Raw genomic sequence first — 57,032 nt, forward strand, 5'->3', positions numbered from 1 at the left:
GTGTCACTTTCGCTTTGGCAGCAGTGTCTTGCCCGATTGCAGGATGAGTTACCAGCCACAGAATTCAGTATGTGGATCCGCCCATTGCAGGCGGAACTGAGCGATAACACGCTGGCTTTGTATGCGCCAAACCGTTTTGTGCTCGATTGGGTAAGGGACAAATACCTCAATAACATCAATGGACTGCTCAATGATTTCTGCGGGACGGATGCCCCACAGCTACGTTTTGAAGTGGGAACAAAACCGGTCACGCAAACTGTCAGAGAAACGGTAAATGTCGCCGTTCCTGCGCAGGCTGCTCCCGCTCCTGCGCCGCGTGTTGCGCCTGCTGCACGTCCCGGCTGGGACAACGTTCCTGCCCCGGCAGAGCCTACCTATCGTTCTAACGTCAACGTGAAACATACGTTTGATAACTTTGTTGAAGGTAAATCAAACCAACTGGCTCGCGCTGCGGCTCGTCAGGTGGCTGATAACCCTGGTGGCGCGTATAACCCGTTGTTCCTCTATGGGGGCACTGGCTTGGGTAAAACTCACCTTCTGCATGCGGTGGGTAATGGCATTATGGCGCGTAAGCCCAATGCCAAAGTGGTGTATATGCACTCCGAGCGCTTCGTTCAGGACATGGTAAAAGCCCTGCAAAACAATGCGATCGAAGAGTTTAAACGCTACTACCGTTCCGTTGATGCTCTGCTTATTGATGACATTCAATTCTTTGCCAATAAAGAGCGATCACAGGAAGAGTTTTTCCATACCTTCAATGCGCTGCTTGAAGGTAATCAGCAGATCATTTTAACTTCGGATCGTTATCCAAAAGAGATCAACGGCGTCGAAGATCGTCTGAAATCTCGCTTTGGCTGGGGCCTGACCGTGGCGATCGAGCCTCCGGAGCTGGAAACCCGCGTTGCGATCCTGATGAAAAAAGCCGATGAAAACGATATTCGCCTGCCGGGTGAAGTCGCGTTCTTCATTGCTAAACGTCTGCGTTCAAACGTTCGTGAACTGGAAGGTGCGCTGAACCGCGTCATTGCCAATGCCAACTTCACGGGCCGGGCAATTACCATTGATTTCGTGCGTGAAGCACTGCGTGATCTTCTGGCATTGCAGGAAAAACTGGTCACTATCGACAATATTCAGAAGACGGTGGCCGAGTACTACAAAATCAAAGTGGCAGATTTGTTGTCTAAGCGTCGTTCCCGCTCGGTGGCGAGACCGCGTCAGATGGCTATGGCGCTGGCAAAGGAGTTAACCAACCACAGTCTGCCGGAGATCGGCGATGCGTTTGGTGGCCGTGACCATACAACCGTGCTGCACGCGTGCCGCAAGATTGAGCAGTTGCGCGAAGAAAGCCACGACATAAAAGAAGATTTTTCCAATTTAATCAGAACATTATCATCGTGATGCTATGAAATTTACCGTTGAACGTGAACATTTATTAAAACCGCTGCAACAGGTGAGTGGCCCATTAGGTGGCCGCCCAACGCTGCCTATTCTCGGAAACCTGCTGCTTCAGGTCGCGGACGGTACGCTGTCGCTGACCGGCACAGACCTGGAAATGGAAATGATCGCGCGTGTTACGCTCTCTCAGCCACATAACGCGGGCGCAACGACTGTACCAGCGCGTAAATTCTTTGATATTTGCCGCGGGTTGCCGGAAGGCGCGGAAATTGCTGTGCAACTTGAGGGCGACCGTATGCTGGTTCGCTCCGGTCGCAGTCGCTTCTCGTTGTCTACGCTACCTGCTGCGGACTTCCCAAACCTGGACGACTGGCAGAGCGAAGTTGAATTCACCCTGCCGCAGGCGACGATGAAGCGTCTGATTGAAGCCACGCAGTTCTCAATGGCGCATCAGGATGTCCGTTATTACTTAAACGGCATGTTGTTCGAAACCGAAGGTGAAGAGCTGCGCACCGTGGCGACCGATGGTCACCGTCTGGCGGTCTGCTCCATGCCGATTGGCGATTCACTGCCAAATCATTCGGTGATCGTACCGCGTAAAGGTGTGATTGAGCTGATGCGCATGCTCGACGGTGGTGAAACGCCACTGCGTGTGCAGATTGGCAGCAACAATATTCGTGCACATGTTGGCGATTTTGTCTTCACTTCGAAGCTGGTTGATGGGCGTTTCCCTGACTATCGTCGCGTATTGCCGAAGAATCCGGACAAAACGCTGGAAGCAGGCTGCGACATTCTCAAGCAGGCGTTTGCGCGTGCGGCCATTCTCTCTAACGAGAAATTCCGCGGTGTACGTCTGTATGTGAGTGAAAATCAGATCAAAATCACCGCCAATAACCCGGAGCAGGAAGAGGCAGAAGAAATTCTGGACGTCACCTACGCCGGAACTGAGATGGAAATCGGCTTCAACGTCAGCTATGTGCTGGATGTTCTGAATGCACTGAAGTGCGAAAACGTTCGCATTTTGCTGACTGATTCCGTATCGAGCGTGCAGATTGAAGACGCCGCCAGCCAGAGCGCGGCCTATGTTGTCATGCCTATGAGACTGTAGTGAAAAATATCGGGCTATCTTACTTGCCATTTTCAGCCAGGGCTGTGCTCACCCCTGTCACGTACTGCGTGTACGTTTCAGGGTCTGCGTGCAGCCCGCGTTGAAACTGGCTGCGCCGATTACACCCAGGCCCGAAGAACCCCTTATATGTCACTGACGCGCCTTTTAATTAAAGATTTCCGCAACATTGAAAGCGCGGATCTCGCTTTGTCCCCTGGCTTTAACTTCCTGGTTGGTGCGAATGGCAGCGGCAAAACCAGCGTGCTGGAAGCTATCTATACGCTCGGTCATGGCCGGGCGTTTCGCAGCTTGCAGATTGGTCGTGTGATTCGCCATGAGCAGGAGTCATTTGTTCTGCACGGGCGCTTGCAGGGTGAAGAGCGTGAAACCTCCATTGGTCTGAGCAAAGACAAGCAAGGCGACAGCAAGGTCCGTATTGACGGTACTGATGGCCATAAAGTGGCTGAGTTGGCACTACTGATGCCGATGCAGCTGATTACACCGGAAGGGTTTACTCTCCTCAACGGTGGCCCCAAATACCGAAGAGCATTCCTCGACTGGGGATGTTTCCATAATGAAGCGGGTTTCTTTAATGCCTGGAGTAATCTGAAGCGGCTGCTGAAACAGCGAAATGCTGCGCTGCGCCAGGTCACTCGCTACGCTCAGTTGCGTCCCTGGGATATGGAATTAATCCCACTTGCGGAACAAATCAGCAACTGGCGTGCAGAATACAGTGCAGGGATTGCTGAAGACATGGCGGATACCTGCAAACAGTTTTTACCCGAGTTTTCTCTCACCTTCTCCTTCCAGCGAGGCTGGGAGAAAGAGACGGATTATGCCGAAGTGCTGGAGAGAGGCTTCGAGCGCGACCGCATGCTAACCTACACCGCGCATGGCCCGCACAAGGCGGATTTCCGCATTCGTGCTGACGGTGCGCCGGTCGAAGATACCTTGTCACGCGGGCAGCTAAAACTCCTGATGTGTGCGCTGCGTCTGGCGCAGGGGGAGTTTTTAACCCGCGAAAGCGGGCGACGCTGCCTGTATCTGATAGATGATTTTGCCTCGGAACTCGACGACGCACGGCGCGGACTGCTTGCCAGCCGCTTAAAAGCCACGCAGTCGCAGGTTTTCGTCAGCGCGATTAGCGCTGAACACGTAATGGACATGTCGGACAAAAATTCGAAGATGTTCACCGTGGAAAAGGGTAAAATAACGGATTAACCCAAGATTAAATGAGCGAGAAACGTTGATGTCGAATTCTTATGACTCCTCCAGTATCAAAGTCCTGAAAGGGCTGGATGCGGTGCGTAAGCGCCCAGGTATGTATATCGGTGATACGGATGACGGCACCGGTCTGCACCACATGGTATTCGAGGTTGTGGATAACGCTATCGACGAAGCGCTCGCGGGTCACTGTAAAGACATTGTCGTCACCATTCATGGCGATAACTCTGTTTCCGTACAGGATGATGGCCGTGGTATCCCAACGGGTATTCACCCGGAAGAGGGTGTGTCCGCAGCAGAAGTGATCATGACCGTACTGCACGCGGGCGGTAAATTTGATGATAACTCATATAAAGTTTCCGGCGGCCTGCACGGCGTAGGGGTTTCCGTGGTTAACGCCCTGTCGCAGAAACTGGAACTGGTTATCTACCGCGAAGGCAAAATTCATCACCAGGTCTATACCCACGGTGTGCCGCAGGCTCCACTGTCAGTTACGGGCGAAACGGAAAAAACCGGGACGACAGTACGTTTCTGGCCGAGCCACGAAACGTTTTCTAACGTGACCGAATTCGAGTACGACATTCTCGCCAAACGTCTGCGTGAACTGTCCTTCCTGAACTCCGGCGTGTCTATCCGCCTGCGTGACAAACGTGACGGTAAAGAAGACCATTTCCACTACGAAGGCGGTATCAAAGCGTTTGTTGAATACCTCAATAAGAACAAAACGCCGATCCACCCGAATATCTTCTATTTCTCAACAGAGAAAGACGGTATTGGTGTAGAAGTGGCGCTGCAGTGGAACGATGGTTTCCAGGAAAATATCTACTGCTTCACCAACAACATTCCACAGCGTGATGGCGGTACACACCTTGTTGGCTTCCGTACGGCGATGACCCGTACCCTGAATGCTTACATGGATAAAGAAGGCTACAGCAAGAAAGCGAAAGTTAGCGCCACCGGTGACGATGCCCGTGAAGGCCTGATTGCTGTGGTTTCTGTTAAAGTGCCAGATCCTAAGTTCTCCTCACAGACGAAAGACAAGCTGGTCTCTTCTGAGGTGAAATCCGCAGTTGAGCAGCAGATGAACGAACTGCTGAGCGAATATCTGCTGGAAAATCCGTCTGACGCCAAAATTGTGGTCGGTAAAATCATCGATGCTGCGCGCGCCCGTGAAGCTGCACGTAAAGCGCGTGAGATGACCCGCCGTAAAGGTGCGCTGGATCTGGCTGGCCTGCCGGGCAAACTGGCGGATTGCCAGGAACGCGACCCGGCGCAGTCCGAACTGTACCTTGTGGAAGGGGACTCCGCGGGCGGTTCTGCGAAGCAGGGTCGTAACCGTAAGAATCAGGCGATTCTGCCGTTGAAGGGTAAAATTCTGAACGTTGAGAAAGCGCGCTTCGACAAAATGCTCTCTTCGCAGGAAGTGGCAACGCTTATCACCGCCCTGGGTTGTGGTATTGGCCGTGACGAGTACAACCCGGATAAACTGCGCTATCACAGCATTATCATCATGACCGATGCGGACGTCGATGGTTCTCACATTCGTACACTGCTGCTGACCTTCTTCTATCGTCAGATGCCAGAAATTGTTGAACGTGGCCATATCTACATTGCACAGCCTCCGCTGTACAAAGTGAAAAAAGGCAAACAGGAACAGTACATTAAAGACGACGAAGCAATGGATCAGTATCAGATCTCCATTGCGCTGGACGGTGCAACCCTGCATGCGAATGCCCACGCTCCGGCGCTGGCAGGTGAGCCTCTGGAACGTCTGGTTTCTGAGTACAATGCAACGCAGAAAATGATTGGCCGTATGGAACGTCGCTTCCCGCGTACATTGTTGAAAGCGCTGATTTACCAGCCGACGCTGGTTGAAGCCGATCTGAGCGACGAACAGACGGTGACCCGTTGGGTTAACCAACTGGTGACTGAGCTGAACGAAAACGAGCAGCACGGTAGCCAGTGGAAGTTTGATATTCGTGAGAATGCCGAACTGCATCAGTTCGAACCAGTCATTCGCGTGCGTACTCACGGTGTTGATACCGATTACCCTCTGGATCATGAGTTTGTGACCGGTGGTGAATACCGTCGTCTGTGCACCCTGGGCGAAAAACTGCGTGGTCTGATTGAGGACGATGCGTTTATCGAACGTGGCGAGCGCCGTCAGCCCGTTACCAGCTTCGAGCAAGCGCTGGATTGGCTGGTGAAAGAGTCTCGTCGTGGTCTGTACATTCAGCGTTATAAAGGGCTGGGTGAAATGAACCCGGATCAGCTGTGGGAAACCACTATGGATCCAGAAAGCCGTCGCATGCTGCGCGTGACGGTAAAAGACGCGATTGCTGCGGATCAGCTGTTCACTACTCTGATGGGCGATGCCGTTGAACCGCGTCGTGCCTTTATTGAAGAAAACGCCCTGAAAGCGGCAAATATCGATATCTAAGTCGTTTATCCCCCTCTCTCCACTGGAGATAGGGGGATCATTCCCCACAAAAGAGGAATCCCCTTTCTCTATTCCATCCCCCTTTATCTCCGACTCTTTTACTGTTTTCCGTGCCGAATCGCGTTAGCATGAGGAAAGACTCATTTAAATCGGGGATCTCATGGCCATTAAACTCATTGCAATCGATATGGACGGCACACTGCTGCTGCCAGACCACTCTATTTCTCCAGCCGTTAAAAACGCTATCGCCGCAGCGCGTGAAAAAGGCGTAAATGTGGTTCTGACCACCGGGCGTCCGTATGCGGGGGTACACAGTTACCTGAAAGAGTTGCACATGAATCAGCCGGGTGATTATTGCATCACGTATAACGGTGCGCTGGTACAGAAGGCCGCTGATGGCAGTACGGTCGCGCAAACTGCGCTGAACTATGACGATTACCTGTTCCTGGAAAAACTGTCTCGCGATGTGGGTTCTCACTTCCACGCGCTCGATCGCAACACGCTTTATACTGCGAACCGCGATATCAGCTACTACACCGTACATGAATCCTTTGTCGCGACGATCCCGCTGGTGTTCTGTGAAGCCGACAAAATGGACCCGGCCACGCAGTTCCTCAAAGTGATGATGATTGATGAGCCTGCCATTCTTGATAAAGCGATCGCCAAAATACCGGCGGACGTTAAAGAGAAATACACCGTACTGAAAAGTGCACCGTACTTCCTCGAAATTCTCGATAAACGTGTGAATAAAGGGACGGGCGTGAAATCACTGGCGGATGCGCTGGGGATCAAACCAGAAGAGATCATGGCTCTTGGCGATCAGGAAAACGACATTGCGATGATTGAATATGCTGGAATGGGTGTCGCGATGGATAACGCTATTCAATCGGTGAAAGATGTCGCCAACTTTGTAACGAAATCCAATCTGGAAGACGGTGTTGCCTACGCGATCGAGAAATTTGTTCTGCAATAACAGCAACCCAATCATACGAACCCTGGTGATCCACCGGGGTTTTTTTTGCCTTCAATTTACCGGATTGTTCTTTTTGTGATCTAGATTGTAGTACAACATTGTGTGATTGTACTACATTAAAACCTCGATAATGATAAGTAGCGTTGCTTTTGTACTGCAAAAGTGAGGTGAAATTCAGCGATCGCGGTAAAGTAGTGATGGACACAAAGAGCACAAGGACTCTCCATGACTCTCAATAAAACCGATCGCATCGTCATTACGCTGGGTAGCCAGATTGTGGGTGGAAAATACGTACCAGGATCGCCGCTGCCTGCAGAGGCCGAACTGTGCGAAGAGTTTGAAACTTCGCGCAACATTATCCGGGAAGTGTTTCGCTCGCTGATGGCGAAGCGGCTGATTGAAATGAAGCGCTATCGCGGCGCGTTTGTTGCGCCGCGAAACCAGTGGAATTACCTCGACACTGATGTCCTGCAATGGGTTCTGGAAAATGACTACGACCCAAGGCTTATCGGCGCGATGAGCGAGGTACGAAACCTGGTAGAACCCGCGATTGCCCGCTGGGCAGCGGAGCGCGCAACGTCAGGTGATCTGGCGCTGATTGAGTCGGCGCTGAATGACATGATCGCCAACAACCAGAACCGGGATGCCTTTAACGAAGCGGATATTCGCTATCACGAAGCGGTGCTGCAGTCAGTACATAACCCGGTTTTACAACAGCTTAGCGTGGCAATCAGTTCGCTACAACGAGCAGTATTTGAACGAACCTGGATGGGGGATGAGGCCAACATGCCAAAAACGCTCCAGGAACATAAAGCGCTGTTCGATGCGATACGGCATCAGGACGGTGATGCGGCAGAGCAGGCGGCAATGACCATGATCGCCAGCTCGACACGAAGGTTGAAGGAAATCACATGACATCTCGCTACATCGCAATTGACTGGGGATCGACCAATTTGCGCGCCTGGCTTTATCAGGGTGAGCAGTGCCTGGAGAGCAGGCAATCAGAAGCAGGCGTGACGCGCCTGAACGGAAAATCCCCTGAAGCGGTGTTAGCAGAAGTGACACAAAACTGGCGTGATAGCACCACGTCGGTAGTCATGGCGGGAATGGTGGGCAGCAACGTAGGCTGGAAGGTTGCCCCTTATCTGCCGGTTCCGGCCCATTTCTCTTCTATTGGCGAGCAGTTAACGTCTGTTGGGGACAATATCTGGATTGTACCCGGCCTGTGCGTGTCTCGTGACGATAACCACAATGTGATGCGCGGCGAAGAGACACAGCTGCTTGGCGCACGCACGCTTTCTCCTTCTTCTGTCTACGTCATGCCTGGTACACACTGCAAATGGGTGCAGGCCGATGCAGAACAGATCCACGATTTTCGCACCGTAATGACCGGCGAATTGCACCATTTGCTGCTAAATCATTCACTGATAGGGGCAGGGCTTCCACCTCAGGAAGTCTCTTCTGAAGCCTTCATTACCGGGCTTGATCGTGGCCTTCATTCCTCTGCCGTTTTGCCGCAACTTTTCGAGACCCGCGCCTCTCACGTACTGGGAACACTTCCCCGTGAGCAGGTGAGCGAATTTTTATCTGGCCTGTTGATTGGCGCAGAAGTCGCCAGCATGAGCGATTTTATCGCCCACGAGCAGGCCATCACGATTGTTGCTGGTTCATCGCTGACATCACGCTATCGGCAGGCGTTCCACGCCGTTGGGCGCAAGGTGTCTGCGATATCTGGCGATACGGCATTTCAGGCAGGAATAAGGAGTATCGCTCATGCAGTGGCAAACTAATCTTCCCCTTATCGCTATTTTGCGCGGCATTACGCCCGACGAAGCGCTGGCACATGTTGGTGCGGTAATTAATGCCGGATTTGACGCCGTGGAAATCCCGTTGAATTCGCCGCAATGGGAAAAAAGCATCCCAATGGTGGTGGAGGCGTTTGGTGATAAAGCGCTGATTGGTGCGGGTACGGTGTTGCAGCCAGAGCAGGTCGACCAACTGGCAAAAATGGGCTGCAAACTGATTGTGACGCCGAATATTCAGCCGGACGTGATCCGCCGCGCGGTCAGTTATGGCATGACGGTTTGTCCTGGGTGCGCAACCGCAACAGAAGCTTTCACCGCCCTCGAGGCGGGGGCGCAGTCGCTCAAAATTTTCCCGTCATCGGCTTTTGGTCCGGACTACATCAAAGCGCTGAAAGCGGTGTTACCCGCCAGTGTCCCGGTCTTTGCCGTCGGGGGGGTCACACCAGAAAACCTGGCGCAGTGGATGAAAGCCGGTTGCGTAGGGGCGGGGCTTGGCAGCGATCTCTATCGTGCCGGACAGCCCGTAGAGCGTACCGCAGAGCAGGCGACAGCATTTGTTAAAGCGTATCGAGAGGCAGTGAAATGAAAATAACCAAACTCACCACATACCGTTTACCTCCACGTTGGATGTTCCTGAAAATCGAAACCGACGAAGGCGTTGTCGGCTGGGGGGAACCGGTCATCGAGGGGAGGGCGCGCACTGTTGAAGCCGCTGTGCATGAGCTGGGTGAATACCTGATTGGCCAGGATCCTGCACGTATTAATGACCTGTGGCAGGTGATGTATCGCGCAGGCTTCTACCGTGGCGGTCCGATCCTGATGAGTGCTATCGCCGGTATTGACCAGGCTCTGTGGGATATCAAAGGCAAAGTGCTCAATGCCCCCGTCTGGCAACTGATGGGTGGCCTGGTTCGTGACAAAATTAAAGCCTACAGCTGGGTTGGCGGTGACCGTCCGGCAGATGTTATCGATGGGATTAAAACCCTGCGTGAGATTGGTTTTGATACCTTTAAGCTTAATGGCTGTGAAGAGATGGGGCTGATCGATAACTCTCGCTCGGTGGATGCGGCGGTAAATACCGTGGCGCAGATCCGTGAAGCCTTCGGAAACCAGATTGAGTTTGGCCTTGATTTCCACGGACGTGTCAGCGCGCCGATGGCAAAAGTCCTGATTAAAGAACTCGAACCTTATCGTCCGTTGTTTATTGAAGAACCGGTGCTGGCGGAGCAGGCAGAATATTATCCGAAACTGGCGGCACAGACGCATATCCCTATTGCGGCAGGTGAACGTATGTTCTCGCGCTTTGAGTTCAAACGTGTGCTGGAAGCGGGTGGCATTGCCATTTTGCAGCCTGATTTATCTCATGCGGGCGGTATTACGGAGTGCTACAAAATTGCCGGTATGGCGGAAGCCTATGATGTCTCCCTTGCGCCGCATTGCCCACTTGGGCCTATTGCGTTAGCGGCCTGTTTGCATGTGGACTTTGTCTCTTACAACGCTGTGCTTCAGGAGCAGAGCATGGGGATTCACTACAACAAAGGGGCTGAATTGCTCGACTTTGTGAAAAACAAAGAAGATTTCAACATGGAAGGAGGCTTCTTTAAACCGCTGATGAAACCAGGGCTTGGCGTAGATATCGATGAAGCCAAAGTGATTGAGTTCAGCAAAAATGCGCCGGACTGGCGTAACCCATTATGGCGTCATGAGGATGGCTCCGTCGCCGAATGGTAAATGCGCGTCATACTCGCGCGGGTGAGTGCGTTGGCTGCACTTCCCTGGCACGAATGATTTAGCGCGCTTCGTTTCAGTTTTTAATTAAAAAAATCAAACACACCCTCTGTAAATTACAGGGCATGGTGAGCGGCTTCGCTATGCCCAAAATCTGGGGACAGATTACGATGGATATTCCAGTTACTGCAGCAAAACCTGGGCGTCGCCGTTACCTGACGCTGATTATGATCTTTATTACTGTGGTTATTTGTTACGTTGACCGCGCCAACCTTGCCGTGGCGTCGGCTCATATTCAGGAAGAGTTTGGTATTACCAAAGCGCAAATGGGTTATGTCTTCTCGGCGTTTGCCTGGCTTTATACGCTTTGCCAAATCCCAGGCGGCTGGTTCCTGGACCGTGTCGGGTCACGATTAACCTATTTTATCGCTATTTTCGGCTGGTCAGTGGCGACCCTGTTCCAGGGCTTTGCCACCGGCTTGATGTCGCTGATTGGCCTGCGCGCCATTACCGGTATTTTTGAAGCACCGGCGTTCCCGACCAATAACCGTATGGTGACGAGCTGGTTCCCGGAGCACGAGCGCGCCTCGGCGGTGGGCTTTTATACCTCAGGGCAGTTTGTTGGGCTGGCATTTCTGACTCCGCTGCTGATCTGGATCCAGGAGATGCTGAGCTGGCACTGGGTGTTCATTGTCACCGGCGGTATCGGCATTATCTGGTCGCTGATCTGGTTCAAGGTATACCAGCCGCCACGTCTGACCAAAAATATCACCAAAGCCGAGCTGGACTACATTCGTGATGGCGGCGGTCTGGTGGATGGCGATGCACCGGTGAAAAAAGAGGCGCGCCAGCCGCTGACTCTGGCTGACTGGAAGCTGGTGTTCCACCGTAAACTGGTGGGGGTCTATCTTGGTCAGTTTGCCATTGCATCGACATTGTGGTTCTTCCTGACGTGGTTCCCGAACTATCTGACGCAGGAAAAAGGCATCACGGCGCTGAAAGCTGGCTTTATGACGACCGTCCCCTTCCTGGCGGCATTTGTGGGGGTTCTGTTGTCTGGCTGGGTGGCTGACAGGCTGGTACGTAAAGGCTACTCAATCGGTTTCTCCCGTAAGCTGCCCATCATATGCGGTCTGCTGATTTCAACCTGCATCATGGGGGCAAACTATACCAGCGATCCGATCTGGATTATGACCCTGATGGCGATTGCCTTCTTCGGGAATGGGTTTGCTTCCATCACCTGGTCTCTGGTGTCATCACTTGCTCCGATGCGTTTAATCGGTTTGACGGGCGGCGTGTTTAACTTCATCGGTGGGCTGGGCGGGATTACGGTTCCCCTGGTGGTGGGCTACCTTGCGCAAGGCTACGGCTTTGCTCCTGCTCTGGTTTATATCTCTGTCGTGGCTCTGCTTGGTGCGCTCTCCTATATCCTGCTGGTGGGCGATGTTAAACGAGTAGGCTAATTTCCGTTGATGTTTTACCCTGATGCGATAATCGCGCATCAGGGTTCCTTTATGAAACAAATCACCTTTGCTTCCCGCAATCATCAACTCACCAATACCCGTACCTGGACGGCAGACAGTCGCTGGCTCGTATACGATGTGCGCCCGTCAGGGGCGTCATTTACTGGTGAGACGATCGAGCGGATTAATGTGCTGACGGGCGATATTGAGGTGCTTTACCGCGCGACAAACGGCGCACATGTTGGTGTGGTGACGGTTCATCCCGTGGATGACCGATATGTCTTTATCCATGGACCCCAAAATCCAGATCCACACTGGCAGTATGATTTTCACCACCGTCAGGGCGTCATTGTGCACCACGGTCAGGTGAGTAACCTTGATGCAATGGATATCACCGCGCCTTATACCGCAGGCGCACTGCGTGGCGGCAGCCATGTGCATGTCTTCAGTCCTGATGGGCAATGCGTTAGCTTTACCTATAACGACCACGTGTTGCATGAACGCGATCCCGCATGTGATTTGCGCAATGTGGGTGTAGCAGCGCCGTATGGCCCGGTGAATCCTCTGGGGAATCACCCGCGTGAGTATGCCGGTACATTCTGGAGCGTGCTGGTGAGCACCACGACGTCGGACCCGCAACCGGGGAGCGATGAAATTAATCGCGCTTATGAAGAAGGATGGGTGAATAACGACAGACTGGCGTTTATCGGCGACACGCTCGGCATGAACGGTGAGAAAATCCCGGAGCTGTTTATTGTTGACCTGCCAACGGATGAGTTGGGGTGGAAACGTGCAGGCGATCTGCCGTTGCAAGGTACACCAGCGTTGATGCCAGCCCCGCCTTTGGGTGTTATACAGCGCCGTTTAACCTTCACCCATCCTCGCGCGTTTCCGGGGCTGGTAAACGTGCCACGCCATTGGGTGCGGAGTAATCCACAGGGAACGCAGATTGCCTTTTTGATGCGCGACGATAACGGGATTGTCCAGCTTTGGCTGATCTCCCCTGAAGGGGGCGAACCACGCCAGTTAACCCACCATGACAGCGATATCCAGTCGGCATTCAACTGGCATCCATCCGGGAATATGCTTGGATTTGTTCTCGAAAACAGAATTGCCTGTTGCAGTGCTGTCTCCGGAGAGGTCAGATTTTTGACGTCCGATCACGGCAAACCACCATCGGGAGATGCCGTGGTGTTTTCACCAGACGGCAAGCTGGTGGCATGGATGGAGGAGACGGCGGGTTTCCGTCAGCTTTGGGTCACGGAAACCGCATAAAACTAGCGTGGTGGCATTTCAGCGGGCGGAATGACGGAGTTGGTAGCCAGATTTTCCTGCTCGCTTTTCTCGACACGCGATCTCACCGAATTGTCCGTACGGAAAAGATCCCACGGTAGCAAGAGGGTGTCCATGACAGCCGTAAACGGCATATCCAGCACCGCCAGGGATTTGGTTCCCCAGTTAGTGTCATCATCCGAGAGCATTGTCGCTGTTGCGCGTGTGCCCGGGTATGTTCCTTCTTTACCGCCAGTGTGAGACATCACGCTCGAACACCCGCAAAGTAAAACTACACCGCTGAACGTCGTCAGCTTGATCAGAACATTTTTCATCATCACTTTGTCATCGTTAATGGCACTGCATCGACCTACAACTCAGGGTTATAGCTATCCCGATAAGAAATGAATAGTCCAAAAACCCCGCACTGTGGCGGCCATCGCAATTTAACCCTTTGTGCTGTTGTCCCAGTCTATGCGAGATGCAAGAAAGTGCAAAAAAAAGTGTACTTGTTGCGCTTGAAAATACCTATACCAGACCCACTTTAAGACTGTAGCCCGATAACGAATACGCCTGATGGGTATTCGGGGGTGCAATAGCCTGTCCATGGTGGAAGGCTAAAATTCTCGCTGATTTCAGGAGCTTTTATTTATGCGTAACTTTGATCTTTCTCCGCTTTATCGCTCAGCCATCGGTTTTGATCGTCTGTTTAACCTATTAGAAAATAACCAAAATCAGGGTAATGGCTACCCTCCATACAATGTTGAACTGGTCGACGAAAACCACTACCGCATCGCGATTGCCGTTGCTGGTTTTGCCGAGAGCGAGCTTGAAATCACCGCGCAGGAGAACGTACTGGTGGTGAAGGGCGCTCACACATCCGAGCAAAAAGAACGTACCTATCTGTATCAGGGCATCGCAGAACGTAACTTTGAACGTAAGTTCCAGTTAGCCGAGAACATTCATGTTCATGGTGCGAACCTGGTCAACGGCCTGCTGTTTATCGATCTGGAACGTGTGATTCCGGAAGAGAAAAAACCGCGCCGTATCGAAATTAATTAATTTATCGGGTCGCGAAAGCGGCCCACCCAGAGATGCTTGCCGAAATGGGAGCATATGCGAATCCATAAGGATTTGCAGGAACAACTGCGCACAAAATTAACCTGTGCCAACTCGCTTCTTAGAAGGAGAAACACCATGCGTAACTACGATTTATCCCCTCTGCTGCGTCAGTGGATTGGTTTTGACAAACTGGCTAATGCCCTGCAAAGCACCACTGAGCAACAGACGTTTCCGCCGTACAACATCGAAAAAAGCGATGATAACCACTATCGCATCACCCTTGCGCTGGCAGGGTTCCGCCAGGAAGACCTGGATATCCAGCTTGAAGGGACGCGCCTTACCGTGAAAGGTACGCCGGAAAAACAAGACACCGAGACCAAATGGCTGCACCAGGGGCTGGTTATTCAGCCATTCAGCCTGAGCTTCACGCTGGCAGACCATATGGAAGTTTCCGGTGCGACCTTTGCCAACGGCTTGTTGCATATCGATCTGACGCGTAACGTGCCAGATGCGATCGCTCCGCAACGCATCGCGATTAGCGAGCGTCCTGCGTTGAACAGCTGACCGGGTAGCCACCACGGCCCTCTGAGGTAAAAGAAAAAGCCCCGCTTTAGCGGGGCTTTTTTGTGCGCCATCACCCATACAACGCTTTCTGGCTCTGAGAGAATCCCTGTCATAACTAAGGTTATGCACAGGAAGTGGATCATGAGTGATATCGCGTTAACGGTTAGCGTGTTAGCCCTGGTGGCGGTGATCGGGCTATGGATTGGTAACGTCAAAATCCGTGGAGTCGGGTTTGGGATTGGCGGGGTGCTATTCGGGGGGATCTTTGTCGGTCATTTTGCTGACCAGCTTGGGCTGGTGCTCAGCGCTGAGATGTTGCACTTCATCCAGGAATTCGGTCTGATCCTCTTTGTTTACACCATCGGCATCCAGGTGGGACCGGGATTTTTTGCCTCACTTCGCGTCTCCGGGCTGCGGTTAAACCTCTTTGCTCTCAGCATTGTGGTGATGGGCGGACTGGTGACAGCCATCCTGCATAAACTATTCAGCATTCCACTGCCTGTGGTACTGGGGATTTTCTCCGGTGCAGTCACCAACACACCCGCGCTGGGGGCAGGGCAGCAAATCTTGCGTGACCTGGGGATCTCACCTGACATCGTTGACCAAATGGGGATGAGCTACGCCATGGCTTATCCATTTGGTATTTGCGGCATTCTGCTCTCAATGTGGCTGGTACGCGTGCTGTTTCGCATCAACGTTGAGAAGGAAGCGCAGGATCATGAGTCCACGTTAACCAACGGGCATGCCCTTATCAAAACCATCAATATTCGGGTCGATAACCCTAACCTGAACAATATGGCGATACAGGATGTGCCGATCCTGAACAGCGTTAACATCATTTGTTCGCGGCTTAAGCGTGACGAAATGCTGATGGTTCCTTCGCCGGGGACGGTGATTCAGCTGGGAGATCTCTTGCATCTTGTTGGGCAGCCCGGCGATCTGCACAACGCGCGTCTGGTGATTGGCCAGGAGGTTGAAACCTCGCTTTCTACACGTGGAACAGACATGCGCGTGGAAAGGGTGGTGGTGACAAATGAGCAGGTTTTAGGGAAAAAAATACGTGATCTGCAGGTAAAAGAGCGTTATGACGTGGTGATCTCCAGGCTTAACCGCGCAGGTATCGAGCTGGTTGCCAGCCCGGAAGCCAGCCTGCAGTTCGGGGATATCCTCAATCTGGTGGGGCGGCCAGCATCAATAGATGCGGTGGCGGATATGGTGGGGAATGCGCAGCAAAAACTGCAGCAGGTACAGATGTTACCGGTGTTTATCGGGATCGGGTTGGGTGTACTGTTGGGCTCCATTCCGCTGTATGTGCCCGGATTCCCGGTAGCGCTTAAACTGGGGCTGGCGGGTGGCCCACTGATTATGGCGCTGATCCTGGGGCGTATCGGTTGCATCGGTAAGCTGTACTGGTTTATGCCGCCAAGTGCAAATCTGGCGCTGCGGGAGCTGGGGATTGTGCTGTTCCTGGCCGTTGTCGGCTTAAAATCGGGCGGCGATTTTGTCGATACCTTGCTCCAGGGTGAAGGGATGAGCTGGGTAGGGTACGGGATTTTTATTACCGCCATTCCTTTGCTCACGGTGGGCATTCTGGCGCGTATCTTCACCAAAATGAACTATCTCACGCTCTGCGGCATGCTGGCGGGGTCGATGACCGATCCTCCGGCACTGGCGTTTGCTAATAACCTGCATGCCACCAGCGGCGCGGCAGCGCTCTCGTATGCCACGGTTTATCCGCTGGTTATGTTCTTACGCATTATCACGCCGCAGCTACTGGCGGTGATCTTCTGGGGGCTGGGTTAGTAACGCCTCCGGGTGAATGCGCCGTAAGTGGTAGTCCACCTGGTAATCGCTGGTGTTGCGGAACATCACGGAATAATTAAGGAATTCGCCGCTGTCGCTGTAGGAAAGGGATGTAATACGCAGCAGCGGCGTTTGTTCCGGGACGTTCAGATAATGCGCCAGCTGTTTGTCTGCCAGAACAGGCGTCAGGCTTTCGTAGTTACCGCTGATGGTTATCCCACACTCTTTCTCAATATAATCAAACTTCGACCCTTCAAGATGTACCAGTGAGAGGTTGCGAAACAGCTTCACAGGCATAAAGCTGTCTTCCAGCATCAATGGTTTTCCCTCCACATAACGTACCCGGCGCGAAAAGTAGATCCGCTCATCTATCTGAATACGCAGCTGGCTGGCGATGGCGGGCGGAGCAGGCATCACTTCAAACTGTAAGACCTGGCTCTGCACCTCTTTGCCTTGTTGACGGAGCACTTCCACCAGCCCGGTCAGATTGGTGGTTTCATGGTGAACGTCTTTGCGTGAAACAAACGTCCCGCTGCCGTGACGACGTTCGACAAGACCCCAACCCACCAGCAAATCGAGCGCTTTACGGACCGTCATCCTCGCCACACCAAATTCTTTCGCCAGTGCTTTCTCTCCCGGCAGTGGGCTACCGACAGTGTAATCAGAAGAATTGAGCCGCAACCGCAATCTGTCAGCAATGGATTTGTAGATCACCTGTAGACCTCTCTGTGAATATCAGGGCGTGAATACGGTCTTTAGATGTCCATATTTACTGCAAAAAGTAGACCTGATTGCACAAATTAAAACCATGAAAGCGATCACGAATCGTAGCGGCATGTCATGTGCGTTATTCGGGAAATTCTTATGCTCATTTCAGGCCAGTAAAAAACCATAAAGGCCTCTAACCCCTACAGGTTGTTACATGAGGATTTGAAAATGCTCAGTCAAATACAACGTTTTGGCGGCGCCATGTTTACCCCAGTGCTGTTATTCCCCTTCGCCGGGATCGTGGTGGGGATCGCTATCATGCTGCGCAACCCGCTTTTTGTGGGTGAAGCTTTAACCGCGCCAGATAATTTATTCGCGCAAATTGTTCATATTATTGAAGAAGGCGGCTGGGCGGTCTTTCGCAACATGCCGCTGATTTTTGCCGTCGGTTTACCTATCGGCCTTGCAAAACAGGCGCAGGGCCGGGCTTGTCTTGCGGTGCTGATCAGTTTTCTGACCTGGAACTACTTTATAAACGCGATGGGGATGACCTGGGGTCACTTCTTCGGCGTCGACTTTTCAGCTGAACCGACAGCGGGAAGCGGGCTGGCAATGATTGCCGGTATCAAAACACTGGATACCAGCATTATTGGGGCGATTGTGATTTCGGGTATCGTCACCGCCATCCACAACCGCTATTTCGAAAAACCCCTGCCCGTTTTCCTGGGGATATTCCAGGGAACCTCTTTTGTCGTCATTCTCGCGTTTTTCGTCATGATCCCCTGCGCCTGGCTAACGCTGTTGGGCTGGCCGAAAGTGCAGATGGGTATTGAATCCTTGCAGGCATTCTTACGTTCTGCCGGGGCACTGGGAGTATGGGTTTATACCTTCCTGGAACGCATTCTGATCCCAACAGGGTTGCATCACTTCGTCTACGGTCCGTTTATCTTCGGCCCGGCAGCCGTGGAGGGCGGTATTCAGGTTTACTGGGCGCAGCACTTACAGGAATTCAGCCAGAGTACGTTGCCGCTGAAAACCCTTTTCCCGGAAGGTGGATTCGCGCTGCACGGTAACTCGAAAGTGTTTGGTTCTGTCGGCATTGCGCTGGCGCTCTGGTACACCGCATCACCGGAAAACCGCGTCAAAGTTGCGGGTCTGCTGATCCCGGCCACGCTCACCGCCATGCTGGTGGGGATCACCGAGCCGCTGGAGTTCACCTTCCTGTTCATCTCGCCACTGCTGTTTGCTGTGCACGCCGTACTGGCCGCCACGATGGCGACGGTGATGTATGTCTTTGGTGTTGTGGGCAACATGGGCGGCGGTCTGCTGGACCAGTTCCTGCCGCAAAACTGGATCCCGATGTTCCATAACCATGCCTCGATGATGTTCACCCAAATCGGCATTGGTGTCTGTTTCACCGGCATCTACTTCGTGGTTTTCAAAACGCTGATCGAACGCCTAAACCTCAAAACCCCAGGCCGCGAAGAGAGTGAAATCAAGCTCTACAGCAAAGCCGATTATCAGGCTGCCCGTGGGCAAACTACTGCGCCAGCGGCGGCGAGCCAGAAGGTGAGTCAGGCTGCCGGTTTCTTAGCGGCGCTCGGCGGAGCCGCCAATATCGAAAGTATCAACAACTGCGCCACCCGCTTACGTATCGCCCTGGTCGATATGGCACAAACTCAAAGCGACGACGTCTTTAAAGCCCTGGGCGCACACGGTGTAGTGCGGCGCGGCAACGGCATTCAGGTGATTGTCGGTCTGCACGTTCCTCAGGTGCGGGACCAGCTTGAATCGCTAATGAAAACTCCTTTAACGAATGAACAAACCACCCTGACAGAGGCTATATCATGAAAAAATTCTCAGTTGTCATTGCAGGCGGCGGCAGTACCTTTACGCCAGGTATCGTCCTGATGTTGTTAGCTAACCGCGACCGCTTCCCACTGCGCACGCTGAAGTTCTATGACAACGATGGCGCACGTCAGGAAACCATCGCAGAAGCGTGCAAAATTATCCTCAAGGAGCAGGCACCGGATATTGAGTTTAGCTACACCACCGATCCGAAAGCGGCCTTTAGCGATGTGGATTTCGTGATGGCGCATATTCGTGTCGGCAAATATCCGATGCGTGAAAAAGACGAGAAAATCCCACTTCGTCATGGCGTACTGGGCCAGGAAACCTGTGGTCCTGGCGGGATCTCCTACGGGATGCGCTCGATTGGTGGCGTGCTGGAGCTGGTGGATTATATGGAACAATACTCCCCGAATGCGTGGATGCTGAACTACTCCAACCCGGCGGCGATTGTGGCGGAAGCGACCCGTCGCCTGCGTCCAAACGCCAAAATCCTCAACATCTGCGATATGCCCATCGGCATTGAAGGGCGCATGGCGCAGATTGTTGGCCTCAAAGATCGTAAAGAGATGCGTGTGCGTTACTACGGCCTGAATCACTTCGGCTGGTGGACATCGATTGAAGATCTGAACGGTAACGATTTGATGCCGAAACTGCGTGAGTATGTGGCTAAAAATGGCTATGTTCCGCCTTCTGACGATGCGCATACCGAAGCAAGCTGGAACGATACGTTTGCCAAAGCAAAGGACGTCCAGGCGCTTGATCCAGATACCATGCCAAACACTTACCTGAAATATTACTTCTTCCCGGACTATGTGGTGGCGCATTCCAACCCGGAACGCACCCGTGCCAACGAAGTGATGGATCACCGTGAGAAACATGTGTTCAGCTCTTGTCGGGCGATTATCGAGGCCGGTAAATCTTCAGCAGGTGAGCTGGAAATCGACGAACATGCGTCGTACATCGTCGATCTGGCAACAGCAATTGCCTTTAACACCCAGGAACGTATGTTGCTGATTGTGCCGAATAATGGCGCAATTCATAACTTTGATGCGGATGCGATGGTCGAAATTCCGTGTCTGGTGGGCCATAACGGGCCGGAGCCGTTAACCGTGGGCGACATTCCGCACTTCCAGAAAGGGTTGATGAGCCAGCAGGTTGCTGTTGAAAAACTGGTCGTGGATGCGTGGGAACAGCGTTCATATCAGAAACTCTGGCAGGCCATTACGCTTTCCAAAACCGTACCAAGCGCGTCGGTTGCCAAAGCGATTCTTGATGACCTGATCGAAGCCAACAAAGCGTACTGGCCAGAACTGTATTAACCCTCCTGACCGGCATCCTCTGATGCCGGTCTCCTTGTCTTTGTCGATTTACGCTATGCTGAAGCCTGCCGCAGCACGACAAGGAATCTTGATGAAAATCTCCCGCCTCGGCGAAGCACCGGACTACCGCTTCTCGCTGGCCAATGAACGTACATTTTTAGCGTGGATCCGCACTGCACTGGGCTTTCTGGCCGCTGGTGTTGGGCTTGATCAACTGGCCCCGGATTTCGCCACCCCATTAATTCGTGAAGTGCTGGCGCTATTGTTGTGCCTGTTCGCGGGAGGACTGGCGATTTACGGCTATCTGCGTTGGTTGCGCAATGAAAAGGCGATGCGCCTGAAACAGGATCTCCCCTATACGCGCGGTTTGTTCATGATTAGTGCGATATTGCTGACCGTGGCCGGGGTTGTCATGGTGCTGGTGTTCTATGGCGGATAGCCGTAAAGCACGTCGTGAAGCCGATCCCGGTTTACAACCGGAGCGTACCTCGCTTGCCTGGCTGCGGACGCTACTGGGTTACGGCGCACTGATCGCGCTGGCGATAAAACATAACTGGCATCGGACGGGCGTCCCGTTCTGGATTTCACTTGTTGTGCTGGCGCTGGTGGCGGTTATTTTGTGGCGATATACCCGTAGCCGGAATCTTATGGATGTTGCGCGGGATGAGGTTGTACAGCCAAAAGCGGTGCGAGATAAGTTCCTGATTGCGCTGGCTGTCTTGTCACTGTCACTGCTCTTCTCCGTCACGCATATACAGCAGATCCTGAGCCTGTAAAAAAAATCGATCCCTCTCCCACAGGAGAGGGATAAGGCAAAACCGCTTAACGTCCCTTCGCCAGGTACTTCACCATCTCATCTTCCGGAACCATGCCGCCACCGGTCGCCCAAACCAGATGCGTTGCATTCTCCAGCGGATATTGCTTGCTCAGCGATACGCGAACCGGCCCGGCCATTCCCGCCAGCGCGGAGGGTTCAAGGCGGATCCCCTCTTCCTGCGCCAGCCAGACGAGCATGTCATACATGCTCTGATCGCTTAAGGTGTAGAAGCCATCGAGCAAGCGCTCCATCGCCCGGCCCACAAAACCGGATGCGCGGCCAACAGCCAGTCCATCGGCTGCCGTGACGTTATCAATCCCTAAATCCTGCACCGCAATCTCATCGTGCAGGCCGGTGTAGACGCCCAACAGCATACAAGGGGAATGGGTCGGCTCGGCAAAGAAACAGTGAACGTTGTCGCCGAAGGCCAGCTTCAGACCAAACGCCACGCCGCCAGGACCACCGCCGACGCCACAAGGCAGATAGACAAACAGCGGATGGTCCGCATCCACAACGCGACTCTGCTGCGCAAACTGTGCTTTCAGGCGCTCGCCTGCCACGGCATAGCCTAAAAACAGGGTGCGGGAGTTTTCATCATCGATAAAGAAGCAGTTTGGGTCACTTTCCGCAGCTTTACGCCCTTGTTCAACGGCCACGCCGTAATCCTGCTCGTATTCCACGACTGTCACACCGTGGCTGCGCAGCCTGGCTTTTTTCCACTCACGCGCATCGGCGGACATATGTACCGTCACCTTAAAGCCAATGCCTGCACTCATAATACCGATGGACATGCCCAGATTGCCGGTTGAGCCTACCGCAATGCTGTGCTGGCGGAAGAAATCTTTGAAGCGCGGTTCCAGCAAAATGCTGTAATCATCCGTCAGGGACAGCATTCCCGCGTTAAGTGCCAGTTTTTCTGCATGAGTGAGAACTTCATAAATCCCGCCACGGGCTTTAATCGACCCGGAAATGGGCAGATGGCTATCTTTTTTCAGCAACAGTTTGCCGGGAATCGCCGCGCTCAATTCCTTCTCCAGCCGCTTTTGCATGGCAGGGATCGCCACCAGCTCAGATTCGATAATACCGTTTGTGGCCGCCGTTTCCGGGAAGGCTTTTGCCAGATAAGGAGCAAAACGCGTCAGGCGCGCATGCGCGTCGTTCACGTCGGCCTGGGTCAGTCCCACGTACGGCAACCCTTCTGCAAGTGTGGTGGTGCGTGGGTTAAACCAGGTGGTTTCTTTCAGGGCGATCAGATCCTCAACCAGAGGAAACTGTGCGGTTAAAGTAGTGATGTTTACGTTTTCCATAGTACGTCTCTTCGTGCTCAGATAATGAAAGAAAGCAGGAATGTGCCAGCAAGTGCAAGCACCGAGGCGATAAACGTCGCCGTCGTGTCGTATTTGAAGGTCTCATTCAGGGGCGCGCCGCAATATTGCTTCACCAGCCAGAAGAGGGAATCGGTGACGATCGTGCAGCCAATTGCACCTGAACCGATGGCAATCGTGATGATCTCCGGGCTGACATTGGGGTACAGCGGCAGCATTGGGGCGACATAAGAGAGTGAGAACGACGATGAATGATGCGAATGAAGACCGAAATCGACAGTTAAATGGCTGGCAGTTATCGAAAATGTACACGTTTGAGGTGGCTGCCCGGCATGAGTCCTTCGCGCTGGCGGCGGAAGAGTTGTCGCTAAGCCCCAGTGCGGTGAGCCATCGCATCAACCTGCTGGAAGGGGAGCTGGGTATTCAATTATTTGTACGTTCTCACCGTAAGGTTGAACTGACACAGGAAGGGAAATGCGTTTACTGGACCCTGAAATCCTCGCTGGATACGCTGAACCAGGAGATCCTTGATATCAAAAATCAGGCGCTTTCCGGCACGCTTACTGTCTATTCTCGTCCGTCGATTGCCCAATGCTGGCTGGTTCCGATGCTGGGGGATTTTACCCGTCGCTATCCGTCGATTTCATTGACCATTCTTACCGGCAATGAATACGTCAACATGCAGCGAACGGGTATCGATTTGGCGCTCTATTTCGACGATACCCCGCCTAACCAACAGTCCCATTATTTTTTGATGGACGAGGCTATCCTGCCGGTATGTTCGCCCGAATATGCCAGGCAGCATGCGTTGTTTCAGAATCCTGACAACCTGCGCCATTGTACGTTGTTGCACGATCGGCAGGCCTGGAGTAACGATTCAGGGACAGATGAGTGGTTGAGCTGGGCGCGACATTTTGCGGCGAACATGCCGCCATCATCGGGAATCGGCTTTGATCGTTCTGATTTGGCTATTATTGCTGCGATGAATCACGTTGGTGTTGCGATGGGGCGCAAACGTCTGGTGCAAAAACGGCTCGACAGAGGAGAACTGATCGCGCCGTTTGGTGAGAAGACCCTGAAATGCCATCAACACTATTACGTTTCGACGCTCTCCGGGCGGCAGTGGCCAAAAATCGATGCCTTTATTGGCTGGCTGAACGAAATGGCGCAATGAAGAATTATTACGCTTTGGCTCTACACGAAATGCGAAAAAGCGTGCTAAATACAGGTTATTGCTTCTGATTTCTCGCAAGGTAAACCGTGTTAAAGCCTTTCATTGTCACTGCGTTATTGATCTCATCCGGTTGGGCGTTTGCCGCTGAACCACCGCTGACGGCTGCGCTTTACGCGCAACAGCTTGGCGTGGGCATCGACGTTGACTGGGCACGCACCGAGCGCGGTATCCGTGAATTCGACCCGCTGGTGGTACGCGATTTTCGCGCCAAAGGTTTTACCCATGTGCGTATTCGGGTGGCTGATGAACCCACGGAAGCCCGGTTGATTCACCTGCGTAAGCTGGTCGAAGCCTGCGAGCAATACGGAATGATCCCCATCATCTCCTACCAGGCTGATGAATATAAAAACGACCCGAAAGCGGACAACGAAAAAGAGGTGATCAACTGGTGGATTGCCGTGGCGCACTATTTCGGTCAAAGCTCACCTTTACTGGGGTTTGACCTGATCTACGAGCCTGCGGATAAACTCAATCACAACCAGGCTTCGCTGAACCGTGTTTACGAGAAGACGATAAAAGTCATTCACAGCATTGATGCGCAGCGCATGATTTTTATTGCACCGCGTTTGCGTGCGGCGCCGGAAGATTTATCCAGCCTGAAGCTGCCGGTGCACAGTCAAAACTTTGTGCTGGCAGAGTGGCATATTTTCCCGTGGGGTCCGCTGAAAAATAACGGCAAATATCCGTGGACGTCCGGTACGGCCGCTGAGAAAACGGCGATCCGCAACCGTATTAATGTGGCGCTGCATTGGCAGCAAAAAACCGGGCATGTCAGTTGGGTTGGCGGCTGGGGGGTAGGGGAATCAAACCGGTTCACACCAACGGCTTCGCAGATGGCGTTCGCCAGTTTTATGGCCTGCGAATTGCAAAAGGCGAAAATCCCCTATGCGATTAACGCTGATTTTCAGTTTTATGATGGCGAAGAAGGGGCCTGGCGACCTGCGCCAGAACCGCTACTGCAGGCGATGATGACCCCGGTATGCGAAAAACCCGGCGAGAAGCCGGGCCATCACGCCATTAAACCGGCTGCTCATGGCGAGGAGCACGCGACGCCAGCGGCAGCCAGCACAGTAAAATCAGTAGCCCCATCAGCGTCATCAGTAAACCCAGGCTAGCCTGTCCGGTTTGTGGCAGCATCGCTGAAAGCCAGGCCAGTGCGCCAGAGCCGATATTCTGTAAACCGCCCACCAACGCCCCTGCCGTGCCTGCGAGGAACGGGAAGGGCTCCATCGCGCCGCTGGTCGCAAGCGGGAATAGCATGCCTGCACCAAAGAAAAACAACGCTGCCGGGATCAGCAATGTCCAGACGGTCATCACGCCAAACAGGCCTGGGATCCACATCATTAATCCTGCCAACAGACAGCTAATAACCGACTGCCACATTAGCGTGGAGAACCGCTTGTTGGGGCGTCCGGCAAACCATGCACCGAAAAATGCCGCCGGAATAGGCAGAATGAACAGGATACTCACGACCATGCTGCTCAGACCCAGCCCTGCCCCTAACAGCACGCCAGAGCAGGCTTCAAATACCGCAATTCCCGCGAGGCCGCCCACCAGCATCAGTACGTAGCAGTTGAATGCGCCATTGCCGAAAAGCACTTTATAGCTGGTTAACAGCCTGGTGCGTGGCGCTCCGGTTGGCCGGGTTTCCGGCATCCAGCGAGCCATGCTGAACGTAACGATCATGCAAAGCACCAGCAGGAAGGCATAACAGGCGCGCCAGGACCACATCGTATCGAGCAGGCCGCCAATCAGCGGAGCCAGCAGTGGACTGACCAAAATGCCCATATTGAGCAGACTGTTGGCATGGCGAAGCTGAGTGCCCTGATAGAGATCGCGCGGCAGCGTTCGCGCCATCACGCCACCGACGCCGGTTCCTACCCCCTGGAGGGCGCTGGCGGCAATCAATACCGTCAGGCTATGAGTGGTAATGGCAATCACCGTGGCGACCATAAAAATGGACATCCCCACCAGGATCACCGGGCGACGCCCCACGCGGTCGGACAGTGGGCCGTAAAAAAGCTGAGAGACACCGTAGGTCAGCAGATATGCGGCCATGACACTCTGTACCGCACCTTCACGGACATTAAGTTCCTTTGCCATGTCTGCAATTGCCGGAATGTAGATGGTTTGTGCCATCTGACCGACGGCTACCAGTAACACCAGCATCAACAATAAGTTAACGTTCCTTTGTTTTTTCATGTCGCTGAATACTTTTGCCAAAAGAGAGAATTAAAGAATAAGTCACTGCGCATTACCATAAATGCGCGAGGAATCTACCACAGTGTGATGGCAAATTAAGCATTGCGGTGGTGAATGGAAGGAAATGAAAAGGCAGGATTTGTAAACAATATCGGCAACTAATGTTGCCAGCTTCTGCTACGCCATGCGCAGCAGAATGGCCCCGCCTGCAATACCCAGCGCCGCAACAATGCGTAGCCCGGCAACCCGCTCTTTTAGCAACAGGAAAGCGATAAGTGCGCCAAAGAGGATTGAGGTTTCGCGCAACGCCGCGACCACTGCCAGCGGGGCCTGGGTCATTGCCCATAGCGCCAGCCCGTAGGAGCCCATTGTTCCAATTCCACCGAGCAGCCCCTTTTTCCAGTGCAGGCGCAGATATGCTGAGGCTTCACGACGACGCGCCGCCATTGCCCAGCACAGCAGACAAAAACCGTTCATAAAGAATGTCCACAGCGTATAGCCCAGCGCCGTTTCCGAGAGCCGCACGCCAGTGCCATCCACCAGGGTATATCCGGCGATGAAACAGGCATTCAGCAGCGCCAGCCAAATCCCTTTACGCGACTGCATGCGGCCGTTCATCGCCATAGCGAGGATCGACAGGCAGATCACGCCAATTCCAGACCAGGCGAGCCAGGAAAGGGGATCTCCCAGCATCAAAACGCTTATCAGCGCCACCAGTAGCGGAGCCGTGCCGCGCATCAGTGGATAGGTCTGGCTCATATCCGAGACCTGATAAGTCTTTGCCACCAGCACCGTATACACCACCTGTAACGCACAGGAGACAACCAGAAATGGCCAACTGGCTGCTGCGGGTTGTGGCGAGAATGGCAGTAAAATCATCGCGATCAATGTTGCGGAACCACTGACGCTAATGGCGGAGTAGAGCTTGTCTGTTCCGGCTTTGACGATGGCATTCCAGCTGGCATGTAACAGCGCGGCGAACAGCAAAACGCAAAAAACGGAGAGGGTCATAACGTATCGGGTGATGGATTGTCATACAACAGTAACATTCACACTCTGAAGCTGCCAGCGAGTCAAACAGCGCAAAAAAGACGGTGCGTTACCCGTGGTTCGTCAGTCACCTGGGTAAACCCTGCCTGATGATAAAATCCCCAGGCTGCCTGTGGCGCATGAGTGTTGAGAAAATCAAACCAGATGCTCGCATCCGCCATGACAACGGAGAGCAACTGTTTCCCCACGCCCTTGCCACGGCATTTCTCGCTGATATAGAGATGACGGATACGCCCGGCGCGCGGTTGTTGGCTGAAAGGGTCGCGGTTCAGACCGCACACGCCGACCAGTTTGCCGTTGAGAAATGCCCCCAGCAGCTTTTCGCCAGGTGCATTAAAACGGTTTTCACCGCGCAACCAGTTATCTTCTAACCTGCGCAACATATTAAAATTCAACGCAATACTTTCAGCCTTTAAGGCGATATAGCCGGGTTCATCGGGTGTGATGGGCTCAATTAACAAACGCGACATAGCATTCCCTCGTTATTAAAGAGGGGCGGTTTCCCGCCCCTCTCAGGTGCGACTTGAACCTGAATCACCGCAGGTATTTCAGGACGGCATCAAGCAGTTGCAGTACCGCAACAATGAGTTTGAGGATCAGAATGACCGTATCCACTACGCTCATACGCGTCTCCTTTTGGGTAAAAGGAGCACGATGCTGGCGTACCTTTCCGCCGCCTGTTGCCAGCACCTGGATTGACGTAACACAGTGTGCTCACTTCGGGGGTTAAGGCACTGACGGCACCACCCGTTTCAGCCAGGACTTTTATTGCGCCGGTAAAACAGCGGCCCCCTCGCGCACTGCGAACATCGTCAGTATAGATAAATACTGTATGCATGAACAGTATTTTGTGGACAAATGTCGGCAGAGGGTACATACTCAGAAACGTCAAAATCCGTGCCTAAAATTGCGCGTTCGTCGCCGATCGCGTATACTTCTTGCGTTGACGTAACACAGTGTGTTCTGCGGTTACCAGCCGCAAACCCTGAAAAAAACCTCGCTTCGGCGGGGTTTTTTGTTTTCAGCATTCAACAAAATAAACGTGATCGCTGGCGCATTTTTGTGCGTATGAAAATATTTCCATTGTCACGCCAGAAAACCTGTGTTTGTATAAATTCCATCAATGATTCTAAACACAGGTCCCCAATGACAGCTTCCATGATCGCCTCGACCCTACTAAAAACTGCGCAACCAGCCGCAGTGGTCGTCGTGCGTGTGGTGGTGGTCGTCGGCAATGCGCCGTAGGGACTGGATCAACACACGAATCCAAAACCCCGCCGGCGCAAACCGGCGGGGTTTTTCGTTTAAGCCCCCCGGATACGCGAAGTACGATGCGTAACGCTGGCCCAGAAGAAAAGGACTGGAGCATGGCAAGTTCGGGCACAACATCCACCAAGACGCGTTTTACTGGCGCGCAGTTAATCGTTCATCTGCTGGAGCGACAGGGTATCTCCATTGTCTCCGGTATTCCTGGCGGCACGGTGCTGCCACTGTACGATGCATTAAGCCAAAGTACGCAAATCCGTCACGTTCTGGCGCGCCACGAGCAGGGAGCCGCTTTTATCGCCCAGGGCATGGCGCGTACGCAGGGCAAACCGGCGGTCTGTATGGCCTGTAGCGGGCCGGGGGCAACCAACCTGGTGACGGCCATCGCGGACGCGCGTCTCGACTCCATTCCACTGATTTGCATCACCGGCCAGGTCCCTTCATCGATGATCGGTACTGACGCCTTCCAGGAAGTAGACACCTACGGCATCTCTATCCCCATCACCAAACATAACTATTTAGTTCGCGATATTGCTGAACTGCCTCAGGTTATCAGCGATGCATTCCGCATTGCGCAGTCCGGCCGTCCTGGCCCGGTGTGGATAGACATTCCTAAGGATGTCCAGATCGCAGAGATTGAAATCGATGTGCTGCCCGAGCCGGGCGACCGCGCACCGACGCCGGAATTTAGCACGCAAAGCGTGAGTGATGCTGCGGCGATGATTAACGCCGCCAAACGTCCGGTGCTCTATCTGGGAGGCGGCGCAATTAACGCCGCTGATGAGGTACGCCAGTTTGCGGAAAAAGCTAACCTGCCGACTACCATGACGCTGATGGCGCTGGGTATGCTGCCAAAGGCGCATCCGCTCTCATTGGGAATGTTGGGAATGCATGGCGCGCGCAGTACCAATTATATTCTGCAAGAGTCTGATTTATTGATTGTTCTTGGCGCTCGTTTTGATGACCGGGCGATTGGTAAAACGGAGCAGTTCTGCCCAAATGCCAAAATCATTCATGTGGATATCGACCGTGCTGAGCTGGGGAAAATCAAGCAGCCACATGTTGCCATTCAGGGCGATGTTGCCGACGTGCTGGCGCAGTTGATCCCGCAAACTGAGGCGACAGACCATGCAGAATGGCAGACTCTGGTGGCTGATTTGAAACAGGAATTCCCGAGCACGATCCCAACGGAGGGCGACCCGCTGAGCCATTACGGGCTGATCAACGCCGTGGCTGCCTGCGTGGACGACAGCGCCATTATCACCACTGACGTTGGCCAGCATCAGATGTGGACCGCACAAGCGTACCCCCTGAACCGTCCGCGTCAGTGGCTGACCTCCGGTGGTCTGGGGACGATGGGCTTCGGCCTGCCTGCGGCGGTGGGGGCTGCACTCGCGAACCCCGACCGTAAGGTTATTTGCTTCTCCGGCGACGGCAGTCTGATGATGAATATTCAGGAAATGGCGACCGCGGCCGAAAACCAGTTAGACGTGAAAATCATCCTGATGAACAACGAAGCGCTGGGGCTGGTACACCAGCAGCAGAGCCTGTTCTATAAACAGGGCGTGTTTGCTGCGACGTATCCGGGCATGATCAACTTTATGCAGATTGCCGCCGGTTTTGGCCTTCACACTTGCGATCTGAATGCCGAAGAGGACGCGCATGCGGCATTGCAGGAGGCGATCTCTCGCCCAGGCCCGGCGCTGATCCACGTGCGTATCGATCCTGAACAAAAGGTGTATCCGATGGTTCCGCCGGGTGCGGCTAATACAGAAATGGTGGGGGAATAAGCCATGCAGAAACAACATGATAACGTCATTCTGGAACTCACCGTCCGCAACCATCCCGGGGTTATGACTCACGTTTGTGGGCTATTTGCCCGCCGCGCGTTTAACGTGGAGGGCATTCTCTGTCTGCCAATTCAGGGCAGTGAACACAGCCGTATCTGGCTTCTGGTTAATGACGACCAGCGTCTGGAGCAGATGATGGCGCAGATCGACAAGCTGGAAGATGTCACGAAAGTGGTGCGCAACCAGTCCGATCCCACCATGTTTAACAAAATTGCCGTGTTCTTTGAATAAATCGCTCATTGCTTGAACACTCGCGCGCTTATCGTTAAGGTAAGCGCGTTTTTTTACCCCGCCAGGAATGCGCCATGACCACCATCGCCCTTATTGACGATCACCTTATCGTCCGCTCCGGATTTGCCCAGCTTCTGAGCCTGGAACCTGATTTTCAGGTCGTGGCGGAGTTTGGTTCAGGCCGTGAGGCGCTGGCGGGTCTGCCTGGACGAGGTGTACAGGTCTGCATCTGTGATATTTCCATGCCGGATCTCTCCGGGCTGGAACTGCTGGGTCAACTGCCGAAAGGCATTGCGACCATTATGCTCTCCGTTCACGACAGCCCGGCGCTGGTGGAGCAGGCGCTCAACGCCGGTGCGCGCGGATTTCTCTCTAAACGCTGTAGCCCTGATGAGCTGATTGCCGCTGTACGAACGGTATCGACAGGCGGCTGTTATCTGACGCCAGACATCGCCATCAAACTGGCTGCAGGACGGCAGGACCCCCTGACCAAACGGGAACGTCAGGTGGCGGAAAAACTGGCTCAGGGGATGGCGGTAAAAGAGATCGCCGCCGAACTGGGGTTATCGCCGAAAACGGTTCACGTTCACCGCGCCAACCTGCTGGAAAAGCTGGGCGTCAGTAATGACGTCGAGCTGGCGCGCCGTATGTTTGATGGCTGGCAATGAGTCCCTTCTTTTCCCGGCTGATTGGCGTTGTCGCCAGCTTTTTTATCTTCTCTGCCGCATGGTTCTGCCTGTGGAGCATCAGCCTGCATCTGGTTGAGCGTCCGGAACTGGCGGTGCTGTTGTTTCCGTTTGGTTTGCGTTTGGGCCTCATGCTGCAATGCCCGCGCGGATACTGGCCTGTACTGCTGGGGGCCGAGTGGCTGATGCTCATCTGGCTGGCGCAGGAAGTGGCGCTGGCCCATCTCCCTTTATTGATGATCGGTGGTGTGCTCACCACGGTTCCTGTAGCGCTGATCTCCCGTTACCGTCACCAGCGAGACTGGCGGACGCTGCTGCGTCAGGGAGGCGCGTTGATTGCCGCCGCCCTGCTGCAGTCCCTGCCGTGGGTGGGGAAACCCGACGCGCTTAATGCCCTGTTACTGACGCTCACCGGAGGATTAACCCTCGCGCCAACGTGCCTGGTGATCTGGCATTACCTCACCAGTACCGTCTGGCAACCGCTTGGGCCTGCGCTGGTCTCACAGCCTGTGAACTGGCGCGCACGCCATCTGATCTGGTATCTGCTGCTGTTTGTGGTCAGCCTGTGGCTTCAGCTTGGCCTCCCCGCTGAACTTTCGCGCTTCACGCCGTTTTGTCTGGCGTTGCCGATTATTGCGCTGGCCTGGCACTACGGCTGGCAAGGGGCGCTTATCGCCACCCTGATGAATGCCATCGCGTTGATTGCCAGCCAGACCTGGCACGATCATCCCGTTGATTTACTGCTTTCTTTGCTGGCGCAAAGCCTGACCGGGCTGCTGCTCGGGGCGGGTATTCAGCGTCTGCGTGAGCTGAACCAGTCCCTGCAAACAGAGCTGGCCCGGAATCGCCGTCTGGCCGAGCGGCTGCTGGAAACTGAAGAGAGTGTGCGGCGTGAAGTGGCGCGCGAACTGCACGACGATATTGGCCAGACGATTACGGCCATCCGCACACAGGCGGGGATCGTCCAGCGTCTTGCGCCTGACAATGCCGGGGTAAAGCAGGGGGGGGCGCATATCGAGCAGCTTTCGCTTGGCGTGTACGATTCAGTGCGTCGTCTGCTGGGTAGATTGCGGCCGCGTCAGCTTGACGACCTCTCTCTGGAGCAGGCGGTTCGTTCGATGATGCGCGAGATGGAGCTGGAAGACCGGGGCATTGTCAGCCACCTTGACTGGCGTATTGATGAAGCTCCGTTGAGTGAAGGCCAGCGTGTGACGCTGTTCCGCGTCTGCCAGGAGGGGCTGAACAATATCGTCAAACACGCCAGTGCCAGCGCGGTCACATTACAGGGCTGGCAGCAGGGCGAACGTTTGTGGCTGGTGATTGAGGACGATGGCTGCGGTTTGCCACCAGGTTCCGGTCAGCAGGGCTTTGGGCTGGCAGGTATGCGTGAACGCGTGACCGCACTCGGCGGTACGTTAACCATCTCCTGTACTCACGGCACGCGTGTCAGCGTCAGTTTGCCGCTGCGTTACGCATAAGGAACCGTCATGTTTACCTTTCTGAAAACGCCCGTAAATGCCGCGCCGCTTGGCGATAAAACGGAAATCGACGCCCGTTACCGCTACTGGCGACGCCATATTCTGATCACCATTTGGCTCGGCTACGCGCTGTTCTATTTCACCCGCAAAAGCTTCAACGCCGCCGCACCAGAAATCCTCGCCAGCGGTGTGATGGTTCGTACCGACATTGGTCTGCTGGCGACGTTGTTTTACATCACTTACGGCCTGTCGAAGTTCTTCTCCGGCATCGTCAGCGACCGCTCCAACGCGCGTTACTTTATGGGGCTGGGGCTGATTGCGACGGGCGTGGTGAATATCCTGTTTGGCTTTTCCACGTCACTGTGGGCGTTTGCCCTGCTGTGGGCGCTGAACGCCTTTTTCCAGGGCTGGGGCGCGCCGGTATGCGCTCGTCTGCTCACAACCTGGTACTCCCGCAACGAGCGCGGGGGATGGTGGGCTGTCTGGAACACGGCGCATAACGTCGGTGGAGCGCTGATCCCGATGGTGGTGGGCGCGGCAGCACTGCACTACGGCTGGCGTGCGGGGATGATGATTGCTGGGGGGCTGGCGATTATCGCAGGGCTTTTCATCTGCTGGCGATTGCGCGACAGACCACAAACCGTGGGCCTGCCTGCGGTGGGTGACTGGCGACACGACGAAATGGAGATCGCCCAGCAGCAGGAAGGTGCAGGGCTGACACGCAAAGAAATTCTCACAAAATACGTGCTGAAGAATCCCTATATCTGGTTACTCTCCCTGTGCTATGTGCTGGTCTACGTGGTGCGTGCGGCGATCAACGACTGGGGCAATTTGTATATGTCTGAGACGCTGGGTGTCGATCTGGTGACTGCCAACTCAGCCGTCACCATGTTTGAGCTGGGCGGGTTTATCGGTGCACTGGTGGCGGGCTGGGGATCGGATAAATTGTTTAACGGCAATCGAGGCCCGATGAATTTAATCTTCGCCGCCGGGATTTTGCTTTCCGTCGGCTCCCTGTGGCTGATGCCGTTTGCCAGCTATGTGATGCAGGCGGCGTGTTTCTTCACCACCGGTTTCTTCGTGTTTGGCCCACAGATGTTGATTGGTATGGCGGCGGCGGAGTGCTCGCACAAAGAGGCGGCGGGAGCAGCGACGGGGTTCGTTGGGCTGTTTGCTTATCTTGGGGCATCCCTTTCCGGCTGGCCGCTCGCGCGGGTGATCGATATCTGGCACTGGAGCGGGTTCTTCGCGGTGATTGCTATCGCGGCGGGGATTTCAGCATTGCTGCTGCTGCCGTTTTTGAACGCTCAGACGCCGCGCGCTGCCAGCGAAGCGTGATACGCCTCACCTTTTTGCCCCGAGTGGCGAAAAACTAAGAAATTTTCCCGGTTTCACCTGGACGCTGTCTCAGGCGTCTCTCCCGGCTGATTTTTACAATGCCTGCCATTCGCAGGTATAAAAATCAGCTCAGGAGCAAACCATGCTGGCCTTCCTCAACCAGGTGCGCAAACCAACCCTGGATCTGCCGCTCGATGTGCGGCGCAAAATGTGGTTCAAACCGTTCATGCAGTCCTATCTGGTGGTCTTCATCGGCTACCTGACCATGTACCTGATCCGCAAAAACTTTAACATCGCGCAGAACGACATGATCTCAACCTACGGGTTAAGCATGACGCAACTGGGGATGATTGGCCTGGGCTTCTCCATCACTTACGGTGTGGGGAAAACGCTGGTTTCCTACTATGCTGACGGCAAAAACACCAAGCAATTCCTGCCGTTTATGCTGATCCTCTCCGCTATCTGTATGCTCGGTTTCAGCGCCAGCATGGGTGCGGGTTCCGTTAGCCTGTTTATGATGATCGCTTTCTATGCCCTGAGCGGTTTCTTCCAGAGTACCGGCGGGTCATGCAGTTACTCTACCATCACCAAATGGACGCCACGCCGTAAGCGCGGGTCTTACCTCGGCATGTGGAACATCTCCCATAACCTCGGTGGGGCAGGTGCGGCGGGTGTGGCGCTGTTTGGTGCGAACTATCTGTTCGATGGCCATGTGATCGGCATGTTTATCTTCCCGTCGATTATCGCCCTGATTGTCGGCTTTATCGGCCTGCGCTTCGGCAGTGACTCCCCGGAATCTTACGGACTGGGTAAAGCCGAAGAGTTGTTTGATGAAGAGATTAGCGAAGAAGATAAAGAAGCTGAAAATGAGTCGATGACCAAATGGCAGATCTTTGTTGAGTACGTACTGAAAAACAAAGTTATCTGGCTGCTCTGCTTCTCAAACATCTTCTTGTACGTGGTGCGTATCGGTATAGACCAGTGGTCTACCGTGTATGCCTTCCAGGAGTTGAAGCTCTCTAAAGAGGTGGCGATTCAGGGCTTTACCCTGTTTGAAGTGGGGGCGCTGGTCGGCACGCTGCTGTGGGGCTGGCTCTCTGATCTCGCCAATGGTCGTCGTGCGCTGGTGGCCTGTATTGCCCTGGCACTCATTATCGCGACGCTGGGCATTTATCAGCATGCCAGCAACCAGTATGTCTACCTGGCGTCCCTGTTTGCGCTCGGTTTCCTGGTGTTTGGCCCGCAGCTGTTGATCGGTGTTGCGGCGGTTGGCTTTGTACCGAAAAAAGCGATCGGTGCAGCCGATGGGATTAAGGGGACATTCGCTTATCTGATTGGTGACAGCTTCGCTAAGCTGGGTCTGGGGATGATCGCCGACGGCACGCCGATTTTCGGCCTCACTGGCTGGGCGGGTACGTTTGCTGCGCTGGATGCGGCAGCCATCGGCTGTATCATCCTGATGGCGATGGTCGCGGTGCTTGAAGAACGTAAGATCCGCCGCGAAAACCGTGCGCAGAAGCAGAGATTGAAAGCAGCCTGAGTGTGTAGGTAACTTTTTGCCCGGCGTGATGCCGGGCTTTTTTATTGCTGCCGCCCACTCGTCTCCAGCAACAACTCCCTTAGCCACACCTGCGCTGGGTTACGGTGCGTCCGTCCGTGCCAGGACATGCTTTTGGTAAATCCGGCTACCTGAACAGGCGTGTCACACACAAACATTCCCGTTCGGTTTTCCGCCATCCTCTCCGGTACAACGGCAATCATATCGCTGATCGCCAGCACCTCCGGCAGCACTAAAAAGCTGCTTACGGACAGTCCCACATGCCGCGCTCGCCCAATTGTGGCCAGTGCGTCGTCAGTTACGCCGTGAAAACTCTCGCCCTCATAAGAAACCAGCACATGCTCCAGGGCGCAAAAGCGATCGAGCGTCAGCGGTTTTCCTGCGTCCGGGTGATCGGCGCGCATCATGCAGACGTACCGTTCATCGTAAAGTGCGCGGCTGTGGAGTTCATCGGGCGTGGTGTGCGGCGTCAGCAGGGCGAGGTCGATTTTCCCCTGCTCAAGCTGGGTGACGAGGCGCTCCGGCTCTACCGGCACTACGCGCACCCGGATGTGCGGGGCTTGCACTTTAAGCGCGGCGATAAACGGCACAATCACCGCGCGCAGGGCGTAGTCGGTAGCGGCAAGAGTAAAGGCCAGGTTTGCCGTGAGCGGATCAAATGCTACGGGCTGCAACAGGAGGTCGATATCCGCCAGAATGCGTTTTACCGGAGCCGCCAGTCCTTCCGCACGAGTGGTGGGCACAATGCCGTGTGGCACACGAATAAACAACGGGTCGTCGAAGTAGTCCCGCAGACGGTTAAGCATGCCGCTAACCGCAGGTTGGGTCAGGGCAAGACGTGCTGCTGCGCGGGTGACGCTGCGTTCATCCAGCAATGCGTCCAGTGTTTTCAGTAAGTTAAGATCCAGCGTGCGGAGATCGGCTTTCATGTCGTTATTCCACCTTTTTTCAGTTCACTATTATGGTGTTGCCTGCTGTCGACGCTCTGCGTTTCCCGCTATGATGAGCGGCTAATTTAAGGAGAGTGCATGGTCTGGATAATGCTGGCTACCCTCGCGGTGGTGTTCGTGGTCGGATTTCGTATCCTGACGTCTGATTCCCGCCGGGCGATCAAACGATTAAGCGAGCGTCTGGGGATCACCCCGGTTCCGGTGGAGTCGATGATCGACCAGTTTGGTAAAACGCCAGGCAATGAGTTTATCCGCTACCTTGAGCGTCCGGACGAAGCCCATCTGCAAAACGCCGCGCAGGTGCTGCTGATCTGGCAGGTCTGTATTGTCGACGGCAGTGAAGAGAATCTGCACACCTGGCATCGACTGTTACGTAAAGCCCGCCTCGCCGCACCTGTCACCGATGCACAAATCCGCCTGACGCTCGGTTTTATGCGCGAAATGGACCCTGATCCGCAGGAGCTAAATGCCTTCCAGCTCCGTTACAACCAACTTTTTCTGCCTGAAGATGGTGTCTTCTTTTTACACTGATATCACGAATCGTGATGAAGGGTATAAAGTATCGTCATTAGATTTATACCACTCCCGGGCGCAACATCACCTCATCAAACAACACGACGAGGTGAACCATGAAACAAGCCGCCATTATCTGGCCGAATGACTATCTGCCAGGCACAACCGATAACTTTGCATCGAACGAAATTATTGTTGCAGGGCTAACCGCCCGCGAGGTGTGGGCGCAGCTTAACGACACCACTTTGTGGCCGGGCTACTACCGCAACGCTGAAGACATTCGTTTCCACGATGGTAGCGGACCCGAACTGAGCGCGAACGCTCGCTTTCGCTTCACCACCTTTGGCTTCCCGGTTGATGCGCAGGTGACAGAATATGTTCCGCCTGTTGACGGTGAAGCGGCGCGTATTGCCTGGCATGGCTGGGTCGAAGGTGATGCGAACGCACGTCTTGACGTTATCCACGCCTGGCTGTTTGACGATTTGCCAGGTAACCGCGTGCGTATCCTGACTCAGGAATCCCAGAAAGGTGTTCCGGCGCAGGAATTAGCGCGTACTGTGCCAAACCCGATGATTAACGGACATCAGGCGTGGATCGTTGGGCTGGCGAATGCAGCGATGAAAGAAAAGTTGTCAAAACGTTAAATTCGTCACACTTATGATGATAAACTGCGCGACTTTTCCGCACGTTTTTATCCTCAGGTGACGCCATGACAGAACATATCCAGCCCACAACCAGACCGCAGACCAAAGAGGTTTCACGCCCTAACTGGTCGGCGGTTTTCTCCGTGGCATTCTGCGTTGCCTGCCTGATTACCGTTGAATTTCTGCCGGTGAGCCTGCTGACGCCCATGGCGCAGGATTTGGGCATTTCAGAAGGTGTGGCGGGTCAGTCCGTTACGGTGACCGCATTTGTGGCGATGTTTGCCAGTCTGTTTATTACCCAGGTGATTGGCACTGTCGATCGCCGCAAAGTGGTTATCCTTTTCAGCGTACTGCTGACGCTCTCCTGCCTGCTGGTCTCTTTTGCCAATAACTTCACGCTGTTGCTGCTCGGTCGGGCGTGCCTGGGACTGGGATTAGGTGGCTTCTGGGCGATGTCCGCGTCGCTCACCATGCGCCTCGTTCCTGCGCGGACTGTACCAAAAGCCCTGTCCGTCATCTTTGGCGCGGTCTCTATTGCACTGGTGATTGCCGCGCCGTTGGGCAGTTTCCTCGGCGGGATTATAGGCTGGCGTAACGTCTTTAACGCGGCGGCGGTGATGGGGTTCCTCTGTATTATCTGGGTGTGGAAAGCGCTGCCGTCCCTGCCGGGAGAAGCCGCGCATCACAAACAGAACATGTTTAGTCTGCTGAAACGTCCCGGCGTACTGGCGGGCATGAGCGCCATCTTTATGGCCTTTGCCGGGCAATTTGCCTTCTTCACTTATATTCGCCCGGTGTTTATGACCATGGCGGGTTTTGATGTCGACGGCCTGACGCTGGTGCTGCTGAGTTTCGGTATTGCCAGTTTTGTCGGCACATCGTTGTCATCCCAGTTCCTGAAACATTCCCTGAAAGTGGCTCTGGCGGGGGCGCCGTTAGTGCTGGCGATCAGTGCCGCGGTGCTGGTGCTGTGGGGCAGCGATAAGTGGGTGGCGTCCGCTATCGCGATTATCTGGGGCTTTGCGTTCGCCCTTGTGCCGGTGGGTTGGTCAACGTGGATCACCCGATCGCTTGCCGATCAGGCGGAAAAAGCCGGGTCGATTCAGGTGGCTGTGATCCAGCTCGCGAACACCTGCGGTGCGGCGGTGGGGGGTGTAGCGCTAGACCATATTGGGCTTACGTCACCGCTGGTGATTTCCGGTACGCTGATGCTGCTGACGGCGCTGCTGGTGGCGGGTAAGGTTAAAGCAAAGTAGTGGCTTTCTCCCTCTCCCGTGGGAGAGGGGCGGGGTGAGGGCATCAGGCTACGCCGATGTCTGAACCCGTCTTCTCGAATCCATCGAAATCAACACCACTGACGACACAATCAGCAGCGTGCCCAGCCAGTCCGGCAGGGTGAACGCCACGCCCAGCAGAATCACCGACAGCAACGCGCTACTCAGCGGCTCGGCACAGCTCAGAATGCTCGCCTTCGGCCCGCCAATCATCTGCGCACCTTTCAGATACAGACTGAATGTCAGTGCAGTACCGATGACCACCAGATAGAAGAATGCCAGCAGCAGACTACCGTCGATCACAAAGGTCGTGCCACGTCCGGCGTAGAACGGCGTGAGCATGAGTCCTGCCAGCAACATGCTCCAGCCAACAATCGGCAGCGTGCCGTAGCGGGCAATCAGCGCGGAAGGGTAGGTGGTATAAAACGCTGCCGCAAAAGCCGAAGCAATGCCGAAGAAAAGCGCCGCTGGTGAAATAGAGAGCGAGGTTGGGTCGCCATGGGTTACCAGTAAAAATGTCCCGATGAGCGACGTTAAAATTGCAGACAGTACAAAAATGCCGGGCCGTTTTTTACGGGCCAGCGCAAACCACGCCACGATAATCGTCGGAGAGAGGAATTGCAGGACGGTAGCGGTGGCTGCATTGGATTTTTCAATCGTCAGCAGGAAGGTGAGCTGTACGGTCAGTGCGCCGACGAGCGAGAAAATCAGCAGGCTAATGGCATCTTTGCGGTTTTTGATGACCGAGAAAATCTTGTCGCCGTGAACGAAGGAGAGTGTCAGCAAAATCACGCCGGTAAACAGCAGGCGGATCATGGTCAGGTAAGGCGACGAAATATGGCTTTTCTCCATGATGTACTGCGCACAAACCCCTGAACTTCCCCATAAAACGGCGGCGATCAGGACGTTCAGCATCCCTTTACGTGTGGAACCCATGTACTCCCCTGCTATCTGTTGTCGTTAATTCGGTCAACAGCATAGCATGATAGCGAGCGACCTGATGTTCTCACCCTGGCTCTCTCCCACGGGGAGAGAGGGCAAACACTCAAAACGGCAACGCAACGTTGCCGTTTTGCTTTTACCTTAGAACCACGCCTCCCACATCGCGCCAACGTTGAAATCGTCGAGCGTCTGGTCGTCAGTGCCGTTCACACGTGCAGTATGTGCGTTATCCACTTTGCCGCCGGTGACGTAGAAGCGCAGCATTGGACGGAATTCCGGGCCCATGGCGATAGAGACGTTTTGTGACAGCGTCAGCTTCCAGCCTTTGTTATCGCCGCCGTTGTCATAGTCAACGTGCTGCCAGCCCGCTTCCAGCCAGGTGGAGTGGACGTCGTTCCACCAGTGCATCGGACGTACAATGGCATTGTAGTTTTTGCGATTTTCGCTCTTATCACGGCTGTTGTCGTAGTCGTGGAAGGCGAGGATGTACTCCACCTGCGTCTGCGGGGTGAATTTATGCAGCCCTTCGAAGCTGGCGTATACCGTGGTCAGATCCTCGGTTTTGTTGAATACGCTGTTGTCCGAGTTATCTGAGTAACGGGCAATCACCTTGTTCACGCCGCTGTCGTTGGTATGGCTCAGCACCACGCCGCCCTGCCAGGCATTCAGACGTTCGTCGCTCTCAACCGCTTTTGAGTCAAAGCCGTAGTTGGCGTATAGCTCCAGATCCAGTGGCCCAATTTTCATGCCGTGGATTTTAGAGGTAGCCGCGTAGTTGCCTTTGTCGCCAGTGCCGGAACCACCGGTACAGGTAATGCGTGACGGGTTCGCTTCGTCTTCCATCACTTCTGGGCTACAGGATTCGACGGCGGCAACGGTGGCGACATCAAATTGCACGCCGCCGATGTCAAAGTTTTTCACCCCGGCGCCCTGGCCGTCGTGGTTCATCCAGAAGTAGTCGTTGATGCCCTGTTGTGGACGCTGGTGGAAGTCACGCCCCGCCCAGAAATAGGCATTCCGGTTGGACTCCAGCAGGTTAGTCACACCCGCGTAGGCTTTTTTCAGGTTAACTTCGTCGCCCCAGTGGTCAATCATCACGTTGATATCCCAGATCGCGCCATTGTCGCCTTTGAACGCTTTGGAGAGCTGGAATTCGCCACCGTTGCCTTCGTTACCCAGACGGCCAATAGCGGATGCGCCGTTGTAGGAGCCGTCTACAGCCACATATTTCTGATCGGCTGCCTGGAAGTGCGCACCGTAGCGGGCATAGCCAGTGAATTTAATACCAAATGGAATTGCCATATCCGGAGATTGCGCCGCACTTTGTGGCTCGGTGACGACGTCTGCTTTTTTCGCGACCGCAGCATCCATTTTTGCCTGGCGGTCTGCGAGGGCTTTATCCACCGCTTTGGCCACAATGGCGTCGATTTGCTCCTGCGTGAATTCTTGCGCAAATACAGAAATAGGGCAAAGCGCGGCGATAACCGCCATTGTTAATGGAAGTTTTTTTATCATGTTCATGGTTATCTCAATATAGTTTAATTTTATTCAGACAATAACCACCCGGTTCCGATCTGACAGAATATGTCGCTATCATCAGAACAAGTTGATTTATATTTTATAGGTACAGAGGTTCTACATTAACGTTACGATTTCTCCATATATTATCTCTGGTAAAGATGAATAATCTCTTCGGATAATTCACGGGCTAACAGTGAATTCATTAAATGATCCTGGGCGTGCACCATAATTAACGTCATCGGCTGGCGGGCTTCGCCTGCATCCTGCTCAATCAGTTTGGTTTGCATATGGTGCGCGTGCCGCGCGTAGCCATCCGCTTCACGCAGCAGGTTTTTCGCTTCATCAAGGTTGCCCTGACGCGCAGCGTGCAGGGCTTCAAAGCACAGGCTACGCGACTGGCCGGCGTTGACGATAATTTCCATTACAGCTTCTTCTAATGCGATCATGATGGATTACTCTCTGTCAAAACTGTTATTCAACGAGGTGGCTGAAAACCACTCTCCGCTTTTTTTGATGGTGCGCTTTTGCGTATTTAAATCGAGCTGGATAAAGCCATAACGATTTTTGTACGCATTACACCACGACCAGTTATCAATAAATGTCCACATATGATAACCCAGGCAATTACAGCCTTCGCTAATACCTTTGTGCAGCCAGGTTAAATGCCCGGAAATAAAATCAATGCGGTATTGATCGTTTATCTGACCATTTTCAATAAAGCGCTGCTCATTTTCGACACCCATGCCGTTTTCAGAAATAAAACAACGCGGGTTGCCGTAATTGTCGCGCAGGTTGACCAGAATATCGTAAATACCCGGCTCATAAATTTCCCAGCCACGGTACGGGTTCATCTTACGACCCGGCATGTCGTAGTTATCAAAGAACCACTCCGGCATAAAGGGTGCTTGCGGGTTGACCGCACTATCACGACATTTCACACGACGCGGCTGATAATAATTAATGCCGAGCAGGTCGATTTTCCCTTCCGCAATCAGGGCACTATCCTCTGGCTGACAGGCCGGTAGCTGACCGTAAGCGTTCAGCAACGTCACCAAATCTGCCGGATATTCACCGCGTAACACCGGATCAAGGAAGCTGCGGTTAAACATCAGATCTGCAATGTGTGCAGCCTTCATATCTGCCGGGTTCTGCGAACGCGGGTAGGACGGTGTCAGGTTCAGGACAATACCAATTTCACCGGCATAATGCCCGGCACGGAATGCGCGAACGGCCTGCGCATGTGCCAGTACGGTGTGATATGCCACGCTTGCCGCACGACGAAAATCCACGACGTTGGGATAATGGAAGTCATACAGATATCCCCCTTCCACCGGAACAATCGGCTCGTTGAAGGTAAACCAGTGCATCACTCGATCACCAAAAAGCTCGAAGCAGATTTGCGCATAGCGGGCATACGCATTCACAACCTCACGATTTTCCCAGCCACCGATCTCCTGCATGACCATCGGCATATCGAAGTGGAACAGAGTGATAAACGGCGTGATGCCCTGTTCAATCAGTTCGTCGATAACCTGGTTGTAGAAGTCGACCGCTTCCGGGTTCACTTTCCCCGTTCCGTCAGGGATCAACCGTGCCCAGCTAATCGACGTGCGGAAACTGTTGTGATTCAACTGCTTCAGAAGCTGAATGTCCGCTTTCCAGTGCTGGTAAAACGTGGAGGTATTCTGCGGCCCCACACCCTGATGAAAACGGTTTGGTTCTTTATCGAACCAGTGATCCCAGGTGGTCAGTCCTTTACCGCCCCCCTGGCTTTCCCCTTCGGTTTGCAGGGCAGAGCTTGCGCTGCCCCACCAGAAGTTTTCGGGAAATGAGTATTTCATGACGCTTCCTCTTTGACTTATTAACTCGCTGTTTCAGCGGAACCCACGGTTGCCTGGGCTTTTTGCTCTTCGTTTTTCATCAACGAACGCTCATAAGCGCGCAGGAATGGCAGGTACATCAGCGCTGACATCACCATACAAATCACACACATAACGACCGGACTGAACGCCCAGTTTGCCGCCCAGGATGCCCCGATAGGTGCTGGCGTGGTCCACGGTGTGAGGGAAACAACCTGTGCCAGCCAGCCAAGTTTAGTGGCGGCGTAGGCCAGGCAGGCGTTCACCAGCGGAACACACACGAACGGGATAAACAGCATCGGGTTCATGATGATTGGTGCACCGAACAGAATCGGTTCGTTGATGTTAAAGAAGCTCGGTACAACCCCCATCTTGCCAATGGTACGCAGGTGCGCCACGCGGCTACGCAGCAGCAGGAAAGCCAGTGGCAGTGTAGAACCGACGCCACCAATCAGCAGATAGTGATCCCAGAATCCTTGCAGATAGACGTGTGGCAGGGCAGCGCCCGCCGCCAGTGCCGCCTGGTTTGCTGACAGGTTTGCCATCCAGAAAGGGTTCATGATCCCGGTGACAATCAGCGAGCCGTGGATACCGGCGAACCAGAAGATCTGGCACAGCAGCACGGAGAGCAGAATCGCAGGCAGGGAGTCAGACGCGGAAACCAGCGGCTCCAACAGGTGCATAATCGCCTGCGGGATGATCATTCCGGTTTGTGCTTCGATGAACAGGTTAAGCGGGTGCAGCGTACCGATCACCACCATCACCGGGATCAAGATTTCAAAGGAGCGTGCCACGCCGGTAGGGACTTCTTTTGGCAGACGAATGGTGACTTTGTTCTCCTTCAGCCACGCGTAAACGCGGGTGGAGTAAATTGCCGTAATCAACGCGGTAAAGATCCCCTGGCCCGACAGATACTGGGTGGAGATTTTGCCGTCGGCATATGGCGCGGCTACCAGCAGGAAGGCCATAAAGGCCAGCAGGCCAGACATCACCGGATCGAGATTAAACTGACGACCCAGGCTCGCCCCAATTCCCACCGAGATAAAGAACGTCATCACACCCATGCTGAGATTAAACGGCAGCATCAGCTGTTCACGGTAGGTCTGGGAGAAATCCAGCCAGCCGCGAGCGAAGCTGTTGGTGGTATCCGCAGAGAACGGTGGGAAGATGAACACCAGCATAAACGAGCCGATGATCATAAACGGCAGTGCGGCGGTAAAGCCGTCACGGATCGCAATCACATACTTTTGCTGGCCGAGCTTAGCCGCCAGCGGGGTAATGGACTGCTCAATAACGGCAACCATTGATTGATATAACGAACTCATGAGAACACCCTTTAGTGTGCCGCTTCGATGAGCGACAGAGCATAGTCCAGTACTTTATCGCCACGCTGCATGCCGTAATCCATCATATCGATGGCTTGTACGGGGATGCCTTGCGTCGCCGCCTTGTCTGACAGTGTCTGTAACATGTATTTCACTTGTGGTCCGAGAAGTACCACCTGGTATTGCGGAAACTGCGTATCAAATTCGGCAACACCATAGGCATCAATCGTGACCGGTAAACCGCGTTCTTCCGCGACTTCAACCATTTTCCTCACCAGCAGGCTGGTGGACATCCCGGCAGAGCAGCACAGCATAATCTTGAACATCGACAACCATCCTCAAAATGTAAAAAGTTATTGCGAGGCTGATTGGACATCATACGGAAACCGGTTTCCATTTATAAAAGACAGAAGTGTGACAACCATCAAGATCCTAGTCTTGTAGGGCTTGTTACCACGATCTGTGTCACGGTATTTCGCATTTTCGGCATCAAATTGAGTCGAAATGGAAAATCGGTTTCCATGAAAAACGGAAACGGATATACTCCGTACTGGCTATAATCTGAGCCGAAGCGGTTATGGAATTTACAGGTGCGCAGTGTTGCCTGTCAGGGGAGAGAGATGTCTACAATCAACGATGTATCACGTCTGGCCGGGGTGTCCAAAGCCACGGTATCACGGGTGTTGAGTGGGTCACGCGGGGTGAAAGATGCCAGCCGTCAGGCCGTACTGAAAGCGGTGGATGAGCTGAATTATCGGCCTAACGTGATTGCGCAGTCGCTGTTGAGTCAGTCTACCGGCTGTATCGGGGTGATTTGCGCGCAGGATAATATTAACCAGACCACTGGTTATCTGTATGCACTGGAAAAGCACCTCAGCCAGCATCAAAAACACTTGCTGCTTCGTTTTGCGAACACTAAAGCTGAAGTGATGCACGCCCTTGAAGAACTCTCCTGTGGATTGTGCGACGACATCCTGGTGATTGGCGCGCGTTTCCCGCTGAATATCGACCAGGAAAACGTCATTCTGGTGGACTGCATGGCCTCCGATAACCCCAACAGCATTCAGTACGATCATGCGTTTGCGGCAGAAACGGCCTGTAACTACCTGACCAGCCAGGGACGACGCCAGATTGCACTGATCCATCCACACGGCAGCGGTTTCGCCGACCAGGTATTGCTGGGTTACAAACACGCGCTGGAGAAAAATTTCCTGCCCTTTAACCGCAACCTGGTCTTTATGGATGCTACGTCCTCGTCCGTTGCATTGCAGGAACTGCTTAACAACGCCACCACGCTGAACTTCAACGCGCTGCTGGTGGCTGATGAGCAGGAAGCCCAGCGGGTGATCCCACAATTGCAGGCATTTAATAAATCGGTTCCGGACGACATTATGGTCTTTAGCCTGGCCGGATCGCTGCACCTGCCGGGCATCCCGGTGATCCCGGCAATTGAATACTCAATGGACGCGATGGCGGCACGCATTGTGGCCTGGCTGAATGAGAAAACGCAGATGCTGGGTTCATATGTTCTGCGTGGGGATTTGATTATCCCGGATATACGTAAGCGTTAAAAAAACAGCGTGAAGCATGCTTCACGCTTAATAATCTTCCATACAATCTACCTGCCCAATGGCGGACCAGTAGTTATCCAGGTTGTCACGCTGTATGGCGGTAATGGCGTTTTTCACCAGCAGCTTATTTGCTTCTGAAGACATGATCATCGCCTGCCATTCTTTGTCGGTTTGTTTGCCCTGAGGTGTGCAGGTTTTCTTAATATCTTTTAGCACCTGTTGTTTAAGTTGTTCATATTTCGCCAGGTCTTGCGTCTCCTGAGCATGGACGAAAGCAGCGAAAAGCAGGCAAACGATCAGGCAAAAAAGGTGTGCAGATTTCATTGAAACCCCCGTTAAAAATCACATGTCTTCCCCTGAAATATATCGTTACATTCACCAAAGCGATTCAAGCCGAAAGTATGAATTTACTCATTCCCGCGTATGAGAACCGATCAGCAGAGCGATGCTATAGCTCACCATCACCGCAAGGCTCATTTTCAGCATAGTTTCTCCGCCAATCCCGGCAAGGGGTGTGGCGATCCCGCCGAATAAAAACATCAACATCCCGAGAATAGCTGACGCGGTTCCTGACTCGCGGGATTCAACCGCGCTCATGGCCTCAGAACCCGCGATGGTGCTGATTCCGCTGTTGAAGGCGACGGTAAAAAAGAGCGCGATCAGCGCAAGCGCTGAGAGGTGCATCCATGCAAAGAGCAGTGTGAGCGCTGCGGTGGCCACGGCCAGCACCAGGCCCATTTGCATTAACCCTTCCGGCGGATGGCGACGCGCCAGACGTGAGAAAATCAGAGCGGAGATAATTAACCCAATCCCGTTGACGCCAAACAGCAGGCTGAACTGCATTGCACTCAGGCCATACTCATTTTGCAGGACAAACGAGGATGCGCCGATATAGGAAAACAGCCCTGCCAGCATGAAGGCCTGAATCAGGCAGTAGCGTGTGAAACGGCGATTTTTGAGTACCGTTTTCGTCGTTTGAATCAGCGAACCGCCGCTGTTTTTTTCAGTCAGTGATTCACGAATAAACAGCTGACTGGCAATCAATAGTACCAGCCCTGCTCCTGCCATCACCCAGAACAGCATCCGCCAGTCGAACGTGGAGGAGATATAGCCGCCCAATACCGGCGAAACCACGGGCGCGATGCCGTTCACCGTCATCAGCAGGGCGAAAAACTGCGTCAGCATTGTGCCGTGATAGTTATCGCGAGCGATTGAACGAGCCAGTACAGAGCCGCCAGCACCGGCCACGCCTTGTACAAATCGCCAGCCGATCAGAGCATAAATATTCTGTGTTGTGGCACACAGTACAGAGGCTACCACAAAGAGCAGCAACGACAGTAACAGCGGTAACTTTCGCCCGATACGGTCGCTCAGTGGGCCAAAAAAGAGCTGCCCCAGACCCAGACCAATCAGCGCCGAGGTCAGCGAAAGCTGAGTCAGCGTGGTGGAGGTTTGCAGATGCGCGGTGATCTCCGGTAATGCCGGAAGATAAAAATCAGAACAGAGCGGCCCGATGGCCGTCAGCAGGCCAAGTATGGCTGCGAAGGAGAAGGAGAGTTTTGCCATGGGATTACCTCTTAAAGGCCGGGCGTGCGTATTGCTGCCCGGCAAAGGTGTTACTGAATACCGCCGCCCAGTGACTGCCACAGGGTGATGCGGTTTTCCAGGTCCGTTTGTTGCAGGGCGATCAACGATTCCTGTGCCGACCACAGCGACCGCTGCGCGGTCAGTACCGTCAAATAATCTCCCGCACCGGCCTGATAGCTGCGCGTCGCCACATCCAGCGTTTTTTGCTCTGCCGCGACGTATTCACGCTGAGCATCGAGCTGTTCGCTCAACGTTTCACGGCGTGCCAGGGCATCAGCCACATCTTTAAACGCACTCTGGATGGCTTTCTCATAGGTGGCGATCAGCCCCTTTTTCTCCGCTTCGGCATAACGTAGTTGCGCCATGTTGTTGCCGCCGCTAAACAGAGGCAGGGTGATGGACGGGGCGAACGACCACACTTTCATTCCGTGGCTGAACAGGGACGAGAGTGAATCGCTGCCAACGCCTGCGCTGGCCGTGAGTGAGATGCTGGGGAAGAAGTTGGCACGCGCTGCGCCGATGCTCGCGTTGGCGCTTTTCAGATTGTGCTCCGCTTCCTGAATGTCCGGGCGGCGCAGCAGCGCGCTGGAGCTGACACCGGCCGGGATCAGGCTGATGGCATTATCGCTCAGGCTCTCCAGTGTGCCGGGAAGCAGGTTCTCCGGTACGGTGTCGCCAGCCAGCAGATTGAGGGCATTTTTGTCCTGCATCACCAGCGTCTGATAACTGGCGACGCTGGCGCGAGCCTGCTGGTAAACCGCCATCGCTTCGCTGACATCCGTCGCGGCAGCCACGCCCACTTCCTGCTGCCGTTTCACAATGTTGAGCGAGTTTGCGGCGCTCTCCATTGTGGATTTCGCCAGCGCCAGATTGCTGTTATCCGCCGCCAGCGTCACCCAGGCCGTGGTCAGCTCACTGACCATCGTCAGGCGTGTGTTTTGAGCCGTGAATTCACTGGCAAGCCAGGTTTCACGTGCAGCACGAGACAGACTCTGATTCTTACCAAACAGATCCAGTTCAAAACTGGAGGTTGCACCATTGGCTTCGTCGCTGGTGGAGACACCGCTTGCCAGCGTGCGGCTGCGGGTGTGGCTGAGCGTTGCATCGACCGTCGGGAACAGGGAGGAACGTGTTTCGCCATACTGGGCGCGAGCGGCGTCAATATCAGCAATCGCTTTTTGTACGTCGCGGTTGCTGTTGAGCGCCATGGCCACCACACGTTTCAGCCGCGCGTCGTTCATCACCTGCTGCCACTGGCTCACTACTGCAGAGGCTTCACCGTGTGCGCCGGGCAACGTCGCCGGAACGGGCGCGTCCGGGCGTTGATATATTGGATCTAACGAAACACAGCCTGCGCTCAGCAGCGCTAACACTAAAACAGATACACGAAACATTATGACCTCCGGTTTGCGTGCTTACCGGAGAACAGACGTTTCACCAGTACAAAGAATAACGGAACAAAGAAGATCGCCAGCAGCGTGGCGGCAAGCGTCCCACCGATGATGCCCGTACCAATTGCCACGCGGCTGTTTGCCCCGGCGCCCGTTGCCACGGCCAGCGGCATCACTCCGGCAATAAACGCCAGTGAGGTCATCAGGATAGGCCGCAGGCGCGTCTGGGCGGCACGCATGGCCGCCCGCGTCAGGGAGTAGCCTTCAGCCACTTTTGCTTCGGCAAACTCAACAATCAAAATGGCGTTTTTCGACGACAGGCCGATGGTGGTCAGCAGCGCCACCTGGAAATAGACATCGTTGTTCAGGCCGCGCATGGAGGCCGCCAGTGCTGCCCCCAACACGCCGAGAGGGATCACCAGGATGACGGAGATCGGCACAGACCAGCTCTCATACAGCGCGGCCAGGCACAGGAAGACCACCAGAATGGAGAGGGCATAGAGGCTCATCGCCTGGCCACTCGCCAGTTTCTCCTGTAAGGACAAGCCACTCCACGCCCAGGTTGTGCCAGACGGCAGGTTGTTCGCCAGTTGTTCCATCCGGGTCATCGCTGTACCGGAGCTTGAACCACTGGCGTTTTCTCCCTGGATTTCATACGCCGCCGAACCGTTGTAGCGGACCAGGCTTTCCGGGCCGTATTCCCAGCGGGTGGTGGCAAAAGCGGAGAATGGCGTCATGGTGCTGTTACTGCCGCGCACAAACCATTTGTTGAGATCGGATGGTACTGCGCGATAGTCGCTGTCGCCCTGGATGTAGACCTTTTTCACGCGGCCACGGTCGATAAAATCGTTCACGTAGGTTCCGCCCCAGGCACTGGAAAGGGTATTCGTAACATCACTCAGCGAGAGCCCCAGTGACACGGCTTTGTTGTTATCGATATCTACCTGCAACTGCGGCATCTGCGGAAGATCGTTGGCACGAACGGCGTGCAGCGATGCGTCCTGATTGGCTTCGCCAATCAGCTGGTTACGCATTTTCAGCAGCGCGTCACGGTCGGTACTGCCCGTGGCCATCAGTTCAAAGGTAAAGCCGTTGCTTTGTCCCAGGCCATCGACTGATGGTGGCGTCATGGCAAATACCGTGGCGTCACGAATGGTACTCAGCTCTTGTGTGGCACGCAGGGCAATCGCCTGAGCGGTATTTTCCGCCCCCTTACGCTGTGACCAGTTTTTCAGGGAGACAAACGCCATCCCGGCATTCTGACCGCTGCCGCTAAAGCTGAAGCCTTCGACGGTAAAAATAACGTCGGTGTTGTCTTTCTCTTTAGTGAGGAACCAGTCGCGTACCTGACGGCTAACCTCAGAGGTGCGCACCGCCGTTGCCCCCGCAGGCAGGGTGTACTGCACCATAATTTCACCCTGGTCTTCCGTTGGCAGGAAGCTGCCCGGCAGTTTCAGCATTGCCAGCCCCATTGCGCCACACAGCAGAACGTAGATCACCAGCATACCGCCAGAGCGGCGTAATGCCCGCAGCACCTTGTTCTGATAGCCGTGTTCGGTCTTGCTGTAAAAACGGTTAAACGCGCCGAAGAAACCTTTCTTATGTGGCGAAGTGTGGCTCAGGACTGAACCGCACAGGGCCGGTGTCAGGGTCAGAGCCACCACAACAGAGAGGAACATTGCCGAGATAATCGTGACCGAGAACTGACGGTAAATAACACCCGTCGAGCCGCCGAAGAATGCCATCGGCAGGAACACGGCAGAGAGCACTAGCGCAATAGCGACCAGCGCACCGGAGATTTCACCCATCGATTTTTCGGTCGCTTCGCGGGCGGGTAGCCCTTCGTCGCTCATGATACGCTCAACGTTTTCCACGACCACAATGGCATCATCAACCAGCAGGCCTATCGCCAGCACCATCGCAAACAGCGTCAGGGTGTTGATTGAGTAACCGAACAGCGCCAGTACACCGAATGTGCCCAGCAGTACGACCGGAACCGCCAGCGCGGGGATCAGCGTCGCGCGGATGTTTTGCAGGAACAGATACATCACAACCACCACGAGGATGATGGCTTCGAACAGCGTCTGAATCACATCCTCCACCGAGATCTTGATGAACTCGGTGCTGTCTTTCGGATAGGCAACGTCATAACCTTCAGGCATCGCACGTTTGAACTCGGCGATTTTCTCTTTCACGGCGGTGGCCGTGCTGAGTGCGTTCGCCCCCGGCGAGAGCATCACTGCCATCCCGGCAGCAGGGTGACCGTTCAGCCTGGCGGTTGCCGTGTAATCTTCGCTGCCCATCTCGACACGGGCAACATCACCAATGTGTACCACCGCGCCGTTTGACTGACTCTTAATGATGATGTTTTTGAACTGTTCGACCGTTTGCAGGCGTGACTGAGCGCGCACGGTTGCCGTTAATTGCTGGGCATTTGAGGACGGTAACGCCCCGATTTTCCCGGCGGAAACCTGCACGTTCTGCGCTTCAATGGCGCTTTGCACGTCGGACGGCATCAGCGAGTAGGAAGCCAGTTTTGCCGGATCGAGCCAGATGCGCATTGCGTATTCTGCACCGAACACCTGCAAGCTCCCCACGCCTTCAACACGCGCCAGCGGGTCCTGCATGTTACTCACCAGCCAGTCGGCAATGTCTGAACTGCTGGCGGTGTCGGTTTTATCGTACACCCCCATGATCAGCAGGAAGTTACTCTGCGATTTTTGCACCGTGATGCCGGACTGTTGTACCTCGGTTGGCAGACGCGATTCTGCCTGCTGGACTTTGTTTTGTACCTGCACCTGCGCGGTGTCTGGGTCGGTTCCCTGTTCGAAGGTGACGTTAATGCTCACCGAACCGTCTGAACTGCTGGTGGAGGTGAAGTAAAGCAGGTTATCCAGGCCCGTTAGCTGTTGTTCAATGACCTGCGTCACGCTGTTTTCCAGCGTTTGCGCGGAGGCCCCGGTATAGGTGGCGGAGATTTTGACCGACGGCGGTGCGACGTCAGGATACTGCGCGACCGGGAGCGTGCGGATCGCCAGCATCCCGGCGAGCATAATCAGAATGGCGATCACCCAGGCGAATACCGGGCGACGCACGAAGAAACGGGAAAACATCAGGCGTTTCCTCCGGTGGCTTTCATCTCTTCCGCTTTCACTTCTTGCCCGGCCGTGACTTTATCGATGCCCTCGACAATCAGCTTATCGCCCGCTTTCAGACCGCCAGTGACCAGCCATTTGTCGCCGTAGGTGTCGCCGGTTTCAAGCTGGCGTTGTTCCACTTTATTACTGGCGTTGACCACCAGCGCGGTGGCATTGCCTTTGGCATCGCGGGTAATACCTTGCTGTGGCGCGAGAATGGCGTCGGTCATGATCCCTTCATCCACTTTGGCGCGCACAAACATCCCTGGCAGAAGCTGGTGCTGCGGGTTCGGGAAGACAGCACGCAGCGTGACGGAGCCGGTGGATTCATCCACCGCAACTTCAGTCAGTGCCAGACGCCCTTTTTCGCTGTAGGTACTGCCGTCTTCAAGAATCAGGGTTACACCCAGGGTATCGCTGTTGGTCGCGAGCGATTGCTTGCGTAATCGCAGCAGATCGGCGCTGGAACGCGTTAAATCGACGTACATGCTGTCCAGACCCCGGATCGTGGCAAGCGCGGTATCTTGCTGCGCTGTCACCAGCGCGCCAGGTGTGACGGATGAGATCCCGATACGCCCGGCGATCGGGGCGGTTACGGTGGTCCAGTTGAGATTAATACGTGCGCTCTCCTGCGCTGCTTTCTTTGACTCCACGCTGGCCTTGTCTTGCGCGCAGGTGGATTGTGCGTCTTCGGCATCCTGGCGGGATACGCCATCGTCTTTCACCAGTTGCGCATAACGCTGTGCTTTCTGGCAATCAGCCTGAACCAGGGCCTGCGCCTGTTTCAGGGCCGCCGCTGCTTCGTCATAAGCGGCGCGATAGCTTGAGGGATCAATTTGATAGAGCGCTTGCCCGGCTTTGACGGTATCGCCTTCGGTGAATAACCGTTTCTGAATAATGCCGCCAACCTGTGGACGCACTTCTGCGCTCATGGCGGCACTGGTACGGCCGGTCAGTTCACTGACCACCGACACGGGCTGACTCATGAGCGTGACAATTCCAACTTCCGGAAGGGGCTGCTGTTGATTGGCTGTTGTCGCATTATCGCACCCGGTCAGGAGGAATAATGCTGCGATGGAGGTGGTTATGGTTTTCATAATTTTTTTCCAGGGTGAACGATGCCTGCCCTGTTAATCACTTAACAAGGAGGGGGCGATTTAAAGGCACAGCGATATTGCATCTCCGCAATTAGCGGAAATGAAAAACGGGAAATGTCTATTTCCCTGTTATTAATGCATTTTTAATTAATTAGCATTGAGAAGCATATTGAGTATTTCCCGATACATTTTTTCTAATTGCTCTGGTGCGACTTTTTGTGGGGTTAAGCGCCGGTAAATGGAGCCTTCCATCATGACGGCCGTGATTTCAACGCAGCAGCGGATACGCTCGTCGCTTAGGTGCGGACACTGTTTTTTCAGGTGCGTAGCGGCATTTTCAAACATGCGGGCATCCGCTTCGGCAAGCATGGTGGCGACCTGAGGATTACGTGTTGCCTCGGCGGACATCTCCAGCATCAGTGCGTCGTCATCTTCGCTTAATGTTTCCCGCCAGGCCAAAACCTGAGGGATGCGATCGGTCTGGGTTTTGCCTTCCATCTCGGCAATTCGGTAGTCGATGATGCGGCGGATCATCTCTTCGATAATCGCATCTTTGTTGCTGAAATAACGATAGATTTGCCCGACGCTCAGCTTTGCCTCTGCCGCGATTTGCGACATGCTGGCGGCATGAAACCCGCTGGCGCGAAAGCAGTGCCGCGCGGCGGTGATGATCTCATCCTGACGTTGTTTCTGTCGTTCTTCCAGCTTTGTGCTCATCGGTTACCTGCTGAAGTAAAAAGTGAGAATGATCGTTCTCATTAGTGGTGATTATACGTTTTCGAAGCGTATTGGAAAGCGCTTTTTTTATTAAGATATTGAATGAATATTTCCTTCAGGAAATAAAGGAGAGAATAAGGAGTTTTTATGAAGGTTAAGCTGTGAGATATTCAGAATACGCTGAAAATAAGGAGAACAATATGCAGCTGAGCATCACTAATACCATCACAGAACATGAAAAAAAAGAGTTATTAACGGGGCTACGATCTCACAATATGCAGTTTATTGACTTTGCCGCTGTCGGCGGGGATCTGGCGGTGTATGTTCGCGATGAACAGGGGGTGATGATCGGGGGATTAATCGGTAATCGCAAAGGTGAGTGGCTGAATATTGATTATCTGTGGGTCAACAGTGAGCTGCGCGGTGCAGGCCTGGGCAGTCAGATCATGAAGGCGGCGGAAGACGAGGCCAGGAAAATAGGTTGCCTGCATGCGCTGGTGGACACGTTCAGCTTCCAGGCGCGCCCGTTTTATGAAAAGCAGGGTTATCAGCTACAGATGACGCTGGAGGACTGTCCGTATCAAGGTATGCAAAAACATTACCTGTCGAAACGTCTTTAACCGCCAATGCCACTGCCAATCACCGCCAGGGCGTGGCGAACAATGATATCTGGCGAGAGGGATTTCAGCCTCTCGTCATTCCGCATCCGTGAGAAGGGCACTAATACCAGGCTCAGTAGCGTGGTGAACAGCAGCTCTGGTGCAAGCTCGCGGTTTAGCTTTCCTTCCTGCTGCCAGTGTTTGATTGTGGCAAGCGTCGTTTGATATTTCTCATCGCCAAAGCGAGCGTGCAGATGGGCACGCAGGACTGGCATTTCGCCAATCACTTCCTGCATCCACAACGGTGCGAACCAGTGGTATTGCCCGGCCAGATCGGCCAGCGTTTTTACCATTAAGGTGAGCGCCGTGACGGGATCATCGGGGTTTTCCGCGAAAATTGCGCTGATTTTGCTGCGTAACGGCAGGAAACGCTCCTCGATCATCGCGTCGAGCAACTGTTCCCGGGAATTAAAATAGTAGTGCAGCATCGCAGGGGTGACCCCCGCCGCTTTGGCGATGGCATTGAGTGAGGTGTTGGCAATCCCCTGACGGGAAAAGAGGTGCAGTGCGATATCCAGCAACTGTTCACGGCTCGCGGTTACAGGTTTTCCACCGCGTGGACGTCCTGGGCGACGGGCCGACGGCATGGATTCAGAATTGTCTTTTAGTGCTGGCATCGTGGCGTGATCTCTTGACCGGATTCATAACTTATACAAATATTAATTATCTCATTAATTAATTTCAAGTGGTGTCTCATGGAGTCTGACTCAACGACTCAATCCCCAACTCTCCCTCAGCAGAACGCGCCGTCCATTCGTCTGCTGTTCAGCGCACTGCTGTTGGTGATGTTGCTCTCGGCACTTGACCAGACGATTGTCTCCACGGCGCTGCCGACGATAGTGGGCGAGTTGGGCGGGCTGGACAAACTCTCCTGGGTGGTGACGGCGTACATCCTGAGTTCAACGATTGTCGTGCCGCTGTACGGGAAATTTGGCGATCTGTTTGGCCGTAAAATTGTCCTGCAAATTGCGATAGTGCTGTTCCTGGCGGGTTCGGTTCTTTGCGGGCTGGCGCAGAACATGACACAACTGGTGTTGATGCGTGCCCTGCAAGGGCTGGGCGGTGGCGGGCTAATGGTGATCAGTATGGCCGCTGTCGCAGATGTGATTCCCCCGGCGGAACGGGGTCGCTACCAGGGGCTGTTTGGCGGTGTCTTCGGCCTGGCGACGGTGATTGGTCCGCTGATCGGCGGGTTTATTGTGCAGCACGCCTCCTGGCGCTGGATTTTCTATATCAATCTGCCGCTGGGCCTGTTTGCGCTTCTGGTGATTGGCGCAGTGTTTCGCGGTAGCGCCCGACGCAATAAGCATGAAATCGATTATCTGGGGGCGATTTATCTCAGTATGGCGCTCCTGTGCATCATCCTGTTCACCACGGAAGGGGGGACGATTCGCTCATGGAGCGACCCTCAACTGTGGTGCATTCTGGCGTTTGGCCTGACGGGAATTGCCGGGTTTATCTATGAAGAACGGCTGGCTTGGGAGCCGATTATTCCGCTGTCACTGTTCCGGGATCGCAGCTTTCTGCTCTGTAGCCTGATCGGTTTTATTATCGGTATGTCGCTGTTTGGCTCGGTAACTTTCCTGCCGCTCTATTTACAGGTGGTGAAAGATGCCACGCCAACGCAGGCGGGGTTGCAGTTGATTCCATTGATGGGCGGGCTATTACTGACCTCGATTATCAGCGGACGTATCATCAGCCGCACCGGAAAATATCGCCTGTTTCCGATCCTCGGTACGCTGTTTGGCGTGGTCGGGATGGTACTGCTGACGCAAATTTCGATTCACTCGCCCACCTGGCAGCTGTATCTGTTTACCGGCGTGCTGGGAATGGGACTTGGGCTGGTGATGCAGGTGCTGGTGCTGGCGGTGCAGAACAGCGTGTCGGCCAGCCAGTATGGCGTGGCGACATCAGGCGTAACGCTGTTCCGCTCCATCGGCGGGGCGATCGGTGTGGCCTTGTTTGGTGCGGTGTTTACCCATGTGCTGCAGTCTGGTCTGGTCGCTCGTATCCCTGAAGGGACAACACTGCCGCGTGAACTGAACCCAGTGGCAATTCATCATCTGCCGGAAGCATTGCGACTGAGCTACCTCGA

General features: G+C 54.2%; 54 protein-coding genes, 1 pseudogene and 1 other annotated feature (1 of these 56 running past the window's edge). Of the genes and pseudogenes, 33 read left to right on the forward strand and 22 right to left on the reverse strand.

Annotation, left to right across the window (positions count from 1 at the left end; genetic code table 11):
• From dnaA to HV346_RS00055, 11 genes are all read left to right on the forward strand, one after another.
• On the forward strand, positions 1-1,398 hold the full coding sequence (dnaA, locus tag HV346_RS00005) for a chromosomal replication initiator protein DnaA (RefSeq protein WP_181621610.1): 1,398 nt from the start codon (positions 1-3) through the stop codon (positions 1,396-1,398).
• Between the two features lie 4 nt (positions 1,399-1,402).
• A complete protein-coding gene (dnaN, locus tag HV346_RS00010; protein ID WP_181621611.1) occupies positions 1,403-2,503 on the forward strand; it encodes a DNA polymerase III subunit beta in 1,101 nt (366 codons plus the stop codon).
• Positions 2,504-2,650: 147 nt separating this feature from the next.
• On the forward strand, positions 2,651-3,724 hold the full coding sequence (gene recF, locus HV346_RS00015; protein WP_181621612.1) for a DNA replication/repair protein RecF: 1,074 nt from the start codon (positions 2,651-2,653) through the stop codon (positions 3,722-3,724).
• 28 nt (positions 3,725-3,752) lie between these two features.
• The gene (gyrB, locus tag HV346_RS00020) at positions 3,753-6,167 is read left to right on the forward strand and encodes a DNA topoisomerase (ATP-hydrolyzing) subunit B (protein WP_181621613.1); all 2,415 of its coding nucleotides are present in this window, start codon (positions 3,753-3,755) and stop codon (positions 6,165-6,167) included.
• A 160-nt stretch (positions 6,168-6,327) separates the two neighbouring features.
• Positions 6,328-7,140: a sugar-phosphatase gene (gene yidA, locus HV346_RS00025; protein WP_181621614.1), complete on the forward strand. Its 813-nt coding sequence runs from the start codon at positions 6,328-6,330 to the stop codon at positions 7,138-7,140.
• Between the two features lie 225 nt (positions 7,141-7,365).
• Entirely contained in the window at positions 7,366-8,055 is a 690-nt protein-coding gene (dgoR, locus tag HV346_RS00030; RefSeq protein WP_181621615.1) for a D-galactonate utilization transcriptional regulator DgoR, read from the forward strand.
• Positions 8,052-8,930, forward strand: a complete 879-nt coding sequence (locus HV346_RS00035; protein WP_181621616.1) for a 2-dehydro-3-deoxygalactonokinase — start codon at positions 8,052-8,054, stop codon at positions 8,928-8,930. The genes dgoR and HV346_RS00035 overlap by 4 nt, the downstream gene beginning before the upstream one ends.
• Complete coding sequence (locus tag HV346_RS00040) at positions 8,914-9,531, forward strand: 2-dehydro-3-deoxy-6-phosphogalactonate aldolase (protein ID WP_181621617.1); 618 nt, start codon at positions 8,914-8,916, stop codon at positions 9,529-9,531. Before HV346_RS00035 ends, HV346_RS00040 begins: the two co-directional genes overlap by 17 nt.
• The gene (gene dgoD, locus HV346_RS00045) at positions 9,528-10,676 is read left to right on the forward strand and encodes a galactonate dehydratase (protein ID WP_181621618.1); all 1,149 of its coding nucleotides are present in this window, start codon (positions 9,528-9,530) and stop codon (positions 10,674-10,676) included. The genes HV346_RS00040 and dgoD overlap by 4 nt, the downstream gene beginning before the upstream one ends.
• 122 nt (positions 10,677-10,798) lie before the next feature.
• Positions 10,799-12,136 (forward strand): MFS transporter, encoded by a 1,338-nt coding sequence (locus HV346_RS00050; protein WP_181621619.1) that lies wholly within the window; start codon positions 10,799-10,801, stop codon positions 12,134-12,136.
• 51 nt (positions 12,137-12,187) lie between these two features.
• On the forward strand, positions 12,188-13,411 hold the full coding sequence (locus HV346_RS00055) for a DUF3748 domain-containing protein (RefSeq protein ID WP_181621620.1): 1,224 nt from the start codon (positions 12,188-12,190) through the stop codon (positions 13,409-13,411).
• A gap of 2 nt (positions 13,412-13,413) precedes the next feature.
• Here HV346_RS00055 and HV346_RS00060 read toward each other — a convergent pair whose 3' ends face one another.
• Positions 13,414-13,746, reverse strand: a complete 333-nt coding sequence (locus tag HV346_RS00060) for a YceK/YidQ family lipoprotein (RefSeq protein WP_181621621.1) — start codon at positions 13,744-13,746, stop codon at positions 13,414-13,416.
• A 247-nt stretch (positions 13,747-13,993) separates the two neighbouring features.
• Positions 13,994-14,066 (forward strand) — a sequence feature (ROSE (Repression Of Heat Shock gene Expression) occurs in the 5'-region of heat shock genes and acts as an RNA thermometer to modulate expression.).
• On the opposite strand from HV346_RS00060, the gene ibpA reads away from it, so the two are divergent.
• The 3 genes from ibpA (at position 14,060) to HV346_RS00075 (ending at position 16,837) form a co-directional block, all read left to right on the forward strand.
• Positions 14,060-14,470 carry a small heat shock chaperone IbpA gene (gene ibpA / locus HV346_RS00065; protein WP_181621622.1) on the forward strand — a complete coding sequence of 137 codons (411 nt, stop codon included), beginning with the start codon at positions 14,060-14,062 and terminating at the stop codon, positions 14,468-14,470. Its footprint overlaps the feature before it by 7 nt.
• Positions 14,471-14,605: 135 nt before the next feature.
• Positions 14,606-15,034, forward strand: a complete 429-nt coding sequence (gene ibpB / locus HV346_RS00070) for a small heat shock chaperone IbpB (protein ID WP_181621623.1) — start codon at positions 14,606-14,608, stop codon at positions 15,032-15,034.
• Positions 15,035-15,175: 141 nt separating this feature from the next.
• Positions 15,176-16,837, forward strand: a complete 1,662-nt coding sequence (locus tag HV346_RS00075; protein WP_181621624.1) for a putative transporter — start codon at positions 15,176-15,178, stop codon at positions 16,835-16,837.
• Here HV346_RS00075 and HV346_RS00080 read toward each other — a convergent pair.
• Positions 16,805-17,551 (reverse strand): GntR family transcriptional regulator, encoded by a 747-nt coding sequence (locus HV346_RS00080; RefSeq protein WP_181621625.1) that lies wholly within the window; start codon positions 17,549-17,551, stop codon positions 16,805-16,807. The genes HV346_RS00075 and HV346_RS00080 overlap by 33 nt on opposite strands.
• A 222-nt stretch (positions 17,552-17,773) precedes the next feature.
• Here HV346_RS00080 and HV346_RS00085 point away from each other — a divergent pair, with 222 nt between their 5' ends.
• The 4 genes from HV346_RS00085 to HV346_RS00100 all read left to right on the forward strand — a co-directional run bounded on the left by HV346_RS00085 (position 17,774) and on the right by HV346_RS00100 (position 21,491).
• Positions 17,774-19,396: an alpha-glucoside-specific PTS transporter subunit IIBC gene (locus HV346_RS00085; RefSeq protein ID WP_181621626.1), complete on the forward strand. Its 1,623-nt coding sequence runs from the start codon at positions 17,774-17,776 to the stop codon at positions 19,394-19,396.
• A complete protein-coding gene (locus tag HV346_RS00090) occupies positions 19,393-20,715 on the forward strand; it encodes a 6-phospho-alpha-glucosidase (protein ID WP_181621627.1) in 1,323 nt (440 codons plus the stop codon). Before HV346_RS00085 ends, HV346_RS00090 begins: the two co-directional genes overlap by 4 nt.
• Before the next feature lie 91 nt (positions 20,716-20,806).
• The gene (locus tag HV346_RS00095; protein WP_181621628.1) at positions 20,807-21,154 is read left to right on the forward strand and encodes a YidH family protein; all 348 of its coding nucleotides are present in this window, start codon (positions 20,807-20,809) and stop codon (positions 21,152-21,154) included.
• A complete protein-coding gene (locus tag HV346_RS00100; RefSeq protein ID WP_181621629.1) occupies positions 21,144-21,491 on the forward strand; it encodes a DUF202 domain-containing protein in 348 nt (115 codons plus the stop codon). The genes HV346_RS00095 and HV346_RS00100 overlap by 11 nt, the downstream gene beginning before the upstream one ends.
• 46 nt (positions 21,492-21,537) lie before the next feature.
• Here the strand turns inward: HV346_RS00100 and dsdA are convergent, their stop codons facing one another.
• Positions 21,538-22,839, reverse strand: a complete 1,302-nt coding sequence (dsdA, locus tag HV346_RS00105; RefSeq protein ID WP_181621630.1) for a D-serine ammonia-lyase — start codon at positions 22,837-22,839, stop codon at positions 21,538-21,540.
• Between the two features lie 17 nt (positions 22,840-22,856).
• Positions 22,857-23,084 (reverse strand): annotated as a pseudogene (locus tag HV346_RS00110) (DsdX permease); the annotation flags it as partial.
• 20 nt (positions 23,085-23,104) lie between these two features.
• On the opposite strand from HV346_RS00110, the gene dsdC reads away from it, so the two are divergent.
• Both dsdC and HV346_RS00120 read left to right on the forward strand, forming a co-directional pair.
• On the forward strand, positions 23,105-24,031 hold the full coding sequence (gene dsdC / locus HV346_RS00115) for a DNA-binding transcriptional regulator DsdC (protein ID WP_181621631.1): 927 nt from the start codon (positions 23,105-23,107) through the stop codon (positions 24,029-24,031).
• 86 nt (positions 24,032-24,117) lie between these two features.
• Positions 24,118-25,206 (forward strand): cellulase family glycosylhydrolase, encoded by a 1,089-nt coding sequence (locus HV346_RS00120; RefSeq protein ID WP_181621632.1) that lies wholly within the window; start codon positions 24,118-24,120, stop codon positions 25,204-25,206.
• On the opposite strand, the gene emrD is transcribed toward HV346_RS00120, so the two are convergent.
• From emrD to tisB, 4 genes are all read right to left on the reverse strand, one after another.
• The gene (gene emrD, locus HV346_RS00125; protein ID WP_181621633.1) at positions 25,109-26,293 is read right to left on the reverse strand and encodes a multidrug efflux MFS transporter EmrD; all 1,185 of its coding nucleotides are present in this window, start codon (positions 26,291-26,293) and stop codon (positions 25,109-25,111) included. The two genes, HV346_RS00120 and emrD, sit on opposite strands and share 98 nt — an antisense overlap.
• Before the next feature lie 177 nt (positions 26,294-26,470).
• On the reverse strand, positions 26,471-27,304 hold the full coding sequence (locus tag HV346_RS00130; protein ID WP_181621634.1) for an EamA family transporter: 834 nt from the start codon (positions 27,302-27,304) through the stop codon (positions 26,471-26,473).
• A 62-nt stretch (positions 27,305-27,366) separates the two neighbouring features.
• Positions 27,367-27,813 (reverse strand): GNAT family N-acetyltransferase, encoded by a 447-nt coding sequence (locus HV346_RS00135; RefSeq protein ID WP_181621635.1) that lies wholly within the window; start codon positions 27,811-27,813, stop codon positions 27,367-27,369.
• Between the two features lie 64 nt (positions 27,814-27,877).
• A complete protein-coding gene (gene tisB, locus HV346_RS00140) occupies positions 27,878-27,967 on the reverse strand; it encodes a type I toxin-antitoxin system toxin TisB (RefSeq protein ID WP_181621636.1) in 90 nt (29 codons plus the stop codon).
• 522 nt (positions 27,968-28,489) lie between these two features.
• Between tisB and ivbL the strand changes: the two genes are divergently transcribed.
• From ivbL to uhpT, 7 genes are all read left to right on the forward strand, one after another.
• Complete coding sequence (gene ivbL / locus HV346_RS00145; protein ID WP_181621637.1) at positions 28,490-28,588, forward strand: ilvB operon leader peptide IvbL; 99 nt, start codon at positions 28,490-28,492, stop codon at positions 28,586-28,588.
• 122 nt (positions 28,589-28,710) lie between these two features.
• Positions 28,711-30,399, forward strand: coding sequence for an acetolactate synthase large subunit (ilvB, locus tag HV346_RS00150; RefSeq protein ID WP_181621638.1), 1,689 nt, complete (start codon positions 28,711-28,713; stop codon positions 30,397-30,399).
• Between the two features lie 3 nt (positions 30,400-30,402).
• On the forward strand, positions 30,403-30,690 hold the full coding sequence (ilvN, locus tag HV346_RS00155; protein ID WP_181621639.1) for an acetolactate synthase small subunit: 288 nt from the start codon (positions 30,403-30,405) through the stop codon (positions 30,688-30,690).
• Positions 30,691-30,764: 74 nt separating this feature from the next.
• Positions 30,765-31,358, forward strand: coding sequence for a transcriptional regulator UhpA (gene uhpA, locus HV346_RS00160; RefSeq protein ID WP_181621640.1), 594 nt, complete (start codon positions 30,765-30,767; stop codon positions 31,356-31,358).
• Positions 31,355-32,854, forward strand: a complete 1,500-nt coding sequence (gene uhpB / locus HV346_RS00165; protein WP_181621641.1) for a signal transduction histidine-protein kinase/phosphatase UhpB — start codon at positions 31,355-31,357, stop codon at positions 32,852-32,854. The genes uhpA and uhpB overlap by 4 nt, the downstream gene beginning before the upstream one ends.
• 9 nt (positions 32,855-32,863) lie before the next feature.
• Positions 32,864-34,192 (forward strand): MFS transporter, encoded by a 1,329-nt coding sequence (locus tag HV346_RS00170; protein ID WP_181621642.1) that lies wholly within the window; start codon positions 32,864-32,866, stop codon positions 34,190-34,192.
• 142 nt (positions 34,193-34,334) lie between these two features.
• Positions 34,335-35,732: a hexose-6-phosphate:phosphate antiporter gene (gene uhpT, locus HV346_RS00175; protein WP_181621643.1), complete on the forward strand. Its 1,398-nt coding sequence runs from the start codon at positions 34,335-34,337 to the stop codon at positions 35,730-35,732.
• Positions 35,733-35,773: 41 nt separating this feature from the next.
• Here uhpT and HV346_RS00180 read toward each other — a convergent pair whose 3' ends face one another.
• The gene (locus tag HV346_RS00180) at positions 35,774-36,679 is read right to left on the reverse strand and encodes a LysR family transcriptional regulator (protein ID WP_181621644.1); all 906 of its coding nucleotides are present in this window, start codon (positions 36,677-36,679) and stop codon (positions 35,774-35,776) included.
• Positions 36,680-36,778: 99 nt separating this feature from the next.
• Here HV346_RS00180 and HV346_RS00185 point away from each other — a divergent pair, with 99 nt between their 5' ends.
• The 3 genes from HV346_RS00185 (at position 36,779) to nepI (ending at position 39,113) form a co-directional block, all read left to right on the forward strand.
• Positions 36,779-37,231, forward strand: a complete 453-nt coding sequence (locus HV346_RS00185) for a DUF1198 domain-containing protein (RefSeq protein ID WP_181621645.1) — start codon at positions 36,779-36,781, stop codon at positions 37,229-37,231.
• Between the two features lie 98 nt (positions 37,232-37,329).
• Positions 37,330-37,857, forward strand: coding sequence for an SRPBCC domain-containing protein (locus tag HV346_RS00190; RefSeq protein ID WP_181621646.1), 528 nt, complete (start codon positions 37,330-37,332; stop codon positions 37,855-37,857).
• Between the two features lie 65 nt (positions 37,858-37,922).
• Positions 37,923-39,113 carry a purine ribonucleoside efflux pump NepI gene (gene nepI, locus HV346_RS00195; protein ID WP_181621647.1) on the forward strand — a complete coding sequence of 397 codons (1,191 nt, stop codon included), beginning with the start codon at positions 37,923-37,925 and terminating at the stop codon, positions 39,111-39,113.
• A gap of 48 nt (positions 39,114-39,161) precedes the next feature.
• On the opposite strand, the gene HV346_RS00200 is transcribed toward nepI, so the two are convergent.
• The 6 genes from HV346_RS00200 to HV346_RS00225 form a co-directional block, all read right to left on the reverse strand.
• Positions 39,162-40,067: a DMT family transporter gene (locus HV346_RS00200; RefSeq protein ID WP_181621648.1), complete on the reverse strand. Its 906-nt coding sequence runs from the start codon at positions 40,065-40,067 to the stop codon at positions 39,162-39,164.
• 147 nt (positions 40,068-40,214) lie between these two features.
• Positions 40,215-41,594 (reverse strand): carbohydrate porin, encoded by a 1,380-nt coding sequence (locus HV346_RS00205; protein ID WP_181621649.1) that lies wholly within the window; start codon positions 41,592-41,594, stop codon positions 40,215-40,217.
• Between the two features lie 143 nt (positions 41,595-41,737).
• Positions 41,738-42,040 carry a PTS lactose/cellobiose transporter subunit IIA gene (locus HV346_RS00210; protein WP_181621650.1) on the reverse strand — a complete coding sequence of 101 codons (303 nt, stop codon included), beginning with the start codon at positions 42,038-42,040 and terminating at the stop codon, positions 41,738-41,740.
• A gap of 6 nt (positions 42,041-42,046) precedes the next feature.
• Positions 42,047-43,435: a glycoside hydrolase family 1 protein gene (locus HV346_RS00215; protein ID WP_181621651.1), complete on the reverse strand. Its 1,389-nt coding sequence runs from the start codon at positions 43,433-43,435 to the stop codon at positions 42,047-42,049.
• Positions 43,436-43,455: 20 nt separating this feature from the next.
• Entirely contained in the window at positions 43,456-44,778 is a 1,323-nt protein-coding gene (locus tag HV346_RS00220) for a PTS sugar transporter subunit IIC (RefSeq protein WP_181621652.1), read from the reverse strand.
• An 11-nt stretch (positions 44,779-44,789) separates the two neighbouring features.
• A complete protein-coding gene (locus HV346_RS00225; protein ID WP_181621653.1) occupies positions 44,790-45,104 on the reverse strand; it encodes a PTS sugar transporter subunit IIB in 315 nt (104 codons plus the stop codon).
• Positions 45,105-45,398: 294 nt separating this feature from the next.
• Here HV346_RS00225 and HV346_RS00230 point away from each other — a divergent pair, with 294 nt between their 5' ends.
• A complete protein-coding gene (locus HV346_RS00230) occupies positions 45,399-46,349 on the forward strand; it encodes a LacI family DNA-binding transcriptional regulator (RefSeq protein ID WP_181621654.1) in 951 nt (316 codons plus the stop codon).
• 27 nt (positions 46,350-46,376) lie between these two features.
• Here HV346_RS00230 and HV346_RS00235 read toward each other — a convergent pair whose 3' ends face one another.
• From HV346_RS00235 to HV346_RS00260, 6 genes are all read right to left on the reverse strand, one after another.
• The gene (locus HV346_RS00235; protein WP_181621655.1) at positions 46,377-46,673 is read right to left on the reverse strand and encodes a YicS family protein; all 297 of its coding nucleotides are present in this window, start codon (positions 46,671-46,673) and stop codon (positions 46,377-46,379) included.
• Between the two features lie 87 nt (positions 46,674-46,760).
• Positions 46,761-47,915, reverse strand: coding sequence for a multidrug effflux MFS transporter (locus HV346_RS00240; RefSeq protein WP_181621656.1), 1,155 nt, complete (start codon positions 47,913-47,915; stop codon positions 46,761-46,763).
• Between the two features lie 50 nt (positions 47,916-47,965).
• Positions 47,966-49,330, reverse strand: a complete 1,365-nt coding sequence (locus HV346_RS00245; RefSeq protein WP_181621657.1) for a TolC family protein — start codon at positions 49,328-49,330, stop codon at positions 47,966-47,968.
• Positions 49,330-52,440: an efflux RND transporter permease subunit gene (locus tag HV346_RS00250; RefSeq protein WP_181621658.1), complete on the reverse strand. Its 3,111-nt coding sequence runs from the start codon at positions 52,438-52,440 to the stop codon at positions 49,330-49,332. Before HV346_RS00250 ends, HV346_RS00245 begins: the two co-directional genes overlap by 1 nt.
• Positions 52,440-53,561: an efflux RND transporter periplasmic adaptor subunit gene (locus HV346_RS00255; RefSeq protein WP_181621659.1), complete on the reverse strand. Its 1,122-nt coding sequence runs from the start codon at positions 53,559-53,561 to the stop codon at positions 52,440-52,442. Before HV346_RS00255 ends, HV346_RS00250 begins: the two co-directional genes overlap by 1 nt.
• Before the next feature lie 147 nt (positions 53,562-53,708).
• Positions 53,709-54,278: a TetR/AcrR family transcriptional regulator gene (locus tag HV346_RS00260; protein WP_181621660.1), complete on the reverse strand. Its 570-nt coding sequence runs from the start codon at positions 54,276-54,278 to the stop codon at positions 53,709-53,711.
• 200 nt (positions 54,279-54,478) lie between these two features.
• On the opposite strand from HV346_RS00260, the gene HV346_RS00265 reads away from it, so the two are divergent.
• Positions 54,479-54,898 carry a GNAT family N-acetyltransferase gene (locus tag HV346_RS00265; protein WP_181621661.1) on the forward strand — a complete coding sequence of 140 codons (420 nt, stop codon included), beginning with the start codon at positions 54,479-54,481 and terminating at the stop codon, positions 54,896-54,898.
• Here the strand turns inward: HV346_RS00265 and HV346_RS00270 are convergent.
• Complete coding sequence (locus HV346_RS00270; RefSeq protein ID WP_181621662.1) at positions 54,895-55,554, reverse strand: TetR/AcrR family transcriptional regulator; 660 nt, start codon at positions 55,552-55,554, stop codon at positions 54,895-54,897. The genes HV346_RS00265 and HV346_RS00270 overlap by 4 nt on opposite strands.
• A 78-nt stretch (positions 55,555-55,632) precedes the next feature.
• Between HV346_RS00270 and HV346_RS00275 the strand changes: the two genes are divergently transcribed.
• Positions 55,633-57,032, forward strand: the 5' portion of a protein-coding gene (locus tag HV346_RS00275; RefSeq protein WP_181621663.1) for an MDR family MFS transporter. Its footprint extends 115 nt past the window's final position; 1,400 of the gene's 1,515 nt are visible here — the first part of the coding sequence; its start codon is at positions 55,633-55,635; the stop codon falls past the right edge of the window.

The sequence above is a fragment of the Enterobacter sp. RHBSTW-00994 genome, from assembly GCF_013782625.1.
In the GTDB taxonomy this organism is placed as follows: Bacteria; Pseudomonadota; Gammaproteobacteria; order Enterobacterales; family Enterobacteriaceae; genus Enterobacter.

Excerpts from the sequence above, each read along its gene's own strand:
- dnaN (WP_181621611.1), top strand. The coding sequence starts at position 1,403 with ATGAAATTTACCGTTGAACGTGAACATTTATTAAAACCGCTGCAACAG.
- recF (WP_181621612.1), top strand. The coding sequence starts at position 2,651 with ATGTCACTGACGCGCCTTTTAATTAAAGATTTCCGCAACATTGAAAGC.
- gyrB (WP_181621613.1), top strand. The coding sequence starts at position 3,753 with ATGTCGAATTCTTATGACTCCTCCAGTATCAAAGTCCTGAAAGGGCTG.
- yidA (WP_181621614.1), top strand. The coding sequence starts at position 6,328 with ATGGCCATTAAACTCATTGCAATCGATATGGACGGCACACTGCTGCTG.
- dgoR (WP_181621615.1), top strand. The coding sequence starts at position 7,366 with ATGACTCTCAATAAAACCGATCGCATCGTCATTACGCTGGGTAGCCAG.
- HV346_RS00035 (WP_181621616.1), top strand. The coding sequence starts at position 8,052 with ATGACATCTCGCTACATCGCAATTGACTGGGGATCGACCAATTTGCGC.
- HV346_RS00040 (WP_181621617.1), top strand. The coding sequence starts at position 8,914 with ATGCAGTGGCAAACTAATCTTCCCCTTATCGCTATTTTGCGCGGCATT.
- dgoD (WP_181621618.1), top strand. The coding sequence starts at position 9,528 with ATGAAAATAACCAAACTCACCACATACCGTTTACCTCCACGTTGGATG.
- HV346_RS00050 (WP_181621619.1), top strand. The coding sequence starts at position 10,799 with ATGGTGAGCGGCTTCGCTATGCCCAAAATCTGGGGACAGATTACGATG.
- HV346_RS00055 (WP_181621620.1), top strand. The coding sequence starts at position 12,188 with ATGAAACAAATCACCTTTGCTTCCCGCAATCATCAACTCACCAATACC.
- HV346_RS00060 (WP_181621621.1), bottom strand. The coding sequence starts at position 13,746 with ATGATGAAAAATGTTCTGATCAAGCTGACGACGTTCAGCGGTGTAGTT.
- ibpA (WP_181621622.1), top strand. The coding sequence starts at position 14,060 with ATGCGTAACTTTGATCTTTCTCCGCTTTATCGCTCAGCCATCGGTTTT.
- ibpB (WP_181621623.1), top strand. The coding sequence starts at position 14,606 with ATGCGTAACTACGATTTATCCCCTCTGCTGCGTCAGTGGATTGGTTTT.
- HV346_RS00075 (WP_181621624.1), top strand. The coding sequence starts at position 15,176 with ATGAGTGATATCGCGTTAACGGTTAGCGTGTTAGCCCTGGTGGCGGTG.
- HV346_RS00085 (WP_181621626.1), top strand. The coding sequence starts at position 17,774 with ATGCTCAGTCAAATACAACGTTTTGGCGGCGCCATGTTTACCCCAGTG.
- HV346_RS00090 (WP_181621627.1), top strand. The coding sequence starts at position 19,393 with ATGAAAAAATTCTCAGTTGTCATTGCAGGCGGCGGCAGTACCTTTACG.
- HV346_RS00095 (WP_181621628.1), top strand. The coding sequence starts at position 20,807 with ATGAAAATCTCCCGCCTCGGCGAAGCACCGGACTACCGCTTCTCGCTG.
- HV346_RS00100 (WP_181621629.1), top strand. The coding sequence starts at position 21,144 with ATGGCGGATAGCCGTAAAGCACGTCGTGAAGCCGATCCCGGTTTACAA.
- dsdA (WP_181621630.1), bottom strand. The coding sequence starts at position 22,839 with ATGGAAAACGTAAACATCACTACTTTAACCGCACAGTTTCCTCTGGTT.
- dsdC (WP_181621631.1), top strand. The coding sequence starts at position 23,105 with ATGAATGATGCGAATGAAGACCGAAATCGACAGTTAAATGGCTGGCAG.
- emrD (WP_181621633.1), bottom strand. The coding sequence starts at position 26,293 with ATGAAAAAACAAAGGAACGTTAACTTATTGTTGATGCTGGTGTTACTG.
- HV346_RS00130 (WP_181621634.1), bottom strand. The coding sequence starts at position 27,304 with ATGACCCTCTCCGTTTTTTGCGTTTTGCTGTTCGCCGCGCTGTTACAT.
- HV346_RS00135 (WP_181621635.1), bottom strand. The coding sequence starts at position 27,813 with ATGTCGCGTTTGTTAATTGAGCCCATCACACCCGATGAACCCGGCTAT.
- tisB (WP_181621636.1), bottom strand. The coding sequence starts at position 27,967 with ATGAGCGTAGTGGATACGGTCATTCTGATCCTCAAACTCATTGTTGCG.
- ivbL (WP_181621637.1), top strand. The coding sequence starts at position 28,490 with ATGACAGCTTCCATGATCGCCTCGACCCTACTAAAAACTGCGCAACCA.
- ilvB (WP_181621638.1), top strand. The coding sequence starts at position 28,711 with ATGGCAAGTTCGGGCACAACATCCACCAAGACGCGTTTTACTGGCGCG.
- ilvN (WP_181621639.1), top strand. The coding sequence starts at position 30,403 with ATGCAGAAACAACATGATAACGTCATTCTGGAACTCACCGTCCGCAAC.
- uhpA (WP_181621640.1), top strand. The coding sequence starts at position 30,765 with ATGACCACCATCGCCCTTATTGACGATCACCTTATCGTCCGCTCCGGA.
- uhpB (WP_181621641.1), top strand. The coding sequence starts at position 31,355 with ATGAGTCCCTTCTTTTCCCGGCTGATTGGCGTTGTCGCCAGCTTTTTT.
- HV346_RS00170 (WP_181621642.1), top strand. The coding sequence starts at position 32,864 with ATGTTTACCTTTCTGAAAACGCCCGTAAATGCCGCGCCGCTTGGCGAT.
- uhpT (WP_181621643.1), top strand. The coding sequence starts at position 34,335 with ATGCTGGCCTTCCTCAACCAGGTGCGCAAACCAACCCTGGATCTGCCG.
- HV346_RS00180 (WP_181621644.1), bottom strand. The coding sequence starts at position 36,679 with ATGAAAGCCGATCTCCGCACGCTGGATCTTAACTTACTGAAAACACTG.
- HV346_RS00185 (WP_181621645.1), top strand. The coding sequence starts at position 36,779 with ATGGTCTGGATAATGCTGGCTACCCTCGCGGTGGTGTTCGTGGTCGGA.
- HV346_RS00190 (WP_181621646.1), top strand. The coding sequence starts at position 37,330 with ATGAAACAAGCCGCCATTATCTGGCCGAATGACTATCTGCCAGGCACA.
- nepI (WP_181621647.1), top strand. The coding sequence starts at position 37,923 with ATGACAGAACATATCCAGCCCACAACCAGACCGCAGACCAAAGAGGTT.
- HV346_RS00200 (WP_181621648.1), bottom strand. The coding sequence starts at position 40,067 with ATGGGTTCCACACGTAAAGGGATGCTGAACGTCCTGATCGCCGCCGTT.
- HV346_RS00205 (WP_181621649.1), bottom strand. The coding sequence starts at position 41,594 with ATGAACATGATAAAAAAACTTCCATTAACAATGGCGGTTATCGCCGCG.
- HV346_RS00210 (WP_181621650.1), bottom strand. The coding sequence starts at position 42,040 with ATGATCGCATTAGAAGAAGCTGTAATGGAAATTATCGTCAACGCCGGC.
- HV346_RS00215 (WP_181621651.1), bottom strand. The coding sequence starts at position 43,435 with ATGAAATACTCATTTCCCGAAAACTTCTGGTGGGGCAGCGCAAGCTCT.
- HV346_RS00220 (WP_181621652.1), bottom strand. The coding sequence starts at position 44,778 with ATGAGTTCGTTATATCAATCAATGGTTGCCGTTATTGAGCAGTCCATT.
- HV346_RS00225 (WP_181621653.1), bottom strand. The coding sequence starts at position 45,104 with ATGTTCAAGATTATGCTGTGCTGCTCTGCCGGGATGTCCACCAGCCTG.
- HV346_RS00230 (WP_181621654.1), top strand. The coding sequence starts at position 45,399 with ATGTCTACAATCAACGATGTATCACGTCTGGCCGGGGTGTCCAAAGCC.
- HV346_RS00235 (WP_181621655.1), bottom strand. The coding sequence starts at position 46,673 with ATGAAATCTGCACACCTTTTTTGCCTGATCGTTTGCCTGCTTTTCGCT.
- HV346_RS00240 (WP_181621656.1), bottom strand. The coding sequence starts at position 47,915 with ATGGCAAAACTCTCCTTCTCCTTCGCAGCCATACTTGGCCTGCTGACG.
- HV346_RS00245 (WP_181621657.1), bottom strand. The coding sequence starts at position 49,330 with ATGTTTCGTGTATCTGTTTTAGTGTTAGCGCTGCTGAGCGCAGGCTGT.
- HV346_RS00250 (WP_181621658.1), bottom strand. The coding sequence starts at position 52,440 with ATGTTTTCCCGTTTCTTCGTGCGTCGCCCGGTATTCGCCTGGGTGATC.
- HV346_RS00255 (WP_181621659.1), bottom strand. The coding sequence starts at position 53,561 with ATGAAAACCATAACCACCTCCATCGCAGCATTATTCCTCCTGACCGGG.
- HV346_RS00260 (WP_181621660.1), bottom strand. The coding sequence starts at position 54,278 with ATGAGCACAAAGCTGGAAGAACGACAGAAACAACGTCAGGATGAGATC.
- HV346_RS00265 (WP_181621661.1), top strand. The coding sequence starts at position 54,479 with ATGCAGCTGAGCATCACTAATACCATCACAGAACATGAAAAAAAAGAG.
- HV346_RS00270 (WP_181621662.1), bottom strand. The coding sequence starts at position 55,554 with ATGCCAGCACTAAAAGACAATTCTGAATCCATGCCGTCGGCCCGTCGC.